The sequence below is a fragment of the Pseudomonas moorei genome (assembly GCF_042846945.1).
GTDB lineage: Bacteria > Pseudomonadota > Gammaproteobacteria > Pseudomonadales > Pseudomonadaceae > Aquipseudomonas > Aquipseudomonas moorei.
Genome location: NZ_AP035776.1, coordinates 2,344,537 through 2,401,153, shown reverse-complemented (window position 1 = coordinate 2,401,153; position 56,617 = coordinate 2,344,537). Strand labels below are relative to the sequence as shown.

The 56,617-nt window shown below is 60.0% G+C and carries 54 protein-coding genes, 1 tRNA gene and 1 pseudogene (1 of these 56 cut by a window edge); 18 read left to right on the top strand and 38 right to left on the bottom strand.

The window, feature by feature from the left end; all coding sequences use genetic code 11:
• The 20 genes from ACGJAX_RS11120 to trmJ form a co-directional block, all read right to left on the bottom strand.
• Positions 1-889, bottom strand: the 5' portion of a protein-coding gene (locus ACGJAX_RS11120; protein ID WP_390958893.1) for a methionine aminotransferase. 260 nt of this gene lie to the left of the window's left edge; the window shows 889 of its 1,149 coding nt (coding positions 1-889); its start codon is at positions 887-889; its stop codon lies beyond the left edge, outside the window.
• A 244-nt stretch (positions 890-1,133) separates the two neighbouring features.
• Positions 1,134-2,603, bottom strand: coding sequence for a ribosome biogenesis GTPase Der (gene der, locus ACGJAX_RS11115; protein WP_090316528.1), 1,470 nt, complete (start codon positions 2,601-2,603; stop codon positions 1,134-1,136).
• Between the two features lie 217 nt (positions 2,604-2,820).
• Complete coding sequence (bamB, locus tag ACGJAX_RS11110; protein WP_390958891.1) at positions 2,821-3,972, bottom strand: outer membrane protein assembly factor BamB; 1,152 nt, start codon at positions 3,970-3,972, stop codon at positions 2,821-2,823.
• Positions 3,965-4,606 (bottom strand): tetratricopeptide repeat protein, encoded by a 642-nt coding sequence (locus ACGJAX_RS11105; RefSeq protein ID WP_247255925.1) that lies wholly within the window; start codon positions 4,604-4,606, stop codon positions 3,965-3,967. Before ACGJAX_RS11105 ends, bamB begins: the two co-directional genes overlap by 8 nt.
• A 41-nt stretch (positions 4,607-4,647) precedes the next feature.
• The gene (hisS, locus tag ACGJAX_RS11100) at positions 4,648-5,937 is read right to left on the bottom strand and encodes a histidine--tRNA ligase (protein WP_090316521.1); all 1,290 of its coding nucleotides are present in this window, start codon (positions 5,935-5,937) and stop codon (positions 4,648-4,650) included.
• A 38-nt stretch (positions 5,938-5,975) separates the two neighbouring features.
• Positions 5,976-7,085, bottom strand: a complete 1,110-nt coding sequence (ispG, locus tag ACGJAX_RS11095; RefSeq protein WP_020795607.1) for a flavodoxin-dependent (E)-4-hydroxy-3-methylbut-2-enyl-diphosphate synthase — start codon at positions 7,083-7,085, stop codon at positions 5,976-5,978.
• Between the two features lie 3 nt (positions 7,086-7,088).
• Entirely contained in the window at positions 7,089-8,114 is a 1,026-nt protein-coding gene (locus ACGJAX_RS11090; RefSeq protein ID WP_390958888.1) for a RodZ domain-containing protein, read from the bottom strand.
• Positions 8,114-8,872 carry a type IV pilus biogenesis/stability protein PilW gene (gene pilW / locus ACGJAX_RS11085; RefSeq protein WP_390958886.1) on the bottom strand — a complete coding sequence of 253 codons (759 nt, stop codon included), beginning with the start codon at positions 8,870-8,872 and terminating at the stop codon, positions 8,114-8,116. Before pilW ends, ACGJAX_RS11090 begins: the two co-directional genes overlap by 1 nt.
• 12 nt (positions 8,873-8,884) lie before the next feature.
• Positions 8,885-10,033, bottom strand: coding sequence for a 23S rRNA (adenine(2503)-C(2))-methyltransferase RlmN (rlmN, locus tag ACGJAX_RS11080; RefSeq protein WP_390958884.1), 1,149 nt, complete (start codon positions 10,031-10,033; stop codon positions 8,885-8,887).
• Between the two features lie 28 nt (positions 10,034-10,061).
• Positions 10,062-10,487: a nucleoside-diphosphate kinase gene (gene ndk, locus ACGJAX_RS11075; protein WP_047538089.1), complete on the bottom strand. Its 426-nt coding sequence runs from the start codon at positions 10,485-10,487 to the stop codon at positions 10,062-10,064.
• A gap of 92 nt (positions 10,488-10,579) precedes the next feature.
• The gene (gene iscX / locus ACGJAX_RS11070; RefSeq protein ID WP_017340315.1) at positions 10,580-10,780 is read right to left on the bottom strand and encodes a Fe-S cluster assembly protein IscX; all 201 of its coding nucleotides are present in this window, start codon (positions 10,778-10,780) and stop codon (positions 10,580-10,582) included.
• Positions 10,781-10,794: 14 nt separating this feature from the next.
• Entirely contained in the window at positions 10,795-11,136 is a 342-nt protein-coding gene (gene fdx, locus ACGJAX_RS11065) for an ISC system 2Fe-2S type ferredoxin (RefSeq protein ID WP_090316512.1), read from the bottom strand.
• A gap of 2 nt (positions 11,137-11,138) precedes the next feature.
• Positions 11,139-13,001: a Fe-S protein assembly chaperone HscA gene (gene hscA, locus ACGJAX_RS11060; protein ID WP_247255928.1), complete on the bottom strand. Its 1,863-nt coding sequence runs from the start codon at positions 12,999-13,001 to the stop codon at positions 11,139-11,141.
• A gap of 51 nt (positions 13,002-13,052) precedes the next feature.
• The gene (gene hscB, locus ACGJAX_RS11055; RefSeq protein WP_090316506.1) at positions 13,053-13,574 is read right to left on the bottom strand and encodes a co-chaperone HscB; all 522 of its coding nucleotides are present in this window, start codon (positions 13,572-13,574) and stop codon (positions 13,053-13,055) included.
• An 8-nt stretch (positions 13,575-13,582) separates the two neighbouring features.
• Entirely contained in the window at positions 13,583-13,906 is a 324-nt protein-coding gene (gene iscA / locus ACGJAX_RS11050) for an iron-sulfur cluster assembly protein IscA (protein ID WP_003227904.1), read from the bottom strand.
• A 34-nt stretch (positions 13,907-13,940) separates the two neighbouring features.
• Entirely contained in the window at positions 13,941-14,327 is a 387-nt protein-coding gene (gene iscU / locus ACGJAX_RS11045) for a Fe-S cluster assembly scaffold IscU (RefSeq protein WP_028620148.1), read from the bottom strand.
• 188 nt (positions 14,328-14,515) lie between these two features.
• Positions 14,516-15,730 carry an IscS subfamily cysteine desulfurase gene (locus ACGJAX_RS11040; protein ID WP_090316503.1) on the bottom strand — a complete coding sequence of 405 codons (1,215 nt, stop codon included), beginning with the start codon at positions 15,728-15,730 and terminating at the stop codon, positions 14,516-14,518.
• A 50-nt stretch (positions 15,731-15,780) separates the two neighbouring features.
• Positions 15,781-16,272: a Fe-S cluster assembly transcriptional regulator IscR gene (gene iscR / locus ACGJAX_RS11035; protein ID WP_390958879.1), complete on the bottom strand. Its 492-nt coding sequence runs from the start codon at positions 16,270-16,272 to the stop codon at positions 15,781-15,783.
• Positions 16,273-16,456: 184 nt separating this feature from the next.
• Positions 16,457-17,233 carry a serine O-acetyltransferase gene (cysE, locus tag ACGJAX_RS11030; RefSeq protein ID WP_090316500.1) on the bottom strand — a complete coding sequence of 259 codons (777 nt, stop codon included), beginning with the start codon at positions 17,231-17,233 and terminating at the stop codon, positions 16,457-16,459.
• 2 nt (positions 17,234-17,235) lie between these two features.
• Positions 17,236-18,006 carry a tRNA (cytosine(32)/uridine(32)-2'-O)-methyltransferase TrmJ gene (gene trmJ / locus ACGJAX_RS11025; protein WP_390958877.1) on the bottom strand — a complete coding sequence of 257 codons (771 nt, stop codon included), beginning with the start codon at positions 18,004-18,006 and terminating at the stop codon, positions 17,236-17,238.
• A gap of 146 nt (positions 18,007-18,152) precedes the next feature.
• On the opposite strand from trmJ, the gene suhB reads away from it, so the two are divergent.
• Positions 18,153-18,971, top strand: a complete 819-nt coding sequence (gene suhB, locus ACGJAX_RS11020) for an inositol-phosphate phosphatase (RefSeq protein WP_007941397.1) — start codon at positions 18,153-18,155, stop codon at positions 18,969-18,971.
• 259 nt (positions 18,972-19,230) lie between these two features.
• On the opposite strand, the gene ACGJAX_RS11015 is transcribed toward suhB, so the two are convergent.
• The 6 genes from ACGJAX_RS11015 to queA form a co-directional block, all read right to left on the bottom strand.
• Positions 19,231-19,782, bottom strand: coding sequence for a glycine zipper 2TM domain-containing protein (locus tag ACGJAX_RS11015; protein WP_090316491.1), 552 nt, complete (start codon positions 19,780-19,782; stop codon positions 19,231-19,233).
• Between the two features lie 119 nt (positions 19,783-19,901).
• Positions 19,902-20,816, bottom strand: coding sequence for a protein translocase subunit SecF (secF, locus tag ACGJAX_RS11010; protein ID WP_390958875.1), 915 nt, complete (start codon positions 20,814-20,816; stop codon positions 19,902-19,904).
• Between the two features lie 9 nt (positions 20,817-20,825).
• Complete coding sequence (gene secD, locus ACGJAX_RS11005; RefSeq protein ID WP_090316484.1) at positions 20,826-22,694, bottom strand: protein translocase subunit SecD; 1,869 nt, start codon at positions 22,692-22,694, stop codon at positions 20,826-20,828.
• Positions 22,695-22,757: 63 nt separating this feature from the next.
• Positions 22,758-23,096, bottom strand: a complete 339-nt coding sequence (gene yajC, locus ACGJAX_RS11000) for a preprotein translocase subunit YajC (protein ID WP_007916913.1) — start codon at positions 23,094-23,096, stop codon at positions 22,758-22,760.
• A gap of 43 nt (positions 23,097-23,139) precedes the next feature.
• Positions 23,140-24,255, bottom strand: a complete 1,116-nt coding sequence (gene tgt / locus ACGJAX_RS10995) for a tRNA guanosine(34) transglycosylase Tgt (protein ID WP_162493924.1) — start codon at positions 24,253-24,255, stop codon at positions 23,140-23,142.
• 14 nt (positions 24,256-24,269) lie between these two features.
• On the bottom strand, positions 24,270-25,334 hold the full coding sequence (gene queA, locus ACGJAX_RS10990) for a tRNA preQ1(34) S-adenosylmethionine ribosyltransferase-isomerase QueA (RefSeq protein ID WP_247255930.1): 1,065 nt from the start codon (positions 25,332-25,334) through the stop codon (positions 24,270-24,272).
• Between the two features lie 108 nt (positions 25,335-25,442).
• Between queA and ACGJAX_RS10985 the strand changes: the two genes are divergently transcribed.
• The 3 genes from ACGJAX_RS10985 (at position 25,443) to ACGJAX_RS10975 (ending at position 27,160) form a co-directional block, all read left to right on the top strand.
• Positions 25,443-25,527 (top strand) — tRNA-Leu (locus tag ACGJAX_RS10985).
• Positions 25,528-25,677: 150 nt separating this feature from the next.
• A complete protein-coding gene (locus tag ACGJAX_RS10980) occupies positions 25,678-26,007 on the top strand; it encodes a hypothetical protein (protein ID WP_390958872.1) in 330 nt (109 codons plus the stop codon).
• Between the two features lie 148 nt (positions 26,008-26,155).
• Entirely contained in the window at positions 26,156-27,160 is a 1,005-nt protein-coding gene (locus tag ACGJAX_RS10975; protein ID WP_390958870.1) for an RHS repeat-associated core domain-containing protein, read from the top strand.
• Positions 27,161-27,242: 82 nt separating this feature from the next.
• On the opposite strand, the gene ACGJAX_RS10970 is transcribed toward ACGJAX_RS10975, so the two are convergent.
• Together ACGJAX_RS10970 and ACGJAX_RS10965 are read right to left on the bottom strand one after the other, a co-directional pair.
• Positions 27,243-27,740, bottom strand: a complete 498-nt coding sequence (locus tag ACGJAX_RS10970) for a DUF4411 family protein (protein ID WP_390958868.1) — start codon at positions 27,738-27,740, stop codon at positions 27,243-27,245.
• A complete protein-coding gene (locus ACGJAX_RS10965; protein WP_390958866.1) occupies positions 27,737-28,873 on the bottom strand; it encodes an ImmA/IrrE family metallo-endopeptidase in 1,137 nt (378 codons plus the stop codon). Before ACGJAX_RS10965 ends, ACGJAX_RS10970 begins: the two co-directional genes overlap by 4 nt.
• A gap of 695 nt (positions 28,874-29,568) precedes the next feature.
• Between ACGJAX_RS10965 and ACGJAX_RS10960 the strand changes: the two genes are divergently transcribed.
• Complete coding sequence (locus ACGJAX_RS10960; RefSeq protein ID WP_090316454.1) at positions 29,569-29,880, top strand: DUF3077 domain-containing protein; 312 nt, start codon at positions 29,569-29,571, stop codon at positions 29,878-29,880.
• A gap of 183 nt (positions 29,881-30,063) precedes the next feature.
• On the opposite strand, the gene ACGJAX_RS10955 is transcribed toward ACGJAX_RS10960, so the two are convergent.
• Positions 30,064-30,405 carry a potassium channel family protein gene (locus ACGJAX_RS10955; protein WP_090316451.1) on the bottom strand — a complete coding sequence of 114 codons (342 nt, stop codon included), beginning with the start codon at positions 30,403-30,405 and terminating at the stop codon, positions 30,064-30,066.
• Positions 30,406-30,520: 115 nt separating this feature from the next.
• Entirely contained in the window at positions 30,521-30,976 is a 456-nt protein-coding gene (locus ACGJAX_RS10950) for a hypothetical protein (protein WP_390958864.1), read from the bottom strand.
• A gap of 218 nt (positions 30,977-31,194) precedes the next feature.
• Between ACGJAX_RS10950 and ACGJAX_RS10945 the strand changes: the two are divergent.
• Both ACGJAX_RS10945 and ACGJAX_RS10940 read left to right on the top strand, forming a co-directional pair.
• Positions 31,195-33,116, top strand: a pseudogene (locus tag ACGJAX_RS10945) (alkaline phosphatase family protein).
• Between the two features lie 168 nt (positions 33,117-33,284).
• The gene (locus tag ACGJAX_RS10940; RefSeq protein ID WP_390958862.1) at positions 33,285-33,815 is read left to right on the top strand and encodes an adenylate kinase; all 531 of its coding nucleotides are present in this window, start codon (positions 33,285-33,287) and stop codon (positions 33,813-33,815) included.
• 6 nt (positions 33,816-33,821) lie between these two features.
• On the opposite strand, the gene ACGJAX_RS10935 is transcribed toward ACGJAX_RS10940, so the two are convergent.
• Entirely contained in the window at positions 33,822-34,997 is a 1,176-nt protein-coding gene (locus ACGJAX_RS10935) for an acetylornithine transaminase (protein ID WP_390958860.1), read from the bottom strand.
• A gap of 283 nt (positions 34,998-35,280) precedes the next feature.
• On the opposite strand from ACGJAX_RS10935, the gene ACGJAX_RS10930 reads away from it, so the two are divergent.
• Positions 35,281-36,186, top strand: a complete 906-nt coding sequence (locus ACGJAX_RS10930) for a LysR family transcriptional regulator (protein WP_247255938.1) — start codon at positions 35,281-35,283, stop codon at positions 36,184-36,186.
• A 75-nt stretch (positions 36,187-36,261) separates the two neighbouring features.
• Positions 36,262-37,275, top strand: a complete 1,014-nt coding sequence (locus ACGJAX_RS10925) for a diguanylate cyclase domain-containing protein (protein WP_390958858.1) — start codon at positions 36,262-36,264, stop codon at positions 37,273-37,275.
• Between the two features lie 16 nt (positions 37,276-37,291).
• Here the strand turns inward: ACGJAX_RS10925 and msrA are convergent, their stop codons facing one another.
• The 3 genes from msrA to msrB are packed head-to-tail and all read right to left on the bottom strand — an operon-like array spanning position 37,292 to position 40,371.
• A complete protein-coding gene (msrA, locus tag ACGJAX_RS10920; protein ID WP_390958856.1) occupies positions 37,292-37,999 on the bottom strand; it encodes a peptide-methionine (S)-S-oxide reductase MsrA in 708 nt (235 codons plus the stop codon).
• Between the two features lie 29 nt (positions 38,000-38,028).
• Positions 38,029-39,807: a cytochrome c biogenesis protein CcdA gene (locus ACGJAX_RS10915; protein WP_390958854.1), complete on the bottom strand. Its 1,779-nt coding sequence runs from the start codon at positions 39,805-39,807 to the stop codon at positions 38,029-38,031.
• Positions 39,808-39,840: 33 nt separating this feature from the next.
• A complete protein-coding gene (msrB, locus tag ACGJAX_RS10910; protein ID WP_248914408.1) occupies positions 39,841-40,371 on the bottom strand; it encodes a peptide-methionine (R)-S-oxide reductase MsrB in 531 nt (176 codons plus the stop codon).
• Positions 40,372-40,642: 271 nt separating this feature from the next.
• On the opposite strand from msrB, the gene ACGJAX_RS10905 reads away from it, so the two are divergent.
• Together ACGJAX_RS10905 and ACGJAX_RS10900 are read left to right on the top strand one after the other, a co-directional pair.
• Complete coding sequence (locus ACGJAX_RS10905) at positions 40,643-41,359, top strand: response regulator transcription factor (protein ID WP_090467259.1); 717 nt, start codon at positions 40,643-40,645, stop codon at positions 41,357-41,359.
• Positions 41,356-42,876, top strand: coding sequence for an ATP-binding protein (locus tag ACGJAX_RS10900; protein ID WP_390958851.1), 1,521 nt, complete (start codon positions 41,356-41,358; stop codon positions 42,874-42,876). Before ACGJAX_RS10905 ends, ACGJAX_RS10900 begins: the two co-directional genes overlap by 4 nt.
• Positions 42,877-43,142: 266 nt before the next feature.
• Here the strand turns inward: ACGJAX_RS10900 and ACGJAX_RS10895 are convergent, their stop codons facing one another.
• From ACGJAX_RS10895 to ACGJAX_RS10880, 4 genes are all read right to left on the bottom strand, one after another.
• Entirely contained in the window at positions 43,143-43,898 is a 756-nt protein-coding gene (locus ACGJAX_RS10895; RefSeq protein ID WP_390958849.1) for a class II aldolase/adducin family protein, read from the bottom strand.
• Entirely contained in the window at positions 43,895-44,836 is a 942-nt protein-coding gene (locus ACGJAX_RS10890) for a GTP-binding protein (protein WP_247255944.1), read from the bottom strand. Before ACGJAX_RS10890 ends, ACGJAX_RS10895 begins: the two co-directional genes overlap by 4 nt.
• Positions 44,836-46,581, bottom strand: coding sequence for an amidohydrolase (locus tag ACGJAX_RS10885; protein WP_247255945.1), 1,746 nt, complete (start codon positions 46,579-46,581; stop codon positions 44,836-44,838). The genes ACGJAX_RS10890 and ACGJAX_RS10885 overlap by 1 nt, the downstream gene beginning before the upstream one ends.
• A 91-nt stretch (positions 46,582-46,672) precedes the next feature.
• Positions 46,673-48,277, bottom strand: coding sequence for a 5-guanidino-2-oxopentanoate decarboxylase (locus ACGJAX_RS10880; protein ID WP_390958847.1), 1,605 nt, complete (start codon positions 48,275-48,277; stop codon positions 46,673-46,675).
• 279 nt (positions 48,278-48,556) lie between these two features.
• Here ACGJAX_RS10880 and ACGJAX_RS10875 point away from each other — a divergent pair, with 279 nt between their 5' ends.
• From ACGJAX_RS10875 to ACGJAX_RS10845, 7 genes are all read left to right on the top strand, one after another.
• Positions 48,557-49,462, top strand: a complete 906-nt coding sequence (locus ACGJAX_RS10875; RefSeq protein WP_390958845.1) for a LysR substrate-binding domain-containing protein — start codon at positions 48,557-48,559, stop codon at positions 49,460-49,462.
• 247 nt (positions 49,463-49,709) lie between these two features.
• A complete protein-coding gene (locus tag ACGJAX_RS10870; protein ID WP_247255947.1) occupies positions 49,710-50,801 on the top strand; it encodes an ABC transporter ATP-binding protein in 1,092 nt (363 codons plus the stop codon).
• Between the two features lie 90 nt (positions 50,802-50,891).
• Positions 50,892-52,004: an ABC transporter substrate-binding protein gene (locus ACGJAX_RS10865; protein WP_090316393.1), complete on the top strand. Its 1,113-nt coding sequence runs from the start codon at positions 50,892-50,894 to the stop codon at positions 52,002-52,004.
• Between the two features lie 10 nt (positions 52,005-52,014).
• Positions 52,015-52,887, top strand: a complete 873-nt coding sequence (locus ACGJAX_RS10860) for an ABC transporter permease subunit (protein ID WP_390958842.1) — start codon at positions 52,015-52,017, stop codon at positions 52,885-52,887.
• Between the two features lie 7 nt (positions 52,888-52,894).
• Complete coding sequence (locus tag ACGJAX_RS10855) at positions 52,895-53,722, top strand: ABC transporter permease (protein WP_090316387.1); 828 nt, start codon at positions 52,895-52,897, stop codon at positions 53,720-53,722.
• 333 nt (positions 53,723-54,055) lie between these two features.
• On the top strand, positions 54,056-54,760 hold the full coding sequence (locus ACGJAX_RS10850; RefSeq protein ID WP_247255950.1) for a hypothetical protein: 705 nt from the start codon (positions 54,056-54,058) through the stop codon (positions 54,758-54,760).
• Positions 54,761-55,137: 377 nt separating this feature from the next.
• Positions 55,138-56,568, top strand: a complete 1,431-nt coding sequence (locus tag ACGJAX_RS10845; protein WP_390958840.1) for an aminotransferase class I/II-fold pyridoxal phosphate-dependent enzyme — start codon at positions 55,138-55,140, stop codon at positions 56,566-56,568.
• The last annotated feature ends 49 nt before the right edge of the window (positions 56,569-56,617 follow it).

Here is a 56,617-nt window from a genome sequence, read left to right as displayed (position 1 = left end):
AGAACAGATCACGCTTGGCCTGATAGAAATCTGGCAGTTCTTTGACGTGTTCCGGATGCTCGGCCATGTAATCGGCCAAGGCATATTGCAGTGGCGTAACACCGCAGAAACTGACGTATTGATGCACCTTGCGCAGCTCTGCCGTCAGGGCCGGCGGCGCGACGACGTAACCGGTTTTCCAGCCGGTGACGTGATAAGTCTTGCCGAAAGAGCTGACCACGAAGGCTCGCTGATACAGTTCTTCATGGGCCAGCACGCTGACGTGTGGTACGCCGTCGTACACCAGGTGTTCGTAGACCTCGTCGCTGACGATGTAGATGTCGCGATCGCGAATCAGCGCCGCCAACTGATCCAGCTCGGCGCGACTGATCAAGGCACCGCTGGGGTTGTGCGGGGAATTGAGGATGATCATTCGCGTACGCGGACTCAACGCAGCGGCTAGCCTGTCGAAGTCGATGCTGAAATCGTCCAGGCCCAACGGTACGTGCACGCAACGCCCACCCGCCAACTCAACCGAAGGCTCGTAACTGTCATACGCCGGATCGAACACGATGACTTCGTCACCGTTGTGGATAACGGCCTGGATGGCGCAGAAAATCGCCTGGGTCGCGCCCGGGGTGACGGTCACTTCGTTGTCGGCATCGACGTTGACGCCATAGCTACGGGCGATCTTCGCCGCAATCTGCTGACGCAGAGCGGGCAGGCCGGTCATCGGCGAATACTGGTTGTGGCCATTGGCAATATGCCGGCCAACCGCGTCGCACAGGGCTTGCGGGGCATCGAAATCGGGAAATCCCTGAGACAGGTTGAGCGCGCCGGTCTGCGCGGCGAGCTGAGACATCTGGGTGAAGATAGTGATGCCGACATTCGGCAGCTTACTGGTGATCATCGGTGACTCCCTGCTCTGCACCCGGCTCTAACGGCGGCGCGGGAGAGCCCGAGGATAGCCCAAACGGCAGGCACGAAAAAGGGCGCCATACAGGGCGCCCTTCGTCAATTGATCACCGCTGTACCTGTGGCAAGGGAGTTTATCGGACCGCCGCACCGCCCCGTTCGGCTGCGAAGCAGTCGAACGGGGGCAAGCCGCCTCACCACAACAAGCCCCCGACAAAAGAGAGTGCGAGGGCTTGGAATCAGCGTTTGTCGCGACGCTTCTTGTCGGCCTTCTTATGGTGCGACATCAAGCGACGCTTCTTGTTGACCTGACGATCGGTGAGCGAGTTCTTGTTGCCTTCGTACGGGTTCTCGCCGCCCTTGAACTCGATGCGGATCGGCGTACCGACCAACTTCAGCACACGACGGTAAGTGTTTTCCAGGTAACGGACATAGGACTTCGGCACCTTTTCGATCTGGTTACCGTGGATCACGATGATCGGCGGGTTCGCGCCACCCAGGTGGGCATAACGCAGCTTGATCCGACGGTTATTGACCATTGGCGGCGCGTGCTCACCGACCGCGTCTTCCAGGATCTGGGTCAGGCGGTTGGTTGGCCAGCGGGTGACCGCAGACTTGAACGAGTTTTGTACCGACGCATAGAGATTACCTACGCCAGTGCCGTGCAGCGCCGAGATGAAGTGAATGTCGGCGTAGTCAACGAAGAACAGGCGACGCTGCAACTCGACCTTCACGAAGTCGCGTTCGCTCGGGGTCATCCCGTCCCACTTGTTGATCGCGATGACCAGCGCACGACCCGACTCAATGGCGAAGCCCAGCAGGTTGAGGTCGTGATCGACCACGCCTTCGCGGGCGTCCATCACGAAGATCACCACGTTGGCGTCTTTGATCGCTTGCAGGGTTTTGACCACGGAGAACTTTTCGACTTCTTCGTGGATCTTGCCGCGCTTGCGCACACCGGCGGTGTCAATCAGCGTGTACTTCTCGTCGTTACGCTCGAACGGGATGTAGATACTGTCGCGAGTGGTGCCGGGTTGGTCATAGACGATAACCCGGTCTTCACCGAGCATGCGGTTGACCAGGGTCGACTTGCCGACGTTCGGACGGCCGATGATCGCGATCTTGATCCCGTCTTTTTCGCTCGGACCAGGAATGCGCTTGGCTTCTTCGCCCTCGGCAACTTCCTCTTCCTCGCCTTCTTCCGGCTCTTCTTCGTCTTTCGGGAATTCGCTCAGGGCGATTTCCAGCATCTGGGTGATGCCACGGCCATGAGCACCGGCGATTGGAATCGCGTGCCCCATGCCCAACGGAGCGAATTCGGCGCGGGCCATATCGGGGTCGATGTTGTCGACCTTGTTGGCGACCACGTAGGAACGCTTGTTACGTTTGCGCAAATGCTCGGCGATCATCTGGTCGGCGGCGGTGAAACCGGCCTTGGCATCTACCAGGAACAGCACAACATCCGCTTCTTCAATGGCCAGCAGCGACTGCTCGGCCATTTTTTCGTCCATACCATGCTCGTCACCGGAGATACCGCCAGTGTCGACCAGAATGTAGGAACGCCCTTGCCACTTGGCCTCACCGTATTGGCGATCACGGGTCAGACCGGACAAGTCGCCGACAATGGCGTCGCGAGTCCTGGTCAGGCGGTTGAACAAGGTGGACTTGCCGACGTTCGGTCGGCCCACCAGGGCGATTACGGGAACCATGCGGCTCTCCACTTCGTTATTTCAGAAAATACAAAAGCCGCTGCGAGGCAGCGGCTGGTGCTCGGGGCTATCACTGCAGGAGCGAGCTTGCTCGCGAAAAACGCAAAAACACCGCGTTTACTCAGACCGCAAACGTAATCGTTGGCGCCCATCGTGAGCGAACTCGCTCTTGCAAGTGAAGCAGCCTGGGGGGTTAACCCCAAGCATAGTCAAACCTTTACTTGATGGTCAGGGCTTCCAGTTTGCCGCTGTTGCCATACACATAAATCGTGTCACCCACCACCAGCGGACGGGCACGCAGGCCGTCGCTGTCGATACGCTCACGGCCGACGAATCGACCATCAACCTGACTCAGCAGGTGCAGATAACCTTCCAGGTCACCCACTGCAACGTAGCTGGAAAACACTTCAGGAGCCGTCAGCTGACGACGAGCCAGCGAATCGTTGCTCCACAAGGCCGTGGTGGAACGCTCGTCGACGCCTTCGACAGTGCCCGAAGACAGACTCACGTAGAGACTGCCGAAGCCCTGCGCGACACCCGCATAGCTGGAAGCATCACGCTGCCACAGCTGGCGACCGCTTTGCAGGTCAAGCGCGGCAACGCGCCCCTGGTAGCTCGCGACGTAAATCGTCTCGCCGGACAACAGCAGGCCGCCGTCGATATCGACCACACGCTCCAGCTCCGAACGACCTTGCGGGATCGCTACACGCTGTTCCCACACCGGCACGCCGTTGGAAATGTCGAGAGCGACCACTTTACCGGTCGACAGGCCAGCCACCGCGAGATGGTTGGTCACGATCGGCGCACTGGTACCGCGCAGTGTCAGAACCGCTGGCGTGCTGTCATACAACCAGCGCTGAGTGCCGGTAGCGGCATCCAGACCGATCAGACGGTCGTCCTGGGTCTGAACCACCACCACATCGCCGTTGTTGGCCGGTGGTGCCAGAACTTCGCTGGACACGCGAGCACGCCACTTGACTTCACCGTTGGTGGTGTCCAGGGCAACGATTTCACCCTTGAGCGTGCCCAACGTCAGCAGACCGTAACCCACGCCAACGGCGCCGGAAACAGGCAGTTCGAGTTTTTTCTTCCACTTGACGTCGCCGTTGCTGCGATCCAGTGCCATCACCACACCAGTCACGTCGGCAGCATAAATGGTATCGCCGTCGATCGCTGGAACCAGCATGTTGTAGGTTTCGCCCTGACCGTCACCGATCGAACGACTCCACTGCTTTTTCAGCACCACTTCTTCCTTGAAGTCGGTCAACTCGGCCGGTGGCAATTCTTTTTTGCTGTTGCTGCTGCAACCCGCGGCCAACAGGGCCAGAGCCAGCAATGCTGCATGTTTCCAACGAATCACGTCACGCATCCCCTTTGGCCAGGTCGTCCAGCTTCATTTGTAGGCCACCCACCGCCGCTTCATCCGACAGTGCAGCCTTGGCCTTTTGATAGGCCTTATACGCGTCATCGGTACGACCCAACTGCACCAGCAGGTCGCCCTTGAGCTCTTCACGAGTGGCCAGGAATGCCTTGTCGGCATCGCCTTCAAGCAGTTTCAAGGCTTCATCGGCCTTGTTCTGCGCGGCCAGCACCTGAGCCAGGCGCTGACGGGCGATTTCGCCCAGTGCCGGATTGGCCGGCTTGGCTACAATGCCTTTCAGCTCGCTGGCTGCGTCATCCAGCTTGCCACTGTCGACGGCGACTTTCGCCACGAACAGGTTGCCGTATTGCGCATAGGCGCTACCGCCGAACTCACTGTTGAGTTTGGCAGCCAGGTCCGAAACACGGCCCGCATCAGGCTTGCCGTCAGGCGTCAGCGTGGTTTCCAGCAATTGCTGATAGAGCATCGAGGCGCCTTGCGACTGGTTGCTCTGATACTTGTGAAAGGCTTGCCAGCCGAACACGATGACCAGCGCCAACAGGCCGCCAGTCACCAGGGGCTTGCCGTTACGTGACCACCAGTCCTTCAAATCCGCCAGCTGTTCGTCTTCGGTACTCGACACCCCAATACTCCTTAATCGCTAAATCGGCTGTTTAGACAGCTTCAACCCTGCACGACGCAGGTGGCCAGGTGTGCAGCAAGCGCATCCCAGGCAATGCTTTGTTGTTCGCCCTGGCCACGCAGGGGTTTGAAACCTACCACTTGCTGGGCCATCTCGTCGTCACCGAGGATCAGTGCGTACAGCGCACCGCTCTTGTCGGCCTTCTTGAACTGGCTTTTGAAGCTGCCGGCGCCGGCATTCACTTGCAGGCGCAGGTTGGGTAGCTGATCACGAACGCGTTCGCTCAACGCCAGAGCAGCCAGCTCGGCGGCTTCACCGAAGGCGCAGAGGTAGACGTCGACCTGACGGGAGATCTCTTCCGGGATCTGCTCCAGGGTTTCCAGCAACAGCACCAGGCGTTCGATGCCCATTGCAAAGCCAACGCCCGCCGTAGGCTTGCCGCCCATCTGCTCGACCAGGCCGTCGTAACGACCACCTGCACAAACAGTGCCCTGGGCACCGAGTTTGTCGGTGACCCATTCGAAAACGGTCTTGCTGTAGTAATCCAGCCCGCGAACCAGCTTCGGGTTGATCACGTAAGGAATGCCAGCGGCGTCCAGGCGAGCCTTCAGCCCCTCGAAGTGCACGCGGGACTCTTCGTCGAGGTAATCAGCCATTTTCGGCGCGTTGACCAGGATCGCTTGAGTGTCGGCGTTTTTGGTATCCAGAACCCGCAGCGGGTTGGTCTTGAGGCGGCGCTGGCTGTCTTCGTCCAGCTTGTCCAGGTGAGCGGACAGGAACTCGACCAGTGCCTCGCGATAACGACCACGGGATTCGCTGGTGCCCAGGCTGTTGAGTTCGAGCTTGACCGCATCGCGGATCCCCAGCTCGCCCCACAGGCGCCAGGTCAGCACGATCAGCTCGGCATCGATGTCCGGACCATCAAGGTTGAACACCTCGACGCCGATCTGGTGGAACTGACGATAACGGCCCTTCTGTGGACGCTCGTGGCGGAACATCGGACCGATGTACCAGAGTTTCTGCACCTGGCCACCGCCGGTGATGCCGTGCTCGAGCACGGCACGCACACAGGCTGCCGTGCCTTCCGGACGCAGGGTCAGGGAGTCGCCGTTACGGTCATCGAAGGTGTACATCTCTTTTTCGACGATGTCGGTCACTTCACCAATGGAGCGCTTGAACAGCTCGGTGAACTCAACGATCGGCATGCGGATCTGCTTGTAGCCGTAGTTATCCAGCAGACGCGAAACGGTGCCCTCGAAATGACGCCACAGAGGGGTCTGTTCGGGCAGGATGTCGTTCATGCCACGAATGGCTTGCAGAGACTTGCTCACATTAAATCCTTAAATTCCGTTCGGCTCTTTGGTCGGGCTCAGCCGCGCGCGATAACGGCAGCGTCAGCTTCGACCTTTTCGGCCGCTTTCTCGCGGATCAAGCGTTCGAGCTCATCCACGAGATTGTCATTCGTCAGTTTCTGCGACGGCTTGCCGTCGATGTAAATCAGGTTTGGCGTGCCGCCGGTCAAGCCGATATGGGCTTCCTTGGCTTCACCGGGTCCGTTGACCACGCAACCGATGACCGCGACATCCAGCGGCACCAGCAGGTCTTCAAGGCGCCCTTCCAGTTCGTTCATGGTTTTGACCACATCGAAGTTCTGCCGCGAGCAGCTCGGGCAGGCGATGAAGTTGATGCCACGGGAACGCAGATGCAGGGATTTGAGAATGTCGTAGCCGACTTTCACTTCCTCGACCGGATCAGCCGCCAACGAGATGCGAATAGTATCGCCAATCCCCTCGGCGAGCAGCATACCGAGGCCCACGGCAGATTTCACCGTGCCGGAACGCAAACCACCCGCTTCGGTGATCCCCAGGTGCAACGGCTGGACGATTTCCTTGGCCAGCAGGCGGTAGGCTTCGACGGCCATGAACACGTCGGAGGCTTTGACGCTGACCTTGAAGTCCTGAAAATTCAGGCGCTCGAGGTGTTCGACGTGGCGCAAGGCCGACTCAACCAGTGCCGCGGGTGTCGGCTCGCCGTATTTTTTCTGCAGGTCTTTTTCCAGGGAGCCGGCGTTTACGCCGATGCGAATCGGAATGCCGCGATCACGGGCGGCATCGACCACGGCACGTACGCGATCTTCGCGCCCGATATTACCCGGGTTGATCCGCAGGCAGTCAACGCCAAGCTCGGCGACGCGCAATGCAATCCGGTAGTCGAAATGGATATCGGCAACCAACGGCACCTTGACCAGTTGCTTGATTTTGCCGAAGGCCTCGGCGGCATCCATGTCGGGCACCGACACCCGCACGATATCAACACCGGCTGCTTCCAGACGATTGATCTGTGCAACGGTGGCCGCGACGTCATTGGTGTCGCTGTTGGTCATGCTCTGCACAGCGATTGGCGCATCACCGCCAACCGGTACGTTACCGACCCAGATCTTGCGTGATTCGCGACGTTTGATTGGAGATTCGCCGTGCATGACTTATTGACCCAACTTCAGGCGAGCGGTCTCGCCACTGGTGAATGGAGCCACATCAACGGGCTGGCCGTTGTAGCTCACCTGAGCGCCACGGGCGAAGCCCAGGCGTACGGCAAACGGCGGCTTGCCGCTGACGGAAACGCTATCGCCTTTACGCTTGAGGCCGCTCAACAGCACCTTGCCGGTGCCATCGGTCACTTGCGTCCAGCAATCGGCGGTGAATTGCAGTTGAACCTGGCCCTGGCCGGCGACTGGAGCCGTCGTTGCGGGTGCAGGGGTGCCCGGGGCAACCGGCGCGGTCACGACCGGAGCAGGAGCGGCCGGTGCCGGCGTCGCAGGAGCTGCCACAACCGGAGCAGCGCTGTGCGCCGGGGCTGTTGGCGCAGGTGCGACCGGTGCTGCAGGCGCAGGTGCAGGTGCAGCCGCTTGAGCTTCGGCCGGTGCTGGCGCCGATGTATCGGCTGGCGGCAATGCAAGAGTGGTTGCGCCTTCAGTCTGGCCTTGTGCGACCGCCTGGTCTTCCGGCTCGTCCAGCGGATGAATCTGGGTGGTACCGTCAGCGCCTTCGACTTCTACGTGTTCAGGGCTCAAGCTGGTCAAGTCCTTGGTGCGCAGCGAGGTCTGATCCTGCCACCAGACAAAACCGCCACCAATCACTGCGATCAGCAACAGCAGACTGACAATTCGCAAGATGGTGTGGGAAACACGGACCGGCTCTTCGATGCGCCCCAGGCTGTGAACGTTACTGCCCTTGGAGTCAGTGCCGGTGGATTGGTCGAACTGCTGGACCAGAACGGCCTGATCCATGCCCAGCAATTTGGCATAGGCGCGAATATAACCGCGGGCAAAGGTATGCCCTGGCAGCTTGTCGAAAGCGCCGGCTTCCAGATTACTCAGGGAATTGACGGTGAGGTTGAGCTTGAGGGCCACTTCGGCCAGCGACCAGCCATTGCTTTCGCGGGCCTGGCGCAGGGTCTCACCGGGATTAACGCGATTCGCTGCTACAACTTCGGGATGCGCCGCTTTCATCATTGCTCCGACAGGTATTGCTGATATTCCGGTGTACCGGGATAGAGTCGTTTTAATTGCAGGCCCGCACTGGCGGCCTTGTCGCGATCTTCAAACACTTTTGCCAGTCGAACGCCGAGCAATAGACTACGTGCATTTTGTTCGGCGAGCAGGCTAAAACGATCGTAATAGTCACGCGCGGGCACATAATGCCTGTCTTCGTAAGACAACTCAGCCATTTCCAGCAATGCGCGAGGCTGCTGGTGGTTCAAGCGCAGGGCTTTCTCCAGTTGTTGCCGGGCCAAATCACGCTGGCCGAGCATCGAAGCTGTCATGCCAAGGTTCTCGAACACTCGCGAACGCTCAGGATACAGGGTATCGGCTGCGGCTTGCTCGAAGCGCTCGTAGGCTTGCTTGTAACGCTTCTGCTCGAATAGAAAACTGCCGTAGTTATTGAGGATTCGCGCATCGGCGGGACGGGAGGACAGCGCCTTGCGAAAATGCTGGTCGGCCAGTTCCGGTTCCATTTCAGCCTGAAATACCAGACCCAGCGCCGCGTTGGCATCGGGGTCCGCCTCATCCAGCTCCAGTGCTTTCTTCAACGGCACTTTCGCACGTTCAGTCATACCCTGCTGCAGATAGCCGATCCCGAGCTGCACGTAAGCCTCACGCGCCTCGTCGCGGCCCTTGCTGGTCTTCATCGGGTTGTAATCGCCGGAAAGAACACAGCCAGCACACAGGCTGGCCAACAGCAAAAGCAGCGCAAAGCGCAGGGACATAGAGATCCTCTCTTAGTTGTTGTTCGCGGCGTTCTGCGCCATATCGTTGTCGGCGCTCAACTCGCGCACGGCGATATAACGTTCGCTGCGACGGGTGCGATCCAGCACCTGCCCTACCAATTGACCACAGGCCGCGTCGATGTCCTCACCACGGGTGGTGCGCACAGTGACGTTGAAACCGGCGTGATGAAGCTGATCCTGGAACCGACGAATGGCGTTGTTACTCGGCCGCTCGTACCCGGAATGCGGGAACGGGTTGAACGGGATCAGGTTGATCTTGCACGGAATGTTTTTCAGCAACTCGATCATCTCAACCGCGTGCTCAACCTTGTCGTTAACGTCCTTGAGCAAGGTGTACTCGATGGTCAGCACGCGTTTTTCGCCCAGGGACGACATGTAGCGCTGGCACGACTCGAGCAGCATCTTAAGCGGATACTTCTTGTTGATCGGCACCAATTGGTTACGCAATGCGTCATTCGGTGCGTGCAGGGACAACGCCAGGGAGACGTCGATGTGCTTGGACAGCTCATCGATCATCGGCACCACGCCCGAAGTGGAAAGGGTCACGCGGCGCTTGGAAATGCCATAGCCCAGGTCATCCATCATCAGATGCATGGCAGCAATGACGTTGTCGAAGTTCAGCAGCGGCTCACCCATGCCCATCATCACCACGTTGGTGATGGCACGGTCGACGGTCGCCGGGACGCTGCCAAAGGATTTGTTGGCAATCCACACCTGACCGATCACTTCGGCGGCGGTGAGGTTGCTGTTGAAGCCTTGCTTGCCGGTGGAGCAGAAACTGCAATCCAGGGCACAGCCTGCCTGGGACGAAACGCACAAGGTGCCGCGCTTGCCCTGGGGAATGTACACGGTCTCGACGCAGCTGCCGGACGTCACGCGCACAACCCACTTACGGGTCCCGTCGCTGGAGATGTCCTCGCTGACCACTTCCGGACCACGAACTTCAGCAACAGCCTTGAGCTTCTCGCGCAAGGCCTTGCTGACATTCGTCATGGCGTCGAAATCATCGACGCCAAAGTGGTGAATCCATTTCATTACCTGACCGGCACGGAAACGCTTCTCCCCGATTGAGTCGAAGAATTTTTCCATTTCCTGTTGAGTCAGACCCAGCAGGTTGGTTTTAACAGTCGATGTAGTCATGGATTCACCTTCACTCTTAAGCCAATGCTTAGCGAGTGGTTACTTCAGTAGCTGCGAAGAAGTATGCGATTTCGCGAGCAGCAGCGGCTTCGGAGTCCGAACCGTGTACGGCGTTGGCGTCGATGGATTCAGCGAAGTCAGCACGGATGGTGCCGGCAGCGGCTTCTTTAGGGTTGGTAGCGCCCATCAGCTCACGGTTGCGAGCGATAGCGTTTTCACCTTCCAGAACCTGAACAACAACTGGACCGGAGGTCATGAAAGCAACCAGGTCACCGAAGAAACCGCGCTCGCTGTGCTCAGCGTAGAAGCCTTCAGCTTCGGCTTTCGACAGTTGCTTCATTTTCGAAGCTACAACGCGCAGGCCGGCTTCTTCAAAACGGGAAACGATCTTGCCGATCACGTTTTTAGCAACGGCGTCAGGCTTGATGATGGAGAAAGTACGTTGAACAGCCATGGTGTAACTCCAGAAACGGTAATTTGCGAAAAATTAAACCCGCGAATTATACGCGGGTTCTTGGGTATTGCCTAACTGCGTACGGCGCAGACTCAATCTGCTTCTTCGATCCAGGCGGCCTGAATGGCTTCAAGCACCTTCTCGCCACCGCGGGTCGGATCATCACTGAACTCCGGCAATGCCAGCACCCATTTGTGCAGATCGACGAAGTTCACGTAACGCGGATCCACTTCCGGCTTGGATTCAGCCAGCTGGATCGCGATTTCCAGCACATCAACCCATTTCAGACTCATTTCATTTCCTTGAATCAGTGCGGCGCTTCGGCCGCATGGTTGAGCGAGTATTTCGGAATTTCGATGGTCAGGTCTTCAGTCCCGACTCGGGCCTGACAGGCCAGACGCGATTGAGCTTCCAGCCCCCAGGCCTTGTCAAGGTAGTCCTCTTCCAGCTCATCGGCCTCTTCAAGCGAGTCGAAGCCTTCACGAATCAGGCAATGACAAGTGGTGCAGGCGCAGACGCCACCGCAGGCGCTTTCCATTTCGATATGGTGTTCGTGAGCCAGCTCAAGGATGGAAATACCCGGCTCAGCCTCCACAACCATGCCTTCCGGACAAAACTTTTCGTGTGGCAGAAAAATGACCTGCGGCATCGTTATTCCTCAATCTCATTCAGGTTGCGCCCCGCCAGCGCGGCTTTCACCGTCGAGTCCAGGCGGCGGGCAGCAAAGGCATCGGTCACTTGCGACAGACGCTTGGTCTGCTGCTCGATGGCATAGCCATCGGTACCTTTCATCAGTTCGGTCAATTCCTGCACCTGCGCATCGATGACCATGCGCTCTTCGGCATCGAGCAGACGGTCGCCATCAGCCTCCAGAGCCGCCTGCACCGCTTCGATCAGACGCTGCGCGTCGACCTGCTGCTCGCGCAGGACGCGGGCGACCTTGTCGTCGTTGGCGTGCTGGAACGAATCCTTGAGCATCTTGGCGATTTCGCCGTCGGTCAGCCCGTAGGAAGGCTTGACCTGGATGCTGGCCTCGACACCCGAACCCAGCTCGCGGGCGGAAACACTCAGCAGACCGTCGGCATCGACCTGGAACGTCACGCGAATTTTCGCGGCACCGGCCACCATTGCCGGGATACCACGCAATTCGAAGCGCGCCAGGGAGCGGCAGTCACTGATCAGCTCCCGCTCACCCTGCAACACGTGGATCGCCATGGCCGACTGGCCGTCTTTATAGGTGGTGAAGTCCTGGGCGCGAGCGACGGGAATGGTGGTGTTGCGCGGAATCACCTTCTCCATCAGGCCGCCCATGGTTTCCAGCCCCAGGGACAACGGAATCACGTCAAGCAGCAGCAATTCATCGCCGTCACGCTTGTTGCCGGCCAGGGTATCGGCCTGGATCGCGGCACCGATGGCCACCACTTGATCCGGATCGATTTCGGTCAACGGCTGACGACCGAAAGCCTCCGCGACCGCTTCGCGAACACGCGGCACGCGAGTCGAACCGCCAACCATCACTACTGCGTGCACTTCTTCCAGCTCGACGCCGGAATCACGAACGGCACGACGACAGGCTTTGAGGCTGCGGGCGACCATTGGCTCGATCAGCGCATTAAAGGCTTCACGAGTCAGCTCGGCGTTCCAGTCACCATAAGCGACCTCAACGGACGAGGCATTGGTCAGCGCTTCCTTGGCCGCACAGGCGGTTTGCAGCAAATTGCGTTGCGCACCCGGATCGAGATCGGCAGACAAACCGGCGCTCTCGATGATCCAGCCAGCGATCGCGTGATCGAAGTCATCGCCGCCCAGGGCACTGTCGCCGCCGGTCGCCAGGACTTCGAACACACCGCCGGTCAGGCGCAGAATCGAAATATCGAAGGTGCCGCCGCCCAGGTCATAAATAGCAACCAGGCCTTCAGCATGCTGGTCCAGACCGTAGGCAACCGCCGCAGCCGTCGGCTCGTTAAGCAAACGCAGCACATTCAGACCGGCCAGCTTGGCCGCATCCTTGGTCGCCTGACGCTGAGCATCGTCGAAATAGGCAGGAACGGTAATCACCGCACCGACCAGCTCGCCACCCAGTGTCGCTTCGGCACGCTGGCGCAGGACCTTGAGGATATCGGCGGAAACTTCGACCGGGCTTTTCGGGCCCTGGATCGTGTCGATGAACGGCATGTGCGATTCGCCGCCGACGAAGCGGTACGGCAGTTGGTCGCCCAATTGCTTGACGTCGGACAGACCACGACCCATCAAGCGCTTGACCGACAGCACGGTGTTCAAAGGATCGGTGGCGGCAGCCAGCTTGGCCGACTCGCCAACTTCGACGCGATCGGCGTGATAGCGCACGGCGGAAGGCAGGATGACCCGTCCTTCTGCGTCAGCCAGGGGCTCGGAAAGACCACTGCGCAATGCAGCGACCAGCGAATTGGTAGTGCCCAAGTCAATCCCCACAGCCAGACGACGCTGGTGCGGTTGAGGACTTTGGCCGGGTTCGGCGATCTGCAGTAGGGCCATCGTAATCAGGACTTATCTGTATATCAGGCGTGCGACCGGAGCGGCACTGGGTTAATCGTCGAGGCGCTCTTCTAACTGGCGCACTTCGTAGGTGAGCTTGTCGAGGAACTGCATGCGCCGCATCAGGCGTTCGGCCTGTTCACGTCGCGCAGCATCGTTCCAGCAAGCTGCGAAGCTTTGGTTCAGCTCATCCTGGGCAGCCTTCAGGCGGCGCTTGAAGGCGGCAACGCCATTCAGGTCTGCACTGTCCTGCAGGTCTTCGAGCTCTTCACGCAACGCCATCTGCTGCAGAAGAAACTCCGGATCATGCACCGTGACCTCCAGCGGCAACTCGCCACCATTCAAGGCGAGCAAGTATCGCGCGCGCTTGGGTGGGCTCTTGAGCGTCTGGTAGGCCTCGTTGAGGCTCGCGGATTGCTCTAGCGCCAGCCGCTGCTCACGCTCGGAAGCGTCGGCAAAGCGGTCCGGATGAACGCCGCGCGCCAACTCACGGTAGCGCGAAGCCAGCTGGTCGAGATCCAGATCGAAACTCGGTTGCAGCTCGAATAATGCGAAATGACAAGGAGTACCCACGAGCAGCCTCAGATGTTGAAGCTTTCGCCGCAGCCACATTCACCGCGCACGTTGGGATTGTTGAACTTGAAGCCTTCGTTCAACCCTTCCTTGACGAAATCGAGCTCGGTGCCGTCCAGGTAGGCCAGGCTTTTCGGGTCGATGATCACTTTCTCGCCGTGACTTTCGAACACCTGATCCTCTGCCACCACCTCGTCGACAAACTCCAGCACGTAGGCAAGGCCGGAACAGCCTGTAGTGCGAACACCCAGACGAATCCCCTCACCTTTGCCGCGCCCGTCGAGGGAGCGTCGCACGTGTCGAGCAGCCGCTTCTGTCATGCTGATAGCCATCGGTGACTCCTTACTCGTCGCCAAATCTTGAAAGTCAGATCAAGCCTTTCTTCTGCTTGTAGTCACGGACGGCCGCCTTGATGGCGTCTTCAGCGAGCACGGAGCAGTGAATTTTCACTGGCGGCAGGGCCAGTTCTTCAGCCAGCTGAGTGTTCTTGATGGTTTCTGCTTCGTCCAGGGTCTTGCCCTTCATCCACTCGGTGGCGAGGGAGCTGGAAGCGATCGCCGAACCGCAACCGTAGGTCTTGAACTTGGCATCTTCGATGATGCCGGCTTCGTTGACCTTGATCTGCAGGCGCATCACGTCGCCGCACGCCGGAGCGCCGACCATGCCGGTGCCGACATCAGGATCTTCCGCGTCCATCTTGCCGACGTTGCGCGGGTTTTCGTAGTGGTCGATGACCTTTTCGCTGTAAGCCATGATTCAATCCTCACTCATCAGAGAGTCGCTCTTCAGACCCTGTAAAAACTACTGCGCTCGGTAATCCTGCGTCAAAAACAGGCTCGGACTGCTCATTTACAACCAGTAAACTCCGCGTCCTCGCCTGTTTTTTCCTTGTCTTCCCTTCGCTCGCTACGTTTTTACAGCGTCTGCTAACGGCGATTTAATTAGTGTGCCGCCCACTCGATTTTCGAAATGTCGACACCGTCTTTGTACATGTCCCACAGCGGCGACAGTGCGCGCAGCTTGGTAACGGCCTCGCAGACTTTCTGCGCGGCGTAATCGATTTCTTCTTCAGTGGTGAAACGGCCGAAGGTGAAACGGATCGAGCTGTGAGCCAGTTCGTCGTTGCGGCCCAGGGCGCGCAGCACGTACGAAGGCTCAAGGGATGCCGAGGTGCAAGCCGAACCGGACGAAACCGCCAGATCCTTGAGCGCCATGATCAGCGACTCGCCTTCAACGTAGTTGAAGCTCAGGTTCAGGTTGTGCGGAACGCGGGCGGTCAGGCTGCCGTTGACGTACAGCTCTTCCAGATGCTCGACCTGCTTGTAGAAACGGTCGCTCAAGGCCTTGATGCGCACGTTCTCGGCAGCCATGTCTTCCTTGGCCACACGGAAAGCTTCGCCCATGCCGACGATCTGGTGGGTCGCCAGGGTACCGGAACGCATGCCGCGCTCGTGACCGCCGCCGTGCATGGTCGCTTCGATGCGAACACGCGGCTTGCGGCTCACGTACAGTGCGCCGATGCCTTTAGGGCCGTAGGTTTTGTGAGCGGAGAACGACATCAGGTCGACTTTCAGCTTCTGCAGGTCGATCTCGACCTTGCCGGTGGACTGAGCGGCGTCGACGTGGAAAAGGATACCCTTGGAACGGGTCAGCTCGCCGATGGCGGCGATGTCGTTGATGGTGCCGATTTCGTTGTTCACGTGCATGACCGAAACCAGGATGGTGTCGTCACGCAGCTCGGCTTCGATCATCTCTGGAGTAACCAGACCGTCGGTGCGCGGCTCGATGTAGGTCACTTCGAAACCTTCACGCTCCAGTTGGCGCATGGTGTCGAGGACAGCCTTGTGCTCAATCTTGGTGGTGATCAGGTGCTTGCCCTTGGTGGCATAGAAATGCGCCGCACCCTTGATTGCCAGGTTGTCGGATTCGGTGGCACCGGAGGTCCAGACGATTTCGCGCGGGTCGGCGTTGACCAGGTCGGCTACCTGACGACGAGCGTTTTCGACGGACTCTTCAGCTTTCCAGCCAAACACGTGGGAACGGGACGCCGGGTTACCGAAGTTTCCGTCGACCAGCAGGCATTCACTCATTTTTTGCGCGACACGCGGATCAACCGGGGTAGTCGCAGAGTAATCAAGGTAAATCGGCAATTTCATGGACTATCTCCTAAATCAGGCTGGCTGGCGTGCCGCTAGCTCTCTGGCTGTCATTCGATGGCGGACGCTTCAATCTTGTCCAGGCGTGGCGCCTTGCTGTTGCAACGGCGTTGATCCTGGCGCTGGGCTACTTCTTGCACTTCACGGCGAGTGACAAGGTCAGCCAAGCTGATACCGCTCAGAAATTCGTGAATCTGCAGGCTCAGGTCGCACCACAAGTGGTGAGTCAGACAGGTATCGCCCGAATGGCAATCACCCTGCCCTTGGCATTTGGTGGCATCGACCGATTCGTTCACCGCATCGATCACCTGGGCGACCTGGATCCCTTGCATGTCGCGCGACAGCTGGTAGCCGCCGCCAGGACCACGGACGCTGGAAACCAGATTGCTGCGGCGCAATTTGGCAAAAAGCTGTTCGAGGTAGGACAGGGAGATGCCTTGGCGCTCGGAGATATCGGCCAGGGACACGGGCCCGTGCTGCGCGTGCAACGCCAGGTCAAGCATGGCGGTCACGGCGTATCGGCCTTTTGTAGTCAGTCGCATGGACAATTACCACGGAGTTCGGAATGGGGCGAGTATGCAATTCCCGAGTATTTAAGTCAACTATAAGACCTAGTACTTTAGTCAGGTTTACCCGCAAAACAGCGCGCGCATCATATCAGGGTCTGCGGCCTAATGGCACACCGCTCAGCGCTGTGCCATTGCCTATCTGCGACCTGTACCGGAATCAGCCGACCTGACTCTGATCCTTGTCCTTTACACAGGCGAAGTCTTCTTCACGCAGCTCAGGCAGATCTTTCGCACAGTAATTGCTGCCCAGGTCCTTCAGCGCCCCGCACATACCCTCCAACCGCCCGTCAACGGCTTGCAGATGGTCGAGCAATTGATTGATCGCGCGAGCCACCGGATCCGGCATGTCTTCAGTCACGCCATAAGCATCGAAACCGATCTTCTCGGCCATCGCCTTGCGCTTGGCGTCTTGCTCTTCGTCGGACTTGACGATGATCCGCCCCGGAATACCCACCACCGTGGCGCCCGGCGGAACCGCCTTAGTCACCACGGCGTTGGAGCCGACCTTGGCGCCCGCCCCCACAGTGAACGGGCCAAGCACCTTGGCGCCGGCACCGACAACGACACCATCACCCAGCGTCGGATGACGCTTGCCTTTGTTCCAGCTGGTGCCCCCCAGGGTCACGCCCTGATAAATGGTCACGTCATCGCCGATTTCAGCCGTTTCACCGATCACGATGCCCATGCCATGGTCAATAAAGAAACGACGCCCCACCTTGGCACCCGGGTGAATCTCGATTCCGGTCAACCAGCGACCGAAGTTCGACACCAGCCGCGCCAGCCATTTCAGGTCCGCACGCCACAACACCGAAGACAGACGATGGATCCAGATAGCGTGCATGCCCGGGTAGCAGGTCAGGACTTCAAAAGCGTTACGCGCTGCCGGATCACGATGGAAAACACTCTGGATATCTTCACGCAAACGCTCGAACATCATTATTCCTTCCGTTTCAGAAGCTCGCCACGGGCCGCTTTTTGGGTTTCCGTGAGGATGCCACGCAAAATATTCATTTCCGCCCGGCTGACCGAGCTGCGTCCGTACAAGCGGCGCAGGCGCGCCATCAAGTGCCGTGGCTTTTCCGGATCGAGAAACTCGATGGCCACCAGGGTTTGCTCCAGGTGTTCATAGAATCGTTCCAGCTCATCCATGGTCGCCAGCTCAGCGCTTTTGACCGATGCCACTTCTTCCTTCTCGACCTTGGTCGGCTGACCTTGCGCAGCCAGCCAGGACATGCGCACTTCATAACTCAACACCTGCACCGCCGCCCCAAGGTTCAGCGAGCTGAACTCAGGGCCTGACGGGATGTGCACGTGATAATGACATCGCTGCAACTCTTCGTTGGTCAGGCCGGAATCTTCACGACCGAACACCAGCGCGATCTCGGCGCCTTGCGCGGCTTCCTCGACCACTTTCGCACCGCATTCGCGAGGATCGAGCAGCGGCCAGGGAATACGACGATCACGGGCGCTGGTGCCCAGCACCAGATTGCAGCCGACCAGAGCCTCTTCCAAAGTGGCGACGACTTGCGCTTTTTCAAGGATGTCACCGGCACCGGAGGCACGGGCGTCGGCCTCGTGATGCGGGAACAGCCGTGGCTCAACCAGCACCAGCCGCGACAGCCCCATGTTCTTCATGGCACGCGCAGTCCCGCCGATATTGCCCGGATGACTGGTATTGACCAGCACGACACGAATGTTTTGCAGCAAGGGAGGCGCTCTCGAACACTGAATTAAGGAGCGGAATCTTACAGCTGAACCTACCGTTAAGCCATGAAAGCGAACGTCGTCCTTCACCTGTAGAAAGTTTCTGATAGAATGCCCGGCTTTCTTTAACAACCTTAGGTGACACATCCATGCAGCCCATGCTGAATATCGCGCTGCGCGCCGCCCGCAGCGCCAGTGAATTGATCTTCCGCTCCATCGAGCGCCTGGATACCATCAAGGTCGACGAAAAAGACGCCAAGGATTACGTATCCGAGGTGGACCGCGCCGCCGAACAGAAAATCATCGACGCACTGCGCAAGGCTTACCCGAATCACTCGATCATGGGTGAAGAAACCGGCCTGCACGCCGGCACCGGCATCGAAGGTGAAGAGTACCTGTGGATCATCGACCCACTGGACGGCACCACCAACTTCCTGCGCGGCATTCCTCACTTCGCCGTCAGCATCGCCTGCAAATACCGCGGTCGCCTGGAACACGCCGTTGTTCTGGACCCGGTTCGCCAGGAAGAATTCACCGCCAGCCGTGGTCGCGGCGCCCAACTGAACGGCCGTCGCCTGCGCGTCAGCGGCCGCACCAGCCTGGACGGCGCCCTGCTGGGCACCGGCTTCCCGTTCCGTGACGACCAGATGGACAACCTCGACAACTACCTGGGCATGTTCCGCGCCCTGGTAGGCCAGACTGCCGGCATCCGCCGCGCTGGCTCCGCGAGCCTGGACCTGGCCTACGTGGCTGCCGGCCGTTTCGACGCGTTCTGGGAGTCGGGCCTGTCCGAGTGGGACATGGCTGCAGGCGCCCTGCTGATTCAGGAAGCAGGCGGCCTGGTGAGCGACTTCACCGGCGGTCACGACTTCCTTGAAAAAGGCCACGTCGTTGCCGGCAACACCAAATGCTTCAAGGCAGTCCTGACGGCGATCCAGCCGCACCTGCCGGCCTCGCTGAAGCGCTAAGCGTCCAGCGACAGAAAAGCACCTTTCGGGGTGCTTTTTTTATGCCTGGAATTTGCCCTCAAAAACACCACCCCCCCCTGTAGGAGCGAGCTTGCTCGCGATGGTCGCCAACGATTACGCGGGCGCTCAGTATTAACGCGGCGTCTTTGAGTTCTTCGCGAGCAAGCTCGCTCCTACAAAGGATGCGTGACAACCCAAGAATCGCGGGCACAAAAAAAGCACCCCGAAGGGTGCTTCCTTTCAAATCTGACACCTGAGCTTATTGGCCCTGCTGATTCTGCGACAAGATCAACTTGCCTTCTTTATCCACAGGAATCTGGTTGCCCGGATCACGATCCATGCGCACCTTGCCTTCCTTGCCATCCAGGGAATACCGCACGTCGTAACCTACGACCTTGTCACTGATGTCATTCACCGTATTACAACGGGTCTGGGTCGTGGTGTAGGTGTCACGCTCTTGCATGCCCTCCTGAACCTTGTTGCCGGCGTAACCGCCACCAACAGCGCCCGCCACCGTGGCGATCTTCTTGCCGGTGCCGCCGCCGATCTGGTTACCCAGCAGACCGCCTGCCAATGCACCAACTACCGTACCGGCGATCTGATGTTGATCTTTCACCGGCGCCTGCCGGGTGACTGTTACATCCTTGCATACTTCACGTGGAGTCTTGATTTGCGTCTTGACCGGCTCAACAGCTAGAACCTGAGCAAACTCAGGACCGCTTTTTTTAACCAGGCTGTAGGTGGCCAAAGCACCTCCGGCGGTTACACCGACAGCACCCAGTACCGCACCAACCAGCATCGACTTGTTCACATGAACCTCCTGACCATCAAATGCGGAACCTGTCCGCGCTTCTCCCAGCCTTGGAGCACAAAAAAAGGCGCGAGTTCAACTCGCGCCTTTTGGGGCTGGTACCGGGAAAGCGATGGCCGTTATGGACGGTCGTCGATTTCCTTCTCGGTAGCGGCCGGAGGAATCAAGTCCTCGGAGTTCAGGTTCAGCCAGATCAGCACCACGTTCGCGATGTAGATCGACGAGTAGGTACCCGCCAGAACACCGATGAACAGGGCGATGGAGAAGCCGAACAGGTTGTCACCACCGAAGAACAGCAGCGCCGCGATCGCCAGCAAGGTGGAGATCGAGGTCGCCATGGTCCGCAGCAGGGTTTGCGTGGTCGAGATGTTGATGTTCTCGATCAGGCTGGCCTTGCGCAGTACCCGGAAGTTCTCGCGAACCCGGTCGAATACCACGATGGTGTCGTTGAGCGAGTAACCGATGATCGCCAGAACCGCCGCCAACACCGTCAGATCGAAGGTGATCTGGAAGAACGACAGGATACCGATGGTCACGATCACGTCGTGGATCAAGGACACGATCGCCCCCACCGCAAACTTCCACTGAAAGCGGAAAGCCAGGTAGATCAGGATGCCGCCCAGCGCCATCAGCATGCCGAGGCCGCCCTGGTCGCGCAGTTCTTCACCCACCTGCGGGCCGACGAACTCGACGCGCTTGACGTTGGCCGGGTTGTCGCCGCCGACTTTCTGCAGCGCTTCAGCCACCTGGTGACCCAGTTGCGGGTCTTCGCCAGGCATACGCACCAGAAGATCGGTCGTTGCACCGAAGTTCTGCACGATGGCTTCGTGATAACCGGCCGTTGCCAGCTGTTCACGCACCTTGGTGACGTCGGCCGGACGCTCGTAGGTCAGCTCGATGAGCGTACCGCCGGTGAAGTCCAGGCCCCAGTTCATGCCCTTGTGGAATACGCTGAAAATGGCCAGCGCACTGAGGAACAATGTGACGCCGAACGCAAAGTTGCGAACGCCCATGAAGTTGATTGTACGTAACATGGCAGCCCCTTAAATCCACAACTTCTTGAAGTCACGACCGCCGAAGATCAGGTTGACCATCGCGCGGGTCACCATGATGGCCGTGAACATCGAGGTAAAGATCCCGAGGGACATGGTCACTGCGAAGCCCTTGACCGGGCCGGTGCCCATGGCAAAGAGAATCCCGCCGACCAACAGTGTTGTCAGGTTGGCGTCGAGAATCGCGGTAAATGCCCGGCCGAAGCCTTCGTTGATTGCCCGCTGCACGGTCATGCCGGCCGCGATCTCTTCACGAATCCGCGAGAAGATCAGTACGTTGGCGTCGACCGCCATACCCATGGTCAGCACGATACCGGCGATACCCGGCAGGGTCAGCGTTGCACCCAGCAGCGACATCAGGGCCAGCAGCAGCACCATGTTCACCCCCAGCGCGACGGTGGCGATGATGCCGAAGAAGCGGTAGATGGCGATGATGAACAGCGAAACGAACAGCATGCCCCACAGCGATGCATCGATACCCTTGGTGATGTTGTCCGCACCCAGGCTTGGGCCAATGGTGCGCTCCTCAGCAAAGTACATCGGTGCAGCCAGGCCACCGGCACGCAGCAGCAGCGCCAGTTCGGACGACTCGCCCTGGCCATTCAGGCCGGTGATACGGAACTGGGCACCCAGCGGCGACTGGATGGTCGCCAGGCTGATGATCTTCTTCTCTTCCTTGAACGTCTGGACCGGCACGTCTTTCTCGACGCCGTCGACCACTTGCTTGACGTAGGTGGTCACCGGACGTTGCTCGATGAAGATCACCGCCATGCTGCGACCCACGTTCGAACGGGTCGCACGGCTCATCAGCTCGCCGCCATGACCGTCCAGACGGATGTTCACTTCCGGCGTACCGTGCTCGCCGAAGCCAGCCTTGGCGTCGGTCACCTGGTCACCGGTGATGATCAGGCCACGCTCGATCTGCGCTGGAGGACGCTTGCCTTCACGGAACTCGAAGGTTTCAGAAGTGGCTTTCGAAGCACCAGGCTCTGCTGCCAGACGGAACTCCAGGTTGGCCGTCTTGCCGAGGATACGCTTGGCTTCTGCGGTGTCCTGCACGCCCGGCAGCTCAACCACAATGCGGTTGGCGCCTTGACGCTGAACGATCGGTTCGGCAACACCCAGCTCGTTGACGCGGTTACGTACCGTGGTCAAGTTCTGCTTGATGGAGTATTCGCGGATTTCCGCCAGCTTGGCCGGGGTCATCGCCAGACGCAGCACCGGTTGACCATTGAGGTCGGCCGGAACAATGTCGAAATCGTTAAAGTTCTTGCGTACCAGTGCACGGGCCTGTTCGCGGGTCGCTTCATCGGAGAAGCCCAGCTGAATGGCACCGCCCAGTTGCGGCAGGCTGCGATAGCGCAGTTTCTCTTTACGCAACAGGCTCTTGACGTCGCCTTCGTAGACTTTCAGGCGGGCATCGAGGGCTTTGTCCATGTCCACTTCCAGCAGGAAGTGCACACCACCGGACAAGTCCAGACCCAGCTTCATCGGGTGCGCGCCGAGGCTGCGCAGCCATTGCGGGGTGGTCTGTGCCAGGTTCAGTGCAACGACGTAGTCATCACCCAACGCCTTGCGCACAACATCCTTGGCAGGCAACTGGTCTTCCGCCTTGACCAGGCGAATCAGACCGCCCTTGCCATTGGCGGCCAGCGACGCAGCCTTGACGTTGATCCCGGACTCCTTGAGCGCTGTGCTCACACGGTCCAGATCAGCCTGATTGACCTGCAGGGCCGTGCTCGCGCCGCTGATTTGAATCGCCGGGTCATCAGGATACAGATTGGGAGCGGAATAAATCAGACCGACCGCCAGCACCGCCAGGATCAGAATGTATTTCCACAGAGGGTATTTGTTCAGCATCACGCCGCCCGCTTATGACGCGGGGCGCCTTGCGCGCCCCGTCGATTGAGTAGAAGTTGAAACTTAGATCGCTTTGAGCGTGCCTTTTGGCAGCGTGGCGGCGATGGCGCCTTTCTGGAACTTCATTTCGACGGTGTCGGAAACTTCCAGAACGACGAAATCGTCAGCTACTTTGGTGATCTTGCCGGCGATACCACCGGTGGTCACAACTTCGTCGCCTTTCTGCAGGCTGCTCAGCAGGTTCTTCTGCTCTTTGGCGCGCTTGGCCTGTGGACGCCAGATCATCAGGTAGAAGATGACCAGGAAACCGACCAGGAAAATCCACTCGAAACCGCCACCCATTGGGCCGGCAGCGGCCGGTGCAGCAGCGTCAGCCATGGCATTAGAGATAAAAAAGCTCATTTAGCACTCCAGTTGCAAATGTTGAATCTTGGGGTCAGAAAACTCAGTCCAAAGGCGGAACAGGTAACCCGCGTTTGGCGTAGAAGGCATCGACAAAGGCGGCCAATGTACCCTGTTGAATAGCCTCACGCAAACCAGCCATAAGCACTTGATAATGGCGCAAGTTATGGATGGTATTGAGCATGCTCCCCAGCATTTCGCCGCACTTGTCCAGGTGATGCAGATAAGCGCGGGAGAAGTTCTGGCAGGTGTAGCAATCGCAGGTCGGATCGAGCGGCGAATCATCATGGCGATGGAACGCGTTACGGATCTTCAGCACGCCGGTGTCAATGAACAGATGCCCATTGCGGGCATTACGGGTTGGCATCACGCAATCGAACATGTCCACACCGCGGCGCACACCCTCAACCAGATCTTCCGGTTTGCCAACGCCCATAAGGTAACGAGGTTTGTCAGCCGGCATCATGCCCGGCAGATAATCCAGCACCTTGATCATTTCATGCTTGGGCTCGCCCACCGACAGGCCGCCGATGGCCAGGCCGTCGAAGCCGATCTTGTCCAGGCCCTCCAGGGAGCGCATGCGCAGGTCCTGGTGCATACCGCCCTGAACGATACCGAACAGCGCCGCCGTGTTGTCGCCATGGGCTTCTTTCGAACGCTTGGCCCAACGCAGGGACAACTCCATGGACACGCGGGCGACGTCTTCGTCGGCCGGGTACGGCGTGCATTCGTCGAAAATCATCACGATGTCCGAGCCCAGGTCGCGCTGGACCTGCATCGACTCTTCCGGCCCCATGAACACCTTGGCGCCGTCGACCGGAGAAGCGAAGGTCACGCCCTCCTCCTTGATCTTGCGCATCGCGCCCAGGCTGAACACCTGGAATCCGCCGGAGTCAGTCAGGATCGGGCCTTTCCACTGCATGAAATCGTGCAGGTCGCCGTGCTTCTTGATCACTTCCGTGCCCGGGCGCAGCCACAGGTGGAAGGTGTTGCCCAGAATGATTTCGGCGCCGATCGCCTCGATATCCCGTGGCAGCATGCCCTTGACCGTGCCGTACGTGCCCACCGGCATGAAGGCCGGGGTCTCTACGGTACCGCGCGGGAAGGTCAAACGACCGCGACGAGCCTTGCCATCGGTGGCCAGCAACTCGAAAGACATACGACAGGTGCGACTCATACTGTTTCCTCTGGGCCCGATTCTTTAGGGGCAGTCGGCGCAGGATTACGCGTGATGAACATCGCATCACCGTAGCTGAAAAAGCGGTACCCGTTAACGACGGCTGCCTTGTAGGCCGCCATGGTTTCGGGATAACCGGCGAACGCCGAAACCAGCATCAACAGCGTGGATTCAGGCAAATGGAAATTGGTGACCAGGGCGTCGACCACATGAAACGGCCGCCCAGGGTAGATAAAGATATCGGTGTCGCCGCTGAACGGCTTGAGCACGCCATCGCGCGCGGCACTTTCCAGGGAACGCACGCTGGTGGTCCCCACCGCCACCACGCGCCCACCACGAGCCCGGCAAGCGGCGACCGCATCCACCACGTCCTGGCCGACTTCCAGCCATTCGCTGTGCATGTGGTGGTCTTCGATCTTGTCGACACGCACCGGCTGGAAGGTGCCGGCGCCGACGTGCAAGGTCACGAACGCAGTCTCGACGCCCTTGGCGGCAATCGCCTCCAGCAACGGCTGATCGAAATGCAGCCCCGCCGTCGGCGCCGCCACCGCGCCCAGGCGCTCGGCGTACACCGTCTGATAGCGCTCACGGTCGGCGCCTTCATCCGGGCGGTCTATATAAGGAGGCAGCGGCATGTGCCCGACACGGTCGAGCAGCGGCAACACTTCTTCGGCAAACCCCAGCTCGAACAACGCATCGTGACGCGCCAGCATCTCGGCCTCGCCACCGCCATCGATCAGGATCTTCGACCCCGGCTTGGGCGACTTGCTGGAGCGCACATGGGCCAGCACGCGGTGACTGTCGAGCACCCGCTCCACCAGGATTTCCAGCTTGCCGCCGGAAGCCTTCTGGCCAAACAGCCGCGCCGGAATCACCCGGGTATTGTTGAACACCATCAAGTCGCCGGGGCGCAAATGCTCCAGCAAATCAGTGAATTGACGGTGTGCCAGGGCGCCGCTGACCCCATCCAGGGTCAACAGGCGACTATTGCGACGCTCGGCCAAAGGATGGCGGGCGATCAGCGAATCAGGGAGCTCGAAGGTAAAGTCAGCAACGCGCATGATGGGGTGTCGTCTAGCAGGGCCGGGAAGTCTAGCGGAATTATCAAAAATTCTCCATGTACCTGATTGACCGACGGTTATCACCTCTCTATACTTCGCCGCCATTGAGCCCTGATGGCGGAATTGGTAGACGCGGCGGATTCAAAATCCGTTTTCGAAAGGAGTGGGAGTTCGAGTCTCCCTCGGGGCACCAACATTAAGAAAGGTCTTGCTTAGCAAGGCCTTTTTTTTCGCCTGCAGAAAAGCCACCCCGCGCCTGTGGGAACTGACTTGCCAGCGATACTTTTGATCCTGCCCTTCAATGCCACCCGCGCCGCCGGAACATTTCACAAGGATTCCCCCCATGGAATTACACCTGGAAACCGTCGCCCTCTTCTCCCTCAAGCTGGCTTACGAATCGGAAGATTCAAGCCCGATTCTGCGTGACGATCTGGTCATGGGTGACTACCAGCGGGACGTGTTTGAGTTGCTGGTGCGTCGTGGGGATGTTGAGGCGATTCAGGCGAAGGTGGATGAATGTGTGGGGTTGGCGTTGGAGGCGGTTGGGGGTGTGGATAAGCCGTTGGGGCGGGAACTACAGAGACTGGCGGCTGAATTAGCAGGTATCCAGACGATGGAGCAGATTGATGCGCCGCTCATCGCATTAAAGGACTATTTGAAAGATATCCAGTGATATGAGCATCCGCTGTCGAGACATTTCGCATTGCAGTTGCCAACCTGCTGCTTGAGATCAATAGACCTATCAGTTCTGCTAGTACCCCTACCTCGCTAGTCATTCAATAATGAACGCCTTCACTTGGGATTTCCGAGGTGTTCACCCCATGACTGCCAGATACGAAACCCTGCTGTGCCAATATCGCCATGATGCCCTCGACCGGCTCGTCGGTAACATGATGCCAGGCGAGCAAGAGCGCCAACACTTCTACTGCAGAAACCGCCTTAGCTCAGAGATACAGGGGAAGATAAGCCATTCCATCGTCCAACACGCCGACCAATTGTTGGCGCAGCTGCAGAGTGACGGTGATGTGTCACACACCATACTTCTGGCCAGCGATCAACAACGCTCGGTATTGCAGACGCTCAAGACCAATCATCAACCACAACCTATCGCCTACTTGCCTTATGGTTATAGCCTCTTTACAAGTTGGCTACTCAGCATACTTGGCTTTAATGGTGAGCGCCGGGATCCGCTGACGGGAAATTATTTGTTGGGGAACGGATATCGGGCGTTTAGTCCAGTTCTGATGCGATTTAACAGTCCGGATCATTTAAGCCCGCTCGGAGAGGGTGGCTTTAATGCTTATGCCTATTGCGAAAATGATCCAATCAATTACGCAGATCCGTCGGGCAAAGTGAAGCTTTTTCTTATCTCGCGTAGAATTTTCGTACAATCAAATGTATCCAACGCTTTATCCAGAGTTAAGAAAAGTCTAGGTAGTATAGAAAAAACCAAAGCAATAAAAACAGTAAACAAAACAACACTGCCTAGCCCTCCAAACACACAACAAACAAACGTCCTTGCGACAAAAAAAAGCCCCGCCAGAACACCCGACACCTACAAGAATCTAAGCACGCTTGCGCATAAAAAAATGGACACCAATAAGACTTCTACAACTCAGAATAGAACCGGCATAGCACCTATTTTTAACGATGCAGGTCCTGACAGGTGGGACATTCAACTCAGGCCGCGCTCAGTACAGCCTGTCGTTAACAGGCCAGTTTCACCCCCTATTCGTAACTACGCTCCTCCTGACAGCTGGGACGTGCTCCTACCCACCGCCCCCAGACTGCAACCTATTGTTCAATTAATCCGCATGAAGGTTTAATCATCCAAAAAAATGGAACGCATTCGCTCCCTTCACCCTACTAAAAGTCCCAAGCCCAAACGACTTTAACAATACACTGACTTCAAGCCGGCAACACAAACCTCGCTTCAAGCCTATGCAACAATTCAAACGTATTCAAAAAAGGAACATCAAGTTCCTGACAAATATTGGGAATGATGAATTTTCGTTTAGCGTCGCGGTTCAGCACTTCATGGGTCACGACTGTAGCCCCTGACGTCATGGCTTTCGCAATTAACCAAGGGTCAGCACCCGCTAGAAATTCATCCATTGCGCCTGTTTTCATCTTGGGCGCTTGATCAGCCACGAGCTCCGCAACTTGCGCGAATGCCAGTTGGGTATCCTGATCGGTGGTGGAGTGAAAGAAATTAGAGTTGTCCTTCGCCCAACCAGCCAGATCATCATGGCCTTTTGTTAACTCATCCATCACCGGTGCAATGCTGGCTAAAGCCATTGCTTTATTTTTCAGCAATAACCACTGCCAAAATCCAGGACAGATGGCCATGCCGTAGTAACGGTTCTTCGCTTCGATCAGTGTGTTTGCGTCGAGTAAATGATTCATTCCGTGATCTTGCTGGCGAGAGTCCTTAATTTGGCGGGTTGCACGCCGAGCAAGTGCCCCGCCTCGCGCAGCAGCATCCGGCCACTCATTGCTTCTGTCAGCACGGCCTTGCTTAGGCGAGGGCTGTTTTTCGCGGTGGCGTTACGGTAATAGTCACCCGCTCCACCTTTTTCATCCTGGAAAGCCTTGAGGATCATTCGATAGTAAGCGCTGTAATGCGCCTGGTTTATATATCCAAGATCCAGTGCGCGGCGTCCGATGGCTAACTTGCTGATGTGAAACCGTGTGGCCAGCGGAGCCAGGTTGTCTTCCCAGTGAATATCAGGGTTCCACAGGGCACGGAATTGGGCTTCGGGAGCCAGAAACTCGCCTGCAACGGCATTGCAGAAACGTTCCTCGTCTCGACCATTAGCGGTATTTCCGTCAGACACTCCACTGCTTCCAATCCAGATATGGGCCAGTTCGTGAAGTAAGGTGAACAGCCTCGCGGTGGGAGCGTCGGAGCTGTTGATAAATACAACAGGGGCGTAGGCATTGCTGATGGCAAAACCGCGAAACTCGCTCACTTCCAGTTTGCGGTGAGTGTTCCCTAGCGCAACGCCACTGCGCATAACCAAAATGCCCACCGCTTCAGCAGCGTCGATCAAGGCACGGCTGTATTTGTCGTAATCCAATCGGGCAATGTCAGGGTTCACGACGAGGGTTCGGCGTATATCGTCCACCACCTCTGCGACCTGAGATCGGCTATTGAAGCGACCGACAAAAGCCAGCGGCTGATGCTCCTGATGCTGCAGATACTCCAGATACCAATCCTGCTTGCGTATGGCATCTCTCATGGTATCCAGCAGTTCCAGACTGGGACGTTGAGGTGCAATCCCGCCGACGGTCCGTAGATCCGGTAAAGGCAGTTGTTCGACGGGAGGCTGCTGTAGAAACAGGAATCCGAAAGGAATGTGCGCGACACTCGCCCACTTTTGAGCCTGAAGGAATGTTGGTTTGGTCTCGCCAGCCTCCCAGGCCTGTACGCGATCAGGTTTCACTGGCAGTTTTTTAGCAACCTGCTCAGTGGACAGACCTGCGCGCTCCCGAGACCAGGTGAGCAGGCTTGGATTGACGAAGGCGGCTTGACTCATAGGGTCGCAGGCAAATCAGACGTGACCGGCAACCGTTCGAGGGCATGCCTGGCGGATGCATTCGATTGGCGCTGGTTGCAGCTATCTGGCATTGCCTTTCTCCTTGGCTTTTTGAGGTCTGGTGGCAGCGACTACAGATTAGTCGATAAGCAGAGCTGCCAACGGTAGGAGCGCGCGATTATGGGGTAAATCCGCAACGACCCGAAGCGCAAATATGTAACCCGCGGACAGGTGGCATTGCCCTTTTTCCAGAGCGCCGCCTCGCCTTCATTTCGCGGATATCCCAAAGACTGGCCACATCATCAACCCACGCTCTCGACGGTTGCAGCGAAACGATCTGCACGATACCCTCCCCACCGTCGCTGCCAATTCAGCGACCGGGTGTGGAAACCTGTGTAATTCAAGGCGCAACAGCGCCCCCATCACGTCTGCCGGCGCTTTTTTTTATGCCTGCGGCGTGAGTTATGGCGGCTGTGCGTGGGACGTCTTCGGGCGTGCCGGTTTCCTTGATTCCCGGTTTTCCACCCCGCGCACAGCTGTCACCCATTCGTGTGGAAACGAACGTGGCAGCTCCTCATATCAAGGAGTTGGATAATGAGCAGTATCAATCCGTTTGAAATTTGGCTTTCCCCTCTAAACAACCCCCAATCCCGCAACACCCTCCCCCACCAACTCTCCCTCATCGGAGGTGGCCAATGACCCACCAACCCGAACTCAAAACCATCGGCCTGACCCCCGCCCTCTACTGCGCGGACCAAGCGCTGTTCCATGTCACACGCGACGTTCCCCTCGGCGATGCATTGGCCATGGCTTCCGATTTTCTGTTTCTGGCCAAGGCGCTGACCCAGGACGCGGCGTATGCCAAGGACACGGACTATCAGGCCTGGGCGGCGCATTATTTGACGGCGATGAGCAAGGCGGTGGTGGATGATGCGGTGAAGGTTCTGACACGGGATCGGACTTCGGTGTCCATGCCGAAGCGGGCGGGGGCCAAGTCTGGGGGGTAGTGGTTGAGCGTTGTGGGGGCAAGCTTGCTGGCGATGGCGGTCTGTCAGTCAACTTCTCTGTTGAATTGGATGGCCTCATCGCTGGCAAGCCAGCTCCCACAGGTTTTTTTTGTGATGGCGGGGGTGGGGATCAGCCCCGACTTTATTCGGGGCTTTCGATGGTTTGGCCTCAGCTTCGACGCCCTACTCCCCGTGCTCCATCGCCTTTACGGTCACTTCAATCGCCCGAATGCTGATCGCGGCAAAGATCGCGGTCATCAGCACGCCGTTGAAACCCAGCATGATCGCCAACACCCGCGACACCGCCAGTTTGGGCGCCAGGTCGCCGTAGCCGATGGTCAGGCCGGTCACGAAGGCGAAGTAGATGCCGTCGAACGGTTTCCAGCCTTCCAGATAGCCGATGATCAGGCCGAACAGCACGATCACGAAGATCAGGATGGAGAAGATCGGCCAGACCACCCGGAAGTAGAACCAGACGGTTTTGTAAAACTCATGACGCACGTGGGCTGCGTGAGAGAGGCTCATGGCACAGGTTTCCTGGGTTGTCAGCACCCCATCAGCTTGGCACACGCAGAGGATTTTGAAGGTCGAACCCTAAGGGGCTTATAGCCGGGTTGACGTTCCCTGCCCTTATTCGATTTCAATGGGCCCTTTGGTCCCGGCATCGCTGTCGGTCCAGTAGTCCTCCCCCCGTCAACCGACGATCACCCTGAATCGTGAAAGTGATCTTGCCCTGACGAAATTGCAGCGTGCCATCGGTGCGCTTGGCGTTGACCCGTTTGCCATTGACCCAGACCTGCTCCTTGGCATCGATGCGAATGGTGGCAACGGTCGTCCCCGAATCGCTTTTGGCCACCCATTGCCCGGCATACGGAGTGGGTGTGGTTGCACTGTCCGTCGCGGCTGGCGCTTGTGGATTACTGAACCCGGCCTTGGCATTCTCCGCCTGAGACTTGTGGATATCGCAGCCTTCCAGCTCGCTCATCTGGGTGCAGCCAGATTGCTCAAGTTGTTGGCGGTACTTGTCGTTGATGGCATAGGCCGGGGTTTGTGCCCCGATCAACATGGCCAGTGCTGGCAGGATGATCCTTTTCATAGGTCTACTCGTGTGGTCAGGGTCTTCTCGAAGGCTGGCAAATTGCGTGGCAGGTTCACTCTAGTCGGTGCTTTTGACTCAAATGACCCACTGTTTATCCCAAGCCCGGTGAATTTCATGTGCCGCCACCCGCGATGGCTGCTCACAAGCCTTAACAGGTCGCCACGAAGACCTGCGCTATCATCGCCCGCCTGCGCACCCTAGAGCCTTGAACCCGGATGTCTGCCACTCTGCCTTTGCCTGCTGATCATCATTCAATGCCCCCGGTCCTGGCCGGCCCGTTGTTACGGCGTCTGGAACCGACGCGGCTGGTGATGTGGCTGGTGGGCTCGCGGACGCTGGCGTTGACGCTGCGCGTGCAGGGCATCGCCGATATTCGCCTGGATGCCGGGCAATGCACGGTCATCCAGGTGGGCACGCAGGCCTTCGTGCATTTGATCGACGTGCCACTGGAGACCGCCCTCCCCTGGGACACGTTGATCGAGTACGACCTGCTGATCGACGACGCACAAACAGGCATCGCCGACTGGGCGCCCCATCTGTTGTATGGCGATGCCCGGCGTCCGAATTTCGTTCTGCGCTCACGCATCGATCAGTTGCTGCACGGCTCCTGCCGCAAGCCCCATCACCCGTCGGCCGACGGTTTGCTGTGTGTCGATGCCTTGCTGGCGCAACCCCATGAAGCCCGGGAGCGCCCGGCGCTGTTGATGATGAGCGGCGATCAGGTGTACGCCGACGATGTCGCCGGGCCGATGCTGCGGGCCATTCATGCCTTGATCGAGCGACTGGGGTTGTTCGGCGAGCACCTGGAAGGCGCCGTGGTCAGCGACAGCGCCAAACTCTACGAGCATCCCGCCAGCTACTACCACCGTGCGGATTTGTTACCGGCGCTTGAGAGCAACGAGACTCTGCGCGAGCGATTTTTCGGCGGGGCGCGCAAGCCGATTTTCACCAGCAGCAATGCCGACAACCATCTGGTGACCTTCGCCGAAGTCATGGCCATGTATGTGCTGGTCTGGTCGCCGACGCCCTGGACCTTGATCGCCCCGCAGCCGCCGGCCCTGACGCCGGACAGGGCTCAACGTTATGCGCTGGAACAAACCCGCATCGATGGCTTCAAGGCCGGGCTCGGCCAGGTCGCCCGGGCGCTGGCGCACTTGCCGACGCTGATGATTGCAACCACCACGATATTACCGATGACTGGAACCTTTCCGCGCAATGGGAGGAAACGGCCTACGGCCATCCGTTTTCCAGGCGCATCATCGGCAACGCCCTGCTGGCCTACATGCTGTGCCAGGGCTGGGGCAACAACCCGGATGCCTTCAGCGGCGTCGTGGAAAAAGCGCGGCTGTTGAGTGCCACCGGGCAAGACCGTTACCTCGACAGCCCAGTGCAAGATGACTTGATCGACCAATTGCTGAAGTTTCAGAACTGGCACTACGTACTGCCCACCCAACCGGCCATGGTGGTGATCGACACCCGCACCCGGCGCTGGCGCAGCGAAATGAACCTCAAGCAACCTTCGGGTCTGCTCGACTGGGAAGCCTTGAGCGAACTGCAACAGGCACTGCTCGACCACCCGTGCGCGATCATCGTTTCGCCTGCGCCGATCTTCGGCGTGAAACTGATCGAGACCGTGCAGCGGGTGTTCAGTGGGTGCGGTTATCCACTGCTGGTGGACGCGGAAAACTGGATGGCCCATCGCGGTGCGGCGCAGGTGATCCTGAACATTTTCCGACACTCACGTACGCCGGCTAATTACGTGGTGCTGTCGGGGGATGTGCATTATTCCTTCGTCTACGAAGTGCTGATCCGACACCACAAGGCCGGGCCGCATATCTGGCAGATCACCAGCAGCGGCATCAAGAACGAATTCCCCCGCGCCCTGCTCGAGTGGTTCGATCGCCTCAACCGCTGGCTGTACTCGCCGCGCTCGCCGCTCAACTGGCTGACCAAACGTCGACGCCTGCGCATCGTGCCGCACGTCCCCGAGCATGCCGAGGCCGGTGAACGGTTGTGGAATTCGGCGGGGATCGGCCAGGTGTTTTTCAATGACCAGGGGCAGCCGCAGGATATCTATCAGCACAACGCCAATGGTGCGCCGAAGACGCGCATGGTGCCGCCCGAAGCTGAGGAATGAAGGGATGACCGCCGCCCGTGATCATGACCGCAGACCTGCAGGAGCCAGCCTGCTGGCGATGCACCCAAGTGCGCCGTGTTTAACCAGGCCACACGCGTTATCGTTGACGACCATCGCGAGCAGGCTCGCTCCTACAATGGATCGTGTCACTTATGGAGGCGATGCCCATTGGACCTCACTCGAACCCTGATCATCGGCAACTCAGGTTCCGGCAAGAGCTGGCTGGCTGAACGGCTGGCGCAGCAGTTGCACGTGCCATGCACCGACCTTGATCGCCTTCACTGGATTTCTGACGAACACAGCATCGCCCGTCCCCGCAACGAAGCGTTGGCCATGACACGGGTGGCGGCCAGTGAAGAGCGCTGGGTCATCGAAGGCGTTTATGGCTGGATCGCCAGCGAACTCCTGCCCCGCGCCACGGCGTTGATCTGGTTGAGTGTTGAAGTTGAGGACTGCGTGGCCAACATTCGCCAGCGCGAGGCCGGGCGCGACGAAAATGACCCGTTGCTGATCGCCTTGCTGGACTGGGCCGGCAGCTATCGCCAACGTGAGGGGTCCAGTGGGTTTGCTGCGCATCAGCGGTTGTTCGAGGGTTTCACTGGCTCGCGCATTCAGCTGGCGAATCGGGCGCAAATCACCCACTTCGCCACACAGACTCCGCCTTTGCAGGAGTCGCCACTAGCGGCTCCTGCACGATAGCCCGGTTCAGGCAGCTTTTATCGACAAAGCAACCCCCCTGACAATCATCTCCACCTCCCGCTCATCAATCGTCAGCGGCGGCAGCAGGCGGATGATCTGGCCGCGGGTCACGTTGATCAGCAAGCCGTGATCCCGTGCGGCGATCAGGGACAGGTCGCGGATCGGTTGCTTGAGTTCGATGCCGATCATCAAGCCCTGGCCGCGAATCGCCAATACGTTCGGGTGGTCCGCCAGTTCCGCGCGCAACCTTTCGAGCAGGCGTTCGCCCTGTATCCGCGCGTTTTCCCGCAGTTGCTGTTCTTCGATGATGTCCAGCACGGTGCACGCAACCCGACACGCCAAGGGATTGCCACCGAAGGTGCTGCCGTGGCTGCCGGGGGTAAAGAGCTCGGCGGCCTTGCCCCGGGCCAGGCAAGCGCCAATCGGGATGCCATTGCCCAGGCCTTTGGCCAGGGTCATGACGTCCGGCACGATGCCTTCGTGCTGGAACGCGAACCACTGGCCGGTGCGGCCGATGCCGGTCTGGATTTCATCGAGCATCATCAACCACCCGCGCCGCTGGCACAGTTCGCGCACGGCTTTGAGATAGCCCGGTGGCGCCACTTGCACGCCGCTTTCGCCCTGGATCGGCTCCATCAGGATGGCGACGATGCGTGAGCCATGGGCCTGTTGCACCTGATCCAGTGCCTTGAAATCGCCGAACGGCACCTTGACGAAATCCCCCGGCAATTTGTTGAAGCCCAGGCGCACGGCCGGGCCGTCGCTGGCAGACAGGGTGCCAAGGGTCCGGCCATGAAAGGCGTTCTCCATGACCACCACCAACGGTTGCTCGATGCCTTTGTGCCAGCCATGCAGCCGGGCGATTTTCAGCGCCGTCTCGTTGGCCTCGGCACCGGAGTTGTTGAAAAACGCCCGCTCCATGCCGGCCAGGTGCGTCAATTTTTGCGCCAGTTGCTGCTGCCAATCGATGCTGTACAGGTTCGAGGTGTGCAGCAGCAAACCGGCCTGTTCGCTGATGGCCGAGACGATTTTCGGGTGAGAGTGGCCGACGTTGGTCACCGCCACGCCAGCGACCGCGTCCAGGTACTCACGACCGGCCTGATCCCACAGGCGTGTGCCAAGGCCCTTGGTGAAACTCAAGGCCAGGGGTTGGTAAGTGCTCATCAGGCAGGCGGCGGTCATGGCAAAAGCTCCCTCTGTGGTCGCAATACTGTTCAGTTAAGAGATAGAGCGAGCAATCAATAACCTGTGGCGAGGGAGCTTGCTCCCGCTGGACTGCACAGCAGTCCCATTTTTAGGGGGGCGCTTCGCGCCCCTACGCGAGCAAGCTCGCTCGCCACAGATGCAGTATTCGTCCTTAACTGAACAGCATTGCCCTCTATGGTTGGTGTTTTTGCAGTATGGTTAGCCACCAGAGCTGGATAAACCCGGCAAAACTTCAATCATTTTAAAGCCAGGCTTGATAATGGATCTGTTCCAGGCAATGAGTGTTTACGTGAGGGTGGTGGAAGCCGGCAGCATGACCGCCGCCGCCCAGCAATGTGAGATGTCCACCACCATGGTCGGCAATCATCTCAAGGCCCTGGAGCAGCGCCTGGGCGTGCGCCTGCTCAACCGTACGACCCGGCGCCAGCGCCTGACGGAATTCGGCACGGCGTACTATCAGCGCTGCCTCGAAGTGCTGGGGCTGGTGGCCGATTCCGAGCGCCTGGCAGAGCAGACCCTCGACGAACCGAGCGGCACCTTGCGCATCACCGCACCCTTGACCTTCGGCACTGAGCGCCTGGCGCCGGCCTTGAGCGAGTTCAGCTTGCTAAACCCGCGGGTGAAACTGGACGTGGTGCTCACCAATCGACGCCCGGACTTGCTCGACAATGGCTTTGACGTGGCCTTCCGCCTGGGCGCACTCGAACCGTCGAACCTGATCGCCCGCCCGCTGATCGACTACACCCTGACCATGTGCGCCTCCAGGGAATACCTGGCACGTCGCGGCACCCCGGAAAAACCCGAAGACCTGCAACACCACGACTGCCTGGCGTTCGCCTACCCGGCCGGTGATGACTGGCAATCGGTGGCCAGGCAATGGCGCCTGCACGGTCCGGAAGGCGACGTCGAGGTGGCGGTCAGCGGTCCGATGCTGATCAACAGTTCGGCGGGGTTGCATCAGGCGGCGCGCACCGGCATGGGCATTGTGATGGTGCCCGATGCACTGGTGGAGCAAGACCTGCGCGACGGCAAACTGGTCGCCCTGATGCCGAGCTATCAACTGCCGAGCCGACCCATGCACCTAGTCTATGCCCAGGATCGACATCGGCTGCCGAAACTGCGTCGTTTCGTCGACTTCGCCGTGCAGATGTGGGGCAAACACTAGCCCGGCCGAGGTGCCTTGCACTAATCTGCGCCACGGGCCGTTCATATCGATATCAGGGCGCCAGGGAGAGCAGCGATGGGTGAGGCATCCAACATCGAACCATTGAAGTTCAGCGCATCGGATTTGAACGACGACCTGCTACCCACCATCCTGGAACTGGTCAGCGACGGCATCTGGGAGTGGAACGCCAACACCGGTTTCGTTTACCGCAACCCGGGCTGGTACGCCATGCTCGGCTATGCACCCCATTCCCTGGACAACAGCGTGTTGACCTGGGAAAGCCTGATCCACCCCGATGATTACCCACGGGTCATGGCGCAGTTCGATGCCTACCTGACGCAACGCGTGCCTGGCTATCAGTGCGAGTATCGCTGCCGCATGCAGGATGGCAGCTACACCTGGATCGAAGATCGCGGCTACATACTGACGCGCAACGCCGACGGCTCGGTGGCGCGGATGGTCGGCGCGCACCGCAGCATCGAAGACAAGAAGCGCCTGCTCGAAGCCCTTGAACGGCGCAACCACTCCCTCGAAGCCATGGTTGAGGAGCGCACCCGTGAGTTGTCGCGGGTCAATCAGCAACTGCAGCTCCAACTCGAAGAGAACCGCAAACTGGCGGAAACCGACGTCCTGACCTCGATCGCCAATCGTTATCGCCTGGAAAAAGCCCTGCCCGAGGCCTGCGAGCGCGCCCAGCGTTTTCGCCAGCCGCTGTCGCTGATCGCCATGGACATCGATGATTTCAAGAACATCAACGATCACTATGGCCATGCCCTGGGCGACGCCGCCCTGGTGCAGGTGGTCGACAACGTGAAGCACTGCGTCGCCGACAATCATCTGCTGGCGCGCTGGGGCGGCGACGAATTCATCATCATCCTTCCCGATACGCCGCTGGCCGAAGCGCGACGCCTGGCCGAAAACATCCGTGATCGCCTCGCCGGGTTACAGCCTGTCGGCGATTTTCACATCACCATGAGTTTCGGTGTGGTTCAGCGCTTTGACGAAGAGCAGCAGACCGGCCTGATGGCGCGGGCCGATCAGGCGCTGTATCGCTCGAAAATCGCCGGCAAGAACATGATCTCCGTGTAACAGCCGCCCTCTGCCCTCACATCCCCGCCTTCACTAGCACCGGTTTTTCCTGATAGCGATCCGGGTACAACTGCTTGAGTTGAGCCACTTTCGGCAAGTCGTTGATCACGATGTAGGGATAGGTCGGGTGCTCGGTCAGAAAGTCCTGATGCTCTTCCTCCGCCGGGTAGAAACCGTTGTAGCTTTCCAGCTTGGTCACAATCGGCTTATCGAACGCATGAGCGGCGTCGAGCTGGCTGATGTAGGCCTGGGCCACCCGTTGCTGATCGCTGCTTTTAGTGAAAATGGCCGAGCGATACTGGGTGCCGGTGTCCGGCCCCTGACGGTTGAGTTCGGTCGGGTTGTGCGCCACCGAGAAGTAGATTTGCAGCAAGGTGCCATAGCTGACCTGGCTCGGGTCGAAGGTCACTTCGACCGACTCCGCATGCCCGGTGTTGCCACCGCTGACGCGCTCGTACCGGGCCGTGTTGGCCGCGCCACCGGCGTACCCCGACACGGCGTTTTTCACGCCTTTGACATGCTGGAACACCCCTTGAACGCCCCAGAAGCAACCACCGGCAAACACGGCGGTTTCGCTGTGGGCCTGTGTGTTTTCATCCAGGGCCGGAGGTGGCAGGACGACGGCCTCTTCAGCGCCGCCGAAAGAGAACGCCGAGCATTGACTGATGATGCCGGCGGCCGCCAGTCCCAATAGGGTTCGGCGCCAGGTGAACAGGTTTTTCATGACGTTGACTCCTGAAGAATTGAGGTCGATCAGCCGAAGGTAAAGGCATAGGCCGATGCGCCCGGATCCAGAAACTCGATGCTGAATGTGCGGTCACTCACCCCGCCGTTCTGACGCACCAGTTGATACAAACGCTGTTCCGTCACGCGGCCACTGCCATCGGGCGCCACGTCCATGCCGTGGGCATCGCCCGGAGCCTTGCCATCGATCAGCACTTTGAAGCGCACCGGTTTGCCATCCGCGCCGGGGCCGAGCACCAGGTGCAAATCACGGGCGTGGAAGCGATAGACGATGCGGCTGGCCGGGGCGCTGGCGGTGGCCCGCTCCGAGCCGACATGCCATTGGCCACCCAGGCTCCAGTCGTTGAGGGCCAACTGCTTCGGCGGGCTGTAGGTCGCCACTTTGTCCGGCACCAGCGAGGTCTCCGGCACGAAATGCTCGGCACGCTGATAGCCGACGTAGGTTTCCGGCGACTGCACTTCGTTGTTGTCCGGGGCCATCTGCACGCCTTCGGCCTTGGCGTTGATCAGCCCGTCCGACACCTTGGTCGCGCCTGCTTCACGCAGCAATTGCTGGATGACCCGCTCCGATTCGGCGTATTCGCCTTCGCCAAAGTGGTGATAGCGGATACGCCCCTGGGCGTCGGCGAAATAGTGCGCCGGCCAGTATTCATTGTTGAACGCGCGCCAGATCTTGAACTCGTTATCGATGGCCACCGGGTAATTGATCCCCAGGTCCTTCATGGCCTGGGTGACATTTTTAATGTCACGTTCGAAGGCGAACTCCGGGGCATGCACGCCGATCACCACCAGGCCCTGGTCGCGATACTTCTCGGCCCAGGCTTTGACATAGGGCAGCGTACGCAGGCAGTTGATGCAGGAGTAGGTCCAGAAATCCACCAGCACCACTTTGCCCTTCAAGGCCTGGGCATCGAGCGGTGGCGAGTTGAGCCACTGCACCGCGCCGCTCAGCGGTGGCAGGTTGCCTTCGACCGGCAAGGTGCCCGGGGCTTTGTCAGCCACTGGCAGCGCACCTTCTTCAGACACCGGGTTTTGCGCCGTCATCGCCGCACTGTCACGGGGTGACTTGCCGGCCAGGCGTCCGACCAGCACCTGCTCGATTCCGCCGGTCGAGGCCGTGGAGAACCGCGCCAGAATCCCGGTATCGAGCCCCAGGGCAATCGCCGCCACACCCGCCAGCATCGCCGCGCCGAGGCCGCGACGCAGCCACTCCCCGGCACCGATCGAACGCTTCATCGCAGCGAAGACCTTACCGCCCAGCAGCAACGCCACGGCCAGGGAAGTCGCGGCACCGGCGGCATAGGCCAACAGCAACAAGGTGGTCTGGATACTCGCACCTTGCAGCGCCGCCCCGGTCAGCAACAACCCCAGAATCGGCCCGGCGCAAGGCGCCCACAGCAGGCCTGTGGCAACGCCGATCAGGAACGAAGCGCCGGGACGCGGCCGTGCATCGGCGCCGGCCACTTCCGACAGGCGACTGCCCGCCGCCACCAGCGGGCGGGTCAGGCGCTCAGCCAGTTGGGGCAACAACAGCGTCAGGCCGAACAGCGCCACGAACACCAGCGCCAGCCAGCGTCCGTATTGATTGAGTTGCACCACCCACCCCCCGCCGACTGCCGCCAGGGTAGCCACGAGCGCGAAGGTCAGCGCCATCCCGGCCAGCAGCGGCAAACCGCTTTTGATGAACGGCTGTCCGGTGCGGGCAAAAACGAACGGCAGGACCGGCAGAATGCACGGGCTGACAATGGTCAGCACACCACCGAGGTAAGCAAGGAGCAGTAGCCACATGGCGATTACCTGCAAAAAAATGAGGGGTGGGAATCAGGCTGTCCTGGGTTGGAACTTCATCGCCAGGCCGTTCATGCAGTAGCGCAGCCCGGTGGGTTTGGGACCGTCATCGAAGACATGGCCCAGATGCCCGCCGCAACGCCGGCAGTGCACCTCTTCACGCAGCACACCAAAGGAGTGGTCCTGACGGGTGGCCACGGCCTTGTCCAGCGGCATCCAGAAACTCGGCCAACCGGTATGGCTGTCGAACTTGGTCGCCGAGGAGAACAGCGGCAGGTCGCAACCGGCACAGGCAAACGTACCGTCGCGGTGCTCATTGTTGAGCGGGCTGCTGTAGGCCCGTTCGGTGCCCTCTTCACGGAGGATTTCGTACTGTTCGTCGCTCAGGATCGCGTGCCATTCACTGTCGCTGTGGGTCACTTCGAACACCTCCGCCGCGTCCGCCTGGCTGATCAGCGCAGTGCTCGCGGAAAATTTGGGCAACAGGCCGATGGCCAGGGCTGCCACCCCCAGTCCGCCGCTCACCGCGAGAAATTGCCGCCGCGAAAATCGTCTTGAATCCATCGCCGCCTCCAAAAATCCTGGGCCGTTTTCATTGAACACAGCCTAGGCTTGGGGTGATCGCCAAATCCTCACGGGGAGTTAAACAATTCGTGATAACTCCGGCCGCGGAAAAGCCGCACAATGCCCGTGTATTTCGATGGTGGGAGCGAGCCTGCTCGCGAGGGTGTGTCAGGTACGCTGGTGTCGCCTGATACTCCATCGCGAGCAGGCTCGCTCCCACAACGAGCAGCATTTCGCACAATGCATTCATTGCGCCGAAGGATTGAGCTGGATGGAACAGACCAAACGTGTCCTCGTGGTCGAGGACGATTTGCATATCGCCGACCTTATCTGCCTGCACCTGCGCGATGAGCAGTTCGAGGTGGTGCACTGCGCCGATGGCAACGAAGGCATGCGCCTGCTGCAGCAAGGCAGTTGGGATGCGCTGATCCTCGACCTGATGCTGCCCGGTGTCGACGGCCTGGAAATCTGCCGCCGCGCCCGTGCCATGGCGCGCTACACGCCGATCATCATCACCAGCGCCCGTTCCAGCGAAGTGCACCGGATTCTCGGTCTGGAACTGGGGGCCGACGATTACCTGGCCAAGCCGTTTTCCATGCTTGAACTGGTGGCCCGGGTCAAAGCGCTGCTGCGCCGGGTCGACGCCATGGCGCGCAACCTGAAAATGGATGCCGGCAGCCTGATCCTCGACGGCCTGGCCATCGACCCGATTACCCGCGAAGTGTCCCTCGACGGTCGGCGCCTGGACCTCACCCCGCGAGAATTCGACTTGCTGTATTTCTTCGCCCGCCAGCCCGGCAAGGTGTTTTCGCGCATGGACCTGCTCAATGCCGTATGGGGCTACAGCCACGAAGGCTACGAACACACGGTCAACACCCACATCAACCGCCTGCGCGCCAAGATCGAGACCGACCCGGCGCAACCGGTACGCATCCTGACGGTGTGGGGGCGCGGCTACAAATTCGCGACCGGGGAGGAGCAGCCATGAGGTTGACCCTGACACAACGCCTGTCGCTGGTGTTCGCCGTGTTGCTGCTGGTGTGCTGCGGCACGTCGGCGTGGATGCAGGTGCGCTCCAACCAGATGCACGAGCAGGAAGTGGTGCAAGGCTTGTCCCGGGACCTGGCGCAACACATCGCCAGCGACACGGTGCTGATGGACACCAAGGGCCTGATGCCCGGTGCCGTGCGCGATCTGTTCAGCCAGTTGATGCTGGTCAACCCGAGTGTCGAGGTGTACCTGCTCGACACCGAGGGCAAGATTGTCGGCAGCGCCGCGCCGGAGGGTCGGATACGCCGCGAGCGGGTCGACCTGGCGCCGATCCAGCGCCTGCTCCGGGGCGACCCCTTGCCGATTCCCGGCGACGACCCACGCAGTGTCGACGGTCGCAAGGTGTTCAGCGCCGCGCCGCTCAAGGTCGATGGCAAACCGGCCGGTTATCTCTATGTGGTGTTGCTCGGCGAAGACCACGATCGCCTCGCCGAACGCGGTGCGACCAGTGCGGCGCTGAATACGGCGCTGCTGTCCATCGGCTTGGTGGCGTTGCTGTGCCTGATTGCCGGTCTCACGGCGTTCGCCCTGATCACCCGGCCATTGCGCCGCCTGACCGAAACTGTCAGCCAGTTCGACATCGACGGCGTTCCGGTCACGCCGCCCACAGCAGCCCCGATGGAGAAAGCCGCCAGCCATGACGAAATCGCCATACTCGAGGCCACGTTCCGGCAGATGCAGGCGCGCCTCGGTGAGCAATGGCGCACCTTGACCCGCCAGGATCAGGAACGTCGTGAACTGGTGGCGAACATTTCCCACGACCTGCGCACACCGCTCGCGTCGCTGCATGGCTATCTGGAAACCTTGTCGCTCAAGGACGCCACCCTGCCCCCCGCCGACCGTCGGCGTTACCTGGGCATCGCGCTGGACCAGAGCCGCAAGGTCGGTGGCCTGGCGCAATCGCTGTTGGAACTGGTGCGGCTGGAACATGGCTTCGTGCAACCGGTGCTGGAGCGCTTCTCCCTGACCGACCTGGCCCAGGACATCTTCCAGAAATTCGAACTGACGGCCGAGGCGCGCCAGGTCGAACTGAAGGCCACGTTTGCCTCAAACGTTTCGGCGGCCTGCGCTGATCTGGGGCTGATCGAGCGGGTGCTGACCAACCTGTTCGACAATGCGTTACGCCATACCCCGCCGGGAGGCGAGATCGAACTCGGCTTGCGGCCACAGGGGGCATTTATTGAAGTGACCGTCAGCGATACCGGCCCCGGCATCGCCCCCGAACTGCGTGAAGGCCTGTTCTTGCGGCCGTTCAATATCGGTGGGGCACGGCGTGATGGCGGGTTGGGACTGCGAATCGTGCATCGCATCCTGCAATTGCATGGCCGCGATATTCAGTTGATCGATGTGCCAGGGCGCGGCGCGACGTTCCGCTTTTCGCTGGCGGTGGATGAAGCCACTGCGTCGGCGTTGGCAGAGCGTTCGATGAACCTCAACACGCCGGGAAAAGCCTGACACACCGCCATCGCGAGCAGGCTCGCTCCCTCAGTGGTTTTCGGGCGTTTACGCATTCCGGCTACACCCACAAAATTCTGTGGGAGCTGGCTTGCCGGCGATGGCGTCGGCACATTCAATCTCTACGTTGCCTGACACACCGCCATCGCGAGCAGGCTCGCTCCCACAGTGGTTCTAGAGCGTTCACCCATTCCGGCTACACCCACAAATCCTGTGGGAGCTGGCTTGCCGGCGATGGCGTCATCCCTGACAACTGAAGATCCGAATCAATCCCGATACCCCGGAGCCACCCGCTCCAGCAAGCGCAACAACGCCGCCCAGGCCAACTGCATCGCATCCGGGTCGTTCAGTTCACCTTCATCCAGTGGTCGGCCCGGGTCATTGAACTGGCGCTCGGTGTGCTCACAGACTTCAGCCGGTGGCAGCACCAACTCGCCGGCGGCCTGCGCGGCCAGTTGGATGTCGCAGGCCTTTTCCAGGTAGTACATGCGCATGAACGCCTGCCCCACGGTTTCGCCGACGGTTAACAAACCATGGTTGCGCAGCATCAGCACCGGCTTGTCCCCCATGTCTGCCACCAGTCGCTCTTGCTCGCTCAAGTCCAGCGCCACGCCTTCATAGTCGTGGTAAGCCACGCGGCCATAGAACTCCATGGAAATCTGATTCACCGGCAGCAAGCCGCCCTTCAACGCGGCCACCGCGCAGCCGGATTTGGTGTGGGTATGCAGCACGCATTGGGCATCTTCACGGGCACCATGAATCGCGCTGTGAATCACGAAACCGGCCGGGTTCACCGGGTATGGAGACGCCTCCACGGCATGCCCATTCAAATCGATTTTCACCAGATTGGACGCGGTGATCTCATCGAACATCAACCCATACGGATTGATCAGAAAATGATGCTCCGGCCCGGGGATACGCACCGAGATATGGGTAAAAATCAGATCGGTCATGCGGAAATGCGCCACCAATCGATAACAGGCGGCCAGTTCCTCGCGTAAACGTTGCTCTACCGGGCTCATGGGCGCACCACCTTGCAAGCGTCCAGCCCTTGCCCCAACGCGTCCCAGCCGTCGAAGCCACGGCGAGCGATGAACACCAGACGCGTCACGCGGGCCTGGGCCTCATCGGTAGCCGGCAGAAACTGACTGCGGGTGCCAACATGTTGCAACCAATGAGCCTTGTTGCCCTGCGCCAGCACCACCAGTCCCTTGACCCGAAAAACGTCGCTGGGCAACGCCTGCAACCAGCCACGCAAGCCCTCGACATCCAGTGCCGCATCGCTCTGCCACAACCAGCTGCTGAACATCTCACCGTGATCGTCGTCCGACACCCGCGTCAGCGGCTTGAGCGCCCGAGGCTCAAGCTCCAGTTCGGTGTCCAGCCATAGCGCATCCGGCAACTGCGACTGCACGCTTTCGTGCACCCGAGTCCTCTGCCCCAGGGCTTCACGCAACGCCTGCAATTGTTGTTCGTCGACCAGATCGGTCTTGTTCAACAGCAACAAATCGGCGGCCGCCACCTGCGCCCGAGCCAGTCGCGCGTATTCACCTTCGAGTTGCAGGTGACGGGTGGCGTCGACCACGGTGATGACCATGTCCAGTTGCATCTGGCTGCGCAGTTGCGGGTAGGCCAGGGTTTGCACGATGCGCTGCGGGTCGGACACGCCGCTGCATTCGATGACGATGCGCTCCAGCCGCGGCTCCAGTTGCGCCAGGCTGCCGAGCTGCGCCAGCAAGTCTTCCTGCACGGTGCAGCAGATGCAGCCGTTTTGCAGGCTGTACACGGCATCCGTGACTTCGGAAACGATGGCCGCATCGATGTTCAACTCACCGAAATCGTTGACGATGACGGCCAGTCGACTGCCCTGCGCACGGCGCACCATGCGGTTGAGCAAGGTGGTTTTACCGGCGCCGAGAAACCCCGACACCACGGTCACGGCAATACGTTGTGCATCCATCACGCCTTGCCCTCCAGCACGGGAGGCTCGCCCTGCCAGACCGCTTTGAGCCCCAGCGCTTGCAGCGTCGAATGACGGTCGTAGACCAGTTGCCCGTCGACAAAGGTCAGCAGCACCTGAGTCTGGTGGATGTAGTTGCGTGCCGGTTCGGCGAACAGGTCACGGTCGATCACGATCAGGTCCGCTGACTTGCCGACTTCCAGGCTGCCGGTGGTTTTTTCCAGGCCCATGGCCACGGCGCCGTTGCGGGTGATCACGTTCAACGCCTGCTCAAGACTGATCGGATCGCCGAAGCACGCCGGGTCGTCGTTCCATGGGTTCTGCCGGGTGACCATGGTTTCCAGGGCCAGCCATGGGTCGATGGAGGCCACCGGCCAGTCGGTGCCCATGACCGCCGTGCCGCCGGCTTCGAGCACGCCTTTGAAGTCGTAGATGCGCTTGAGGCGTTCCTGGCCGTAACCGGAACGCGCACCGCTGGCGAATGGCGTCGGGTACCAGGCCGCCGGGGAAAATTCGGCGATGACGTTCAGTTCCTTGAAGCGCGGCAGGTTGCCGGGGTGCAGCAAGGTGCTGTGGGCGCACTGGTGGCGCACGCCGCTGAAACCGTTGCGACGGCGGGCCTCGGCCACGGCGTCGAGGAACACGTCCGACGCGCCGTCACCGGTGCAGTGGGCGATCACGCGGATACCCTTGCGGTCCATGTCCACCACCATGTCGGTGATGTGCTCGGGGGTCAGGTTGAGCTTGCCGCGCCAGCTCGACTCTTGTGGCCATGGCGTCAGCAGGTACGAGGATTTCGGCTCGACCGTGCCGTCGAAGTGGAACTTCACCGCGTTGGCACTCAGGCGCGCGCTGCGGTAGTAGTGACGTTCGCCCGCCAGCAGTTCCCAGCGACGACGCACCGGGAAAATGTCGTCCTGCCAACTGATCGCGGCCTCGATGCGCACGGTCAGTTCACCGCTGTCATCCAGTTCCTTCAGGGCCTGCAAGCGCTGTTCGCAGACGTGCACGTACTTGCTCGCCGTAACGCCGCGCGAACTCTGGAAATGCACGCCATCGCGATAGGCGCGGCGCAGCACGCTGACCGGGGTCGGTGGCATGGCGGCGTGGATCATCGCGTAGGCGCCGTCAATCATCAGGCCGGTGGGTTCGCCGGTCAGGTCATCACGTTCGAAATAACCGTTGCGCGGGTCGGCGGTATGGCGGTCGATCCCGGCCAGTTCCAGGGCCTTGGAGTTGACCATCATGGTGCCCCACATGCGGTCGAGCAGCGCCACGGGACGGTCTGGCATGACGCTGTCGAGCCAGGCGCGGCCCGGGGTCAAACCGGCCTCGCGGAAGGTGTAGCGCACCCAGTACTGACCGTAGATCCAGCCATCGCCCGGATGGCTGTCGGCATAGGCGAGGATGCTTTCGCGCAGTTGCTCTGGCGTCGGGTCTTCGATACCGACGTCGAGGTCGTCGCTGTAGCGCGGTGCCAGTGCGAGGTCGGGGTGGGTGTGCATGTCGTGCAGGCCGGGCATGCAAAAGGCACCTTGCAAATCGTGCACCCGGGTGTTCGGCCCCTTGAAGGCTTCAAGCTCGCCTAGGCTGGCGACGCCGATCAACTTGCCGTCGCGGATCGCCAGCGCCTCGGCCCAGGGGTTGGCCGGATCCTGGGTGTAGATTCGACCGTTGGCGAGGATCAGGTCGGCGTAGGTCCCTTGTACGGAATGGGTAGAAGAGAAGTTGTCGGACTCAGCCATGTAAGCCACCTTTGAGTTCAGGGCAGTAGGAAGATCCACCGTGCGCTTGGCATGTCGGGGACCTGAAAATTGTTGTTGTTTTAGCCAGTGTTCAATCCGCCAGGAAAGTCGTGGCGTCGACCTCGATCATCAGCGGTTCGCAGGTATCGCCAAGTTGGCCAAGCAGCGCTCGCAAACCGGCGAGATTGCCCGCCCGGTGATGGGCGACGTGGCAGCTTTGCGCCAGGGCGGCAAAGTCCGGCGTGAGGATGTCCACCCCCAGCAACGGCACCTCGCGGGCGTTCATGTAATCGCGGATTTCCGCATAGCTGGTGTTGTTCCACAGCAGCAGGATCACCCCTGCGCCGGCCTCTTTGGCGGCGATCAGTTCGGCGCTGGAAAACTGCAGGCCACCGTCCCCCACCAATGCCACCACCGGGCGCAATGGTTGGGCCAGTTTGGCGCCGATGGCGGCAGGCAAGCCGTAGCCCAGGGTGCCGTAGCCGCTGCCGGCGTTGAACCAGCTGTTGGGCGTCGGTGCCCGGTAGCCCAAGGCTCCCTGATACACCGGTTGAGTCGAGTCGCCGACGATCAGGGGTTGCGGCAGCGCGTCACGGACGGTATCGAGCAGCGCTTGCAGACGACACTGCTTTGCACTCCAGCCAGCGTGTTCGACGGCATTGACTCGCACCACCCGTTCACCGGCCCACGCGGAGTCAGCCTGGCGTTGCGGCAATCGCGCCAACAACGCGCGCAGGCCTTGTTCGGCATCCCCCAACAGCCCCACCGCCGCCGTTTGCACGCCGAGCACTTGCAGGGGGTCAATGTCCAGGCGGATCAGCGGCGCCTTGAACGCCAAGGGGCCGAGGCCGAAAAAGTCATAGTCGGTTTCCCCCAGTTCGGTGCCGACGGCCAGCACCACGTCCGCCTCGGCGAACAGCTCGCGGCCATGGGCCGAGGACTGCACGCCATCGAGCAGCAAGGGATGGTCAGGGGCCAACAGGCCTCGGGCATTGGTGGTCAGCGCGACCGGCGCCTGCAACCGTTCGGCGAGCAGGGTCAGGGTTTCAGAACAGCGGCGCGCGCCACCACCGGCGAGGATCAAGGGTCGTTGTGCGTGGCTGAGCAAGGTGACCGCGGCCTCGATGGCTTCGGGGGCCGGGGCCGGTGCCGCGGGCAATGGACGCGGGCGCAGGTCCAGGCCGTCGGCGGACATTTCCAGCACGTCCAGCGGTATCTCGATGTGCACCGGACGCGGCCGGGTGCAGCCAAACAAGGCAAAGGCCCGAGCCAGCACTTCGGGCAATTGGTCCGGGTGCTGCAACGTGTGACTGAAGGCACAGACGCCGGCGACCAGCCCGCGCTGGTCCGGCAGTTCATGCAGGTGGCCATGGCCCAGGCGCAGGTGTTCGCGGCGATTGCAGGTGGAAATGACCAGCATCGGCACCGAGTCCGCATAGGCCTGGCCCATGGCGGTGAGGATATTGGTCATGCCCGGGCCGGTGATGATGAAGCACACCCCTGGCTTGCCACTGGCCCGTGCGTAACCATCGGCCATGAACCCGGCGCCCTGTTCGTGACGCGGGCTGATGTGCTTCAAACGGCTGCCGTGCAAGCCACGATAAAGCTCGACGGTGTGCACGCCGGGAATGCCGAAGACGTGTTCCACGCCATAGCCTTCCAGCAACTGAACGAGCGCCTCGGCACAACGGGTCATGCAGCACCTCTTTGATGATGGGTCAGAGCGACCCGATGACAAGTTGGGCTAGTATTGTTGAACCAACCAATACAACAATCGATTTTTTTTGGCCTGACTGTTCAATTTACGTCACCATATAGCTCTGACCTTTGTGGTGGGAAGCTGGACTGTTCAGCAGGTGGATGGCTCGGCTGACCGATGCAATGGGGGCCGCTGCGCGACCCGGCGGGAGCAAGCTCCCTCGCCACAGGGGGGCGTGTCGTACTTGGTTTTTTTAACTATTGAGCGGGATGATTTATGCGTTTTCCATCGATGACAGCCCTGCGCGCCCTGGACGCGGTTGCCCGCCTCGGCAGCGTGTCGGTCGCGGCCCGTGAACTGAACCTGACTCGAAGCGCCATCAGCCACCAGATCAGCAAGCTGGAGGAATGCGTCGGTTTTGCCCTGACCGAGCGCATTGGCCGGGGCATCGGCCTGACCTGGCAAGGCGAACGTTATGCCCGGGAGGTGCACGGGATTCTGTTGAACCTGCTCGATGCCGGTCAGTTGGTCGGCGACCAGGAAGTCTCCGGTCGGCTGTGCATCAGTTGCGCACCGGGATTCGCCACCTATTGGCTGTGCCACCACATCGGCGCGTTTTTGCGGCAGTACCCGCAAGTGCAATTGCAGCTGATTTCACCGCGCACCCCGGACGACACTAATAATCCGAATGTCGATCTGTTCATTGCCTACGGGATTGGCGACTGGCCAGAAATGATCGTTGAAGAAATCGTGGCCTTGCGCTTCTTCCCGGTGTGCAGCCCACGGCTGATCAACGCATTGGGCGGGCTCAAGAGCCCACAGGAGCTGAGCAATTACCCGTTGTTGCACATGACCGACTACTCCGACTGGCGCGTCTGGCTGACCGCCGCCGGGGCCTCAGGGGTCAACGCGGTCAGCGGCATTCTGTTCTCCGACGCCCACTGCGCGCAGTCCGCCTGCATTGCCGGCCAGGGCATCGCCATTGGCGACAACCTGATCAGCGGCGATGCCTTGTCCAAGGGGCTGCTGGTGCGCCCATTCGACATCACCATCGACCTGCACCGTGGCTACTACCTGGCCGCCGACCCGCAAAAAGCCGACCGCGCAGCGGTCCAGGCCTTCAGCAACTGGGTCAAGACCCAGCTTCAATCCTCGCACCAGACCTGGCAGGACACCCTGTAGGACCCTCGCGGTGTGTCAGGCGATGTCGATGCTGAAGGTGCCGGCCCCATCGCGGACAAACCAGCTCCTGTAAGGGTCGACTTTCCTGGCGCAAAAACACGCCGGAATTGAGTAATAAAACTAACCAATAGGCGCAAAATAATTCCATTGATGTAGCGATATTTTTAACAATAATAAGCCCAAAGCCCATTTCGGATTCGCATCCGTCCTCGTACGTCTTATGGGCAATAAAAAGAGGAACCTCATCGTGTCCAGCCGTTCAGCGATTCAGCTCAGCGCACAAGGTATCAGCCAGTATTACGGTCGTTTCGCGGCGCTGGATAACGTCGATCTTGACGTTCGCCAAGGCGAATTTCTTACCCTGCTGGGTCCTTCCGGCTCGGGCAAAACCACCTTGCTGATGATCCTGGCCGGCTTTCTCAGCCCGACGTCGGGCAAGCTGATGGAGCAAGGCGTCGACATCATCAAGCGCTCCGCCGAGAAGCGGAACTACGGCATGGTGTTCCAGGGTTATGCGCTGTTCCCGCACATGACCGTGGCGGACAACGTCGCCTATCCGTTGCGCATCCGCAAAGTCGCGGCCGAAGAGCGCCAGCGTCGGGTCAAGCACATTCTTGAGGTGGTCGGCCTCGGTGCGCACATGCACAAGAAACCCGCTGAAATGTCCGGTGGCCAGCAACAGCGTGTGGCGATTGCCCGGGCGCTGGTGTTCGAACCGGAACTGCTGCTGCTCGACGAGCCACTGTCGGCACTGGACAAGAACCTGCGCGAACAGCTGCAAACCGAATTGCAGCGCATCCACCGTCAGGTCGGGACCAGTTTCGTCTTCGTCACCCACGACCAGAACGAAGCCCTGGCCCTGTCGTCGCGCATCGCGATTTTCAACCATGGCAAGCTGACGCAGGTCGACACCCCGGAAAACATCTACAACCGCCCCGAAAGCCGTTTCGTCGCCGAATTCCTTGGCAAGATGAACCTGTTCCCCCTGGCCGACATGTCCCGCAACGGCCCCACCGCCAGCGGCCGCTGCGGCACCAGCATCCTCCATGCCCTCGCCCCGGCCCCCCTGAGCAAAGAGCCCATCGTGCTGGCCGTGCGCCCCGAGCACATGGAACTGCACAGCGAGTGCCCGACCCGCGACGGCTACAACGTCATGCCTGCACAGCTCACCGACAAGGTCTATCAAGGCTCCAGCACTCACCTGGCCTTGAAGGTCGGCGGCGATACCTTGCCGATCAACCTCTCCGTGCCCGGCAACCACCCTGGCGCATCGATGCCCAGCGGTGCGCCGGTGTGGTTGAGCTGGCCGGTGCAGCAAAGCTTCCTGCTACAAGCCTGACACCGAAAAAATTTGCGTCACAAAGCTCTCTTCCAACGACAACAAAAAGGCCGGTGCCCACGCAGGCACCCGCCGACTGAGGACTTGTCCATGCGCCAGGATCACCAACAAGACTGCATCGAAGTGCTTATCGAAAAGGCCCGTGACGGCCAGATCAACCGTCGCACCTTCATCCAGGCCATGGGTCTGCTGGCAGCGGTGCCCCTGGCACTGCGCAGCGGCATCAGCTGGTCGGCCGACAAGCCGCTGGTGGTGGTCAACTGGGGCGGCGATGCCCTGAATGCGTTCCGTTCGGCATGGACCGACACCTTCACCAAAAACACCGGCATTCAAGTGCGCATCGACGGCGCCGGCCCGACCGAGGGCGCGATCCGCTCGCAACTGGCCAGCGGCCAACCGAGCTGGGACGTGGTCGACGTCGAGAGCTACAGCGCCCTCGTGCTGGGCCGCGAAAAAATCCTGCAACCGCTGGACTACAACCTGATCAAGCGCGATCAGGTAGCCCCGGCGCTCGCCTCGGATTTCGGCATCGCCAGCTACCAGTTCAGCTACGTGATGGCTTGGGACAGTGCCAAATTCGGCGATAACGGCCCCAAGACCTGGGCCGATTTCTGGGACGTGAAAAAATTCCCCGGCAAACGCACCCTGTACAAGTGGATGAACGGGATGCTCGAAGCGGCGCTGCTCGCCGACGGCGTACCGGCCGATCAGCTGTACCCGCTGGACGTGCCACGGGCGATGAAGAAGATCGACGAGATCAAACCTCACGTGCTGTCGTTCTGGAGCTCGGGCGCCGAGAGCCAGCAACTGATGGTCGACGGCGAAGTGTCGGTCGGCGCGATCTGGCACACCCGCGCCAAGCTGCTCAGCGAAGACACCGACAACCGCGTGCGCTGGAGCTTCGACAACGGCTTCATCAACTCCAGCAGTTGGGCGGTGCTTTCCGGCAACCCGGCCGGCACGCAACCGACGATGCAGTTCATCCAGCAAGCGTTGCAACCCGAAGGCCAGCTCAAACTCTTTGAACTGCTGGGCAACGGACCGTCGAACAGCGCCACGGAAAAAATGATGACGGCCAAGCAACTGGAAGCCAACTGCGCCTCCGAAGCCAACCTGAAAAAACAGATCGCCCTCAACGCCCAGTGGTACGCCGACAACTACTCCAAAGCCCTGGAAGAGTACCTGACGCGGCTGTCCAAGTGAGCCATCGATCATGACCATGACCCTGACGTCCACCTTGAGCAAACCCAAGCCCCGGTTCAGTTCGCCGGGCCTGGAGCGCGGTTTGCTGCTGTTTCCGCTGCCGGTGTTGTTGCTGATTTTCTACGTGCTGCCATTTCTCGGTGTGGTCGGCTGGAGCTTCTCGCTGCCGACGCCGGGCATCGAGCAATACGAGCGCATCGCCACCGACCCGGCGATTCACGAAATGCTCTGGCGCACCCTGCGCCTGTGCATGACAGTCAGTTGCCTGGCCCTGGTGATCGGTTATCTGCTGGCGTACTGCTGGGTGTTCAGCCCGCCGTTCTGGCAACGGGTGGTGGAGATCTGCATCTTCATTCCGTTCTGGATTTCCGTGCTGGTGCGGGCCTTTGGCTGGTTGATCGCCCTGCGCAGCAACGGCGTACTCAACAACGGCCTGATGGGCATGGGATTGATCGATCAGCCACTGCAACTGAGCCGCAATGAGATAGGGGTGGTCATCGGCATGCTGCACGTGATGATCCCGTATGCCGTGTTCCCGCTGCTGTCGACCATGCGTCAGCTGGATCAACGTGTGCTCATGGCCTCGCGAGGCCTGGGTGCCGGTGCCCTGCGGACGTTCTGGCAGGTGCTGCTGCCGCAGACCCTGCCGGGAATACTGGGTGCCTTCATCATGGTCTTCGTGTTCTGCCTGGGCTTCTTCATCACCCCGGTGCTGTTGGGCGGCGGGCAAACGGTGATGATCGCCGAATACGTGTTCCTGCAAATGTTCCAGACCAGCAACTGGGGCCTGGGGGCGGCACTGAGCGTGGTGCTGCTGGCCCTGGTCAGCGCGTTGATCTGGGTGTTGCTGAAAATGACCCGCGTGAACCGACTGGTAGGCTGAGATCACTATGAATACCCATCGCACAAGCCTGAGTACGCGGCTGCTGGCCGTGATCGCCATGGCCTTTATGCTGTTCCCGCTGCTGACGGTCATTCCGGTGTCCTTCACCAGCAAACGCTTCCTGTCGATGCCCGAGGGCAACTGGTCGCTGCGCCACTACGAGGCGCTGGTCAGCAACCCTGACTGGTTCCATGCCATCAGCCAGAGCCTGAGCATCGCGTTTGCCACCAGCATCATCGCCACGTTGCTGGCCGCCAGCTTCAGCCTCGGTATCTGGTACATGCGCTCGAAACTGGCCACGGCGCTGATCGGCCTGGTGCTGTTGCCGATGGCGATTCCGCCGGTGATCTCCGCGTTGGTGCTGTACTTCATGGAAACCAAACTCGGCAGCTACGCACCGGGGATCGGTTATGACACCCCGACCGGCGTGGTGATTGCCCATGTGATCATGGTCGTCCCTTACGGCGTGGTGACCATGCTGGTGGCCCTCAGCCAGATTGACCGGCGCATCGAACTGGCCTCGCGCAACCTCGGCGCCAGCCTGATGCAGACCACCTTCATGGTGATCCTGCCCAACCTGAAACTGGGCCTGGCCTCCACCGCGCTGCTGGGGTTCGCCCTGTCGTGGGAAGAGGTGGCGGTGACGCTGTTCATCACCAGCGTCAACGTCGACACCCTGCCCAAACGCATCTGGAGCGGCTTGCGCGATAACGTCGACCCGAGTGTCGCGGCGATTTCGGTGTTGTTGATCTCGCTGACCCTGCTGGTGCTGATCGGGCGGTTGGTGGTGCAGCATCTGGCGGACAAACGGGCGCAGAAACTGTTGCATCGGTAAACACGTCGCAACCGAAAGCAAAAGCCCCGCTTCGTGATGAACGCGGGGCTTTTTTGCATTTGCTCCTACAGGGCACCGCGTTTATCCCGCTTGAGCGCGTAATCGTTGACGTCCATCGCGAGCAGGCTCGCTCCTACAGGGCACCGCGTTTATCCCGCTTGAACGTGTAATCGTTGACTTCCATCGCGAGGCTCGCGCCTACAGAAGTGCAAAAAATGACCAGCCGCCTGTTGATCCGTGACAACGCCGCCCCGGTCCAATAGATTAGTCGGCCTGAAAAGGCCCCCGTGCTTTCTCGCCTCTATTCAAGTTAAAAGAAGTAGTGAATTTTCAATGTCCGATTCCAACACCGCTGAATCCGTAGTCACCTTGTCGTCCAAAGCGGAATACGAAAACTCCATCAATCTTTCACAACACGTGCCTCAGGCGAAAACCATCAGTGAGATGGTCCTGGACGCTTTTCAATCGAGCCGTGAAAGCGATCAGATCCGTGAGCTACGCGCCGCGATTCGCCAGGCCCACGACAGCTTCGACGATGACAAGGCTTACGAGCTGATGGGCCAGCTCAAGCAGCTCAAGGACGCCGAAGCGGCCGACATCGCAGCCCTGGAAGACCTGAGCAGCAAGTTCCCGATCAGCCGCATTCTCTCCAGCTTCAAGGACGACCCGGCGTTTCAGGAGATCGTTTACGGGCTGGCGTTGAAGGTGCTGAACCAGACGCACCAGGCCATCAGCAACCCGAGCAGCGGCAAGAGCAAGGCGGCGCGAGCCAAGAAAGACGTCGAAGTGTTCACCATCAGCAAGGACGGCATGAGCGTGACCCTGCCGCTGCGCACCCCACGCTCGCGCTTGAACATTGACCGTGAAGCCCTGGAATTCCTGGGCTTTACCTTCGTTGGCGAAGGCGATGAAGCGGAGCTGGAAAGCGAGACGTTCCTGGACAGCACGGGCGCGGAACAAGCGGTCAACCGCAAAAACATCATCACCGCCCTGCAGCAGCAAACCGCGTTCGACGGTTACAGCATCGCCGCGCAGTAATCCGATACACCTTCGGCTTGCCCTGTAGTGAGGGGGCTTGCCTGTGGCGAGCGAGCTTGCTCGCGCTCGGCGGCGCAGCCGTCGTAAAACCGGTGAATGCGGTTTTTCTGAAATAACGCCGGTGACTGACTTGGGGCGGCTTCACCACCCTGCGAGGGCAAGCACCCTCGCCACAAGACCTCATCACCTCATTTAAGAGCCCCGCCCCAGCGCGGGGCTTTTTATTGCCCGTGATTCCTCGCAATCCGCGATTACTCTTCCAGTATCGACGCCAGAACCACCTTCCCTTAACCCTTGAGCACCACGGGTCCGCCTGCGGGAAGGCGTCAACTCACTTTCCAGCTCAAGACCTCAGTGGTGCGATTGCTGAGGTCATCATGAACACGACGCCCTTGTATCGTCAGTTAGCCCACCATTACCTGGATGCCATCCGCAGCGGCACCCTGAAAACCGGTGAACGATTTCCCTCGATTCGGCTGATGATGGAAAAGCACGCCGTCAGCCTGTCGACCGCGGTGCAGGTGTGCCGCGAGCTGGAGGACTACGGGGTGCTGGAAGCACGGCCACGTTCCGGCAACTACATCCGCCAGCCCGACACACCGGTCAAACCCGCGCCCGCCGCCCCGCCACCCCCTCTGGACACCGGGATCTATGTCGGCATTCATGAACAGGTGTCCTCGGTGCTCAAGGCCAGTCAGCGGGCGACGATCAAGGTCAATTTCGCCAGCGCCTACTGCGCACCGGAGCTGTACCCGATCAAGACCCTGCAAGACAACATGATCAAGGCGCTGCGTCACGATCAGCATTTGCTCGGTGCCGCCGGCTCGACCTGCGGCAACAGCGCATTGCGCAACATCCTGGCCCGCCGGGCGCTGACCACCAAGACCAACCTGACGGCCGATCGCATCGTGATCACCAACGGTGCCACCGAAGCGATCAATCTGGCATTGCGCGCCGTGACCCGGCCCGGCGACACCGTGGCCGTGGAATCGCCAACCTTTTACGGCCTGCTGCAAATTCTCGAAAGCCTGAATCTGCGGGTGCTGGAAGTCCCGGCCACGCCCCACAGCGGGATCAATCTGCTGGCCCTCGAACAACTGCTGCAAGGCCCGGAACCGATCAAGGCGCTGATCGTCATGCCCAACCTGCACAACCCGCTGGGCAGCGTCATGCCCGATGCCAACAAAGCGCGGCTGGTTCAGTTGTGCACCGAACACAACACCGTACTGATCGAAGACGACACCTACGGTGATCTGGTGGACACCGAGCAGCCGTTGTCCACGCTCAAGCACTGGGATAGCACCGGCAACCTGATCTATTGCGCCTCACTGAACAAAACCCTGGCACCGGGTCTGCGCCTGGGCTGGATCAGCGCCGGGAGATGGCACGACCGCGTGGAGATGCTCAAACACACCCAAACCCGTTGTTGCGAGGCGTTGTCGCAACTGGCGGTCAGTGCCTTCATGGGGACACCGTCCTACGAGCGTTACCTGCGGCGTTTGCGCAAAACCCTGACACAACAGCGCCAGCAGATGAGCGCAGCCATCACCCGCTACTTTCCCGAAGGCACCGGCGTGACCCACCCGCAAGGCGGTACGTTGCTGTGGGTGGAACTGCCGCGCGAGCACTCGGCCATGGCGTTTTTCCATGAGGCGCTGAAGGTCGGCATCCAGATTTCCCCTGGGGATATCTTTTCCAATGCCAAGCGATTCAATCATTTCGTGCGCATTGGCTGCGGAGCGCCGTATTCAGCAAAAATCGACGAGGCACTGCAGACCTTGGGCCGTATCCTGAAGAGCCATGGCTAACCCACAGGGGATTGTCACTGAACACAGAATTCGAGCACGACTACCATCA

Bases quoted from the DNA above. Each gene is read 5' to 3' on its own strand.
- iscX (WP_017340315.1), bottom strand. From the start codon at position 10,780: ATGAGTCTGAAATGGGTTGATGTGCTGGAAATCGCGATCCAGCTGGCT.
- ACGJAX_RS10980 (WP_390958872.1), top strand. From the start codon at position 25,678: ATGGAATTACACCTGGAAACCGTCGCCCTCTTCTCCCTCAAGCTGGCT.
- ACGJAX_RS10965 (WP_390958866.1), bottom strand. From the start codon at position 28,873: ATGAGTCAAGCCGCCTTCGTCAATCCAAGCCTGCTCACCTGGTCTCGG.
- ACGJAX_RS11040 (WP_090316503.1), bottom strand. From the start codon at position 15,730: ATGAAATTGCCGATTTACCTTGATTACTCTGCGACTACCCCGGTTGAT.
- ACGJAX_RS10950 (WP_390958864.1), bottom strand. From the start codon at position 30,976: ATGAAAAGGATCATCCTGCCAGCACTGGCCATGTTGATCGGGGCACAA.
- suhB (WP_007941397.1), top strand. From the start codon at position 18,153: ATGCAGCCCATGCTGAATATCGCGCTGCGCGCCGCCCGCAGCGCCAGT.
- ACGJAX_RS10970 (WP_390958868.1), bottom strand. From the start codon at position 27,740: ATGAATCATTTACTCGACGCAAACACACTGATCGAAGCGAAGAACCGT.
- ACGJAX_RS10855 (WP_090316387.1), top strand. From the start codon at position 52,895: ATGAATACCCATCGCACAAGCCTGAGTACGCGGCTGCTGGCCGTGATC.
- ACGJAX_RS10875 (WP_390958845.1), top strand. From the start codon at position 48,557: ATGCGTTTTCCATCGATGACAGCCCTGCGCGCCCTGGACGCGGTTGCC.
- rlmN (WP_390958884.1), bottom strand. From the start codon at position 10,033: ATGACTACATCGACTGTTAAAACCAACCTGCTGGGTCTGACTCAACAG.
- ACGJAX_RS10915 (WP_390958854.1), bottom strand. From the start codon at position 39,807: ATGTGGCTACTGCTCCTTGCTTACCTCGGTGGTGTGCTGACCATTGTC.
- secD (WP_090316484.1), bottom strand. From the start codon at position 22,694: ATGCTGAACAAATACCCTCTGTGGAAATACATTCTGATCCTGGCGGTG.
- ACGJAX_RS10880 (WP_390958847.1), bottom strand. From the start codon at position 48,277: ATGACCCGTTGTGCCGAGGCGCTCGTTCAGTTGCTGGAAGGCTATGGC.
- iscU (WP_028620148.1), bottom strand. From the start codon at position 14,327: ATGGCTTACAGCGAAAAGGTCATCGACCACTACGAAAACCCGCGCAAC.
- secF (WP_390958875.1), bottom strand. From the start codon at position 20,816: ATGTTACGTACAATCAACTTCATGGGCGTTCGCAACTTTGCGTTCGGC.
- ACGJAX_RS10960 (WP_090316454.1), top strand. From the start codon at position 29,569: ATGACCCACCAACCCGAACTCAAAACCATCGGCCTGACCCCCGCCCTC.
- iscR (WP_390958879.1), bottom strand. From the start codon at position 16,272: ATGCGACTGACTACAAAAGGCCGATACGCCGTGACCGCCATGCTTGAC.
- iscA (WP_003227904.1), bottom strand. From the start codon at position 13,906: ATGGCTATCAGCATGACAGAAGCGGCTGCTCGACACGTGCGACGCTCC.
- ACGJAX_RS10865 (WP_090316393.1), top strand. From the start codon at position 50,892: ATGCGCCAGGATCACCAACAAGACTGCATCGAAGTGCTTATCGAAAAG.
- hscA (WP_247255928.1), bottom strand. From the start codon at position 13,001: ATGGCCCTACTGCAGATCGCCGAACCCGGCCAAAGTCCTCAACCGCAC.
- ACGJAX_RS10895 (WP_390958849.1), bottom strand. From the start codon at position 43,898: ATGAGCCCGGTAGAGCAACGTTTACGCGAGGAACTGGCCGCCTGTTAT.
- msrA (WP_390958856.1), bottom strand. From the start codon at position 37,999: ATGAAAAACCTGTTCACCTGGCGCCGAACCCTATTGGGACTGGCGGCC.
- ACGJAX_RS10890 (WP_247255944.1), bottom strand. From the start codon at position 44,836: ATGGATGCACAACGTATTGCCGTGACCGTGGTGTCGGGGTTTCTCGGC.
- ACGJAX_RS10885 (WP_247255945.1), bottom strand. From the start codon at position 46,581: ATGGCTGAGTCCGACAACTTCTCTTCTACCCATTCCGTACAAGGGACC.
- ACGJAX_RS10935 (WP_390958860.1), bottom strand. From the start codon at position 34,997: ATGACCGCCGCCTGCCTGATGAGCACTTACCAACCCCTGGCCTTGAGT.
- ispG (WP_020795607.1), bottom strand. From the start codon at position 7,085: ATGCACGGCGAATCTCCAATCAAACGTCGCGAATCACGCAAGATCTGG.
- ACGJAX_RS10955 (WP_090316451.1), bottom strand. From the start codon at position 30,405: ATGAGCCTCTCTCACGCAGCCCACGTGCGTCATGAGTTTTACAAAACC.
- ACGJAX_RS10975 (WP_390958870.1), top strand. From the start codon at position 26,156: ATGACTGCCAGATACGAAACCCTGCTGTGCCAATATCGCCATGATGCC.
- der (WP_090316528.1), bottom strand. From the start codon at position 2,603: ATGGTTCCCGTAATCGCCCTGGTGGGCCGACCGAACGTCGGCAAGTCC.
- msrB (WP_248914408.1), bottom strand. From the start codon at position 40,371: ATGGATTCAAGACGATTTTCGCGGCGGCAATTTCTCGCGGTGAGCGGC.
- ACGJAX_RS10850 (WP_247255950.1), top strand. From the start codon at position 54,056: ATGTCCGATTCCAACACCGCTGAATCCGTAGTCACCTTGTCGTCCAAA.
- ACGJAX_RS10925 (WP_390958858.1), top strand. From the start codon at position 36,262: ATGGGTGAGGCATCCAACATCGAACCATTGAAGTTCAGCGCATCGGAT.
- ACGJAX_RS11090 (WP_390958888.1), bottom strand. From the start codon at position 8,114: ATGAAAGCGGCGCATCCCGAAGTTGTAGCAGCGAATCGCGTTAATCCC.
- ACGJAX_RS10930 (WP_247255938.1), top strand. From the start codon at position 35,281: ATGGATCTGTTCCAGGCAATGAGTGTTTACGTGAGGGTGGTGGAAGCC.
- ACGJAX_RS10905 (WP_090467259.1), top strand. From the start codon at position 40,643: ATGGAACAGACCAAACGTGTCCTCGTGGTCGAGGACGATTTGCATATC.
- pilW (WP_390958886.1), bottom strand. From the start codon at position 8,872: ATGTCCCTGCGCTTTGCGCTGCTTTTGCTGTTGGCCAGCCTGTGTGCT.
- bamB (WP_390958891.1), bottom strand. From the start codon at position 3,972: ATGCGTGACGTGATTCGTTGGAAACATGCAGCATTGCTGGCTCTGGCC.
- cysE (WP_090316500.1), bottom strand. From the start codon at position 17,233: ATGTTCGAGCGTTTGCGTGAAGATATCCAGAGTGTTTTCCATCGTGAT.
- ACGJAX_RS10845 (WP_390958840.1), top strand. From the start codon at position 55,138: ATGAACACGACGCCCTTGTATCGTCAGTTAGCCCACCATTACCTGGAT.
- queA (WP_247255930.1), bottom strand. From the start codon at position 25,334: ATGCGCGTTGCTGACTTTACCTTCGAGCTCCCTGATTCGCTGATCGCC.
- ndk (WP_047538089.1), bottom strand. From the start codon at position 10,487: ATGGCTGTTCAACGTACTTTCTCCATCATCAAGCCTGACGCCGTTGCT.
- yajC (WP_007916913.1), bottom strand. From the start codon at position 23,096: ATGAGCTTTTTTATCTCTAATGCCATGGCTGACGCTGCTGCACCGGCC.
- ACGJAX_RS10860 (WP_390958842.1), top strand. From the start codon at position 52,015: ATGACCATGACCCTGACGTCCACCTTGAGCAAACCCAAGCCCCGGTTC.
- tgt (WP_162493924.1), bottom strand. From the start codon at position 24,255: ATGTCTTTCGAGTTGCTGGCCACCGATGGCAAGGCTCGTCGCGGTCGT.
- fdx (WP_090316512.1), bottom strand. From the start codon at position 11,136: ATGCCGCAGGTCATTTTTCTGCCACACGAAAAGTTTTGTCCGGAAGGC.
- ACGJAX_RS10900 (WP_390958851.1), top strand. From the start codon at position 41,356: ATGAGGTTGACCCTGACACAACGCCTGTCGCTGGTGTTCGCCGTGTTG.